This window comes from Streptomyces sp. NPDC028305 (assembly GCF_055569495.1).
The window spans coordinates 894,049-948,201 of record NZ_JBVHTN010000001.1 but is presented as its reverse complement, the minus strand read 5'-3'; the positions used below and the strand labels follow the sequence as shown (position 1 = coordinate 948,201).

Sequence of the window (54,153 nt, the reverse complement as noted above, 5' to 3'; positions counted from 1 at the left end):
CGGTCGCCGTCAGCTCCTCCGCCACCCGCTCCTCGGCGGCCCCGGCGGCGAACGCCACCGACCACTCCCGCTCGGTGATCCGCCCCGACTTCAGCAGCAGGGACTCGGGCCCGGGGGCGCCCGGGGTGACGATCCCCGCGATCAGCCCCTCGCGCAGATGCATGACCCCCGCCGGACTTCCCTCGATCCGCAGCACCCCGGTGAACCGGCGCTCGCTCAGCTCCGTCAAATGGCCCCGGAAGTCGTTCATGCGAACAATTGCCGTGCGTGGTCGTCGATCTGACGGGTCGCCAGCGCCAGGTTCGTGCTCTCCCTGGCCAGCGCGACCACCAGCAACAGGGCGTCGCCCCGCTCCCGGGGCACCACGCGGGTGAGGTAGTGACACTGCGTGGTGGTCACCGTGATGTTTTCCAACTCCCCATCTCCCGTTGCGGCTTCAAGCGTGTCCGAAACCGTACGGGCGTCGTCACAGGCCTGCGCGGCGCGCGGCAGCGCCGAGCGATCACCGCTGAAGCCGTACTCCAGCCCCGTGGTGCCGTCCACCAGCATGGCGGCGCTGACTCCCTGGTGATCAAGCAAATGGCGCATGGACATGGCCAGTTGGGACACCCGGCCCCCCTTCGCTCCCGGAGGGCCGCGACAATACCCTTCGATCACAATTTTGGCGAGAAAGAACTCGGCCGATCACAATCTGCGTAAAAATCGTCAACAGGTGTGCTTCCCTTGCACGTTACGTGTTGGTGTCCGTCGCCGCACGCGCTCTGCCGACCATCCTGCTCGCCATTCGCCGTACGGCGTGACGACCCGCCGAAGACCTCGAAGGAAGTGCTGATGAACCTTGAGACCGCTCTGAAGGAGGCCATGACGATCGACGGAGCCCTGGGGGTGGCCGTCGTCGACTACGAGAGCGGGATGACACTGGGCACCGCCGGCGGCGGCAACGGCCTCGACCTGGAGCTGGCCGCGGCCGGCAACACCGAGGTCGTCCGGGCCAAGATCCGCACGCTGGCCAGCCTCGACATCCGCGAGTCCATTGAGGACATCTTGATCACCCTGAGCCAGCAGTACCACCTGATCCGACCGCTCCAGCAGTCGAACGGCTCGCTCTTCCTCTACATCGCCCTGGACCGCCAGCGCGCGAACCTCGCCCTCGCGCGTCACAACCTGCGCAAGATCGAGCAGGGCCTGGAGGTCTGACCCACGCGCACCCCGGCCCACCGGCCCGCCGGCTGCCCGGACCTCACGGGCAGCCGGGGCCCGGCGCGCCGCTCATGTCTGTCAGGGGAGGTCCAGGGCCCGCCGCGCCTGGCTGATCACCCGCTGGGCGTCGGCCCCGAAGACGGCGGACTCGCGGAGGGTGTTCCAGGCGCGCAGGTAGGTGGCGATGCTGGGGGCGTCGTTGATCCAGAGTTCCGCGTGCCACTCTTCTGCCATCACCAGCCGTTCATCGTAGATCCAGAAGCCGTTGGCGGGCTGGATCTTCAACGGTGCGGTGAACGGCACGATCCCCAACTCGACCGTGTCCAGGCCGATGACGCTCATCAGCCGGTCGAGCTGCGCGGCGAGAACCGAGGGCGGGCAGACGAGGGCACGTAGGGCGCCTTCCCACATGATGATCCGGTACTGCTTGCGCGAGTCGTACAGCCCTTCCTGGCGCCGCAGCCGGGCGCGTACCGCGGCCTCGATGTCTCGTGGAATCTTGTGCAGGTCGGCGTTGCGAGTGAAGACGGCGCGTGCGTAGTCGGCCGTTTGGAGCATGCCGGCGACGAGGCAGCTTTCCCAGATGCGGAGTGTGGCTGTTCGGTCATGCTCGGCGGTGATCGCGTCTTGTACGGGCTTGAGTCCCGAGGCCAACTGGCGGCGCCAGGACCGAATATGCGACTCTAGTCCGTTGAGCCGCGAGAGCAGTTCCTCTGCGGCCTCCGGCTGATCGGTCGCTGTCGCCCAGGCGCGGAGGTCCTCGGCCGTCGCGGTCTGGCGCCCGTTCTCCAGCTTGTAGATCTTGGAATGTGGCCAGCCCAAGCGCTCCGCAAGCTGTGTGCCGGTGAGCTGCCCCTCAGGGCACGAGGCGCGCAGCGCCCGAAGTCTCGCCCCCAGAGCCACCCGCGCCTGTTGGAAGTCAGTGCTCACCGGTCACACGCTACTCGCAAGCTACGTGGTCAGCCGCGCTGCGAACGTCTCGTACGGGATCGCGTAGTGCCACGCCGCGTCCCGTACCTGGACATAGCGGTTGACCTGGGCCGGCTCCGTGATCAACTCGATGTCGACCAGGTTGTCGTCGTCGTCGAAGTTGAGCAGAGCGACGAGCCTGGAGTCGAAGATCCAGAAGTCTTCGGCGGGCAGGCGCAGCCGGTTTGCCTCATCGCGCGACAGGTTGCGGATGTCCTCGCCCATGTCCTTGTTCCGTGCCGCACTGTGAAGGAGGTAGCGCTGGCCGATCGTGGGCGGATTGTCGACGATGCGCACTCGCTCGACCCGCTTGCCTTGCTGCGTTTGCTCACGGATCGTGGCGAAGAACGGAGCGTAGAGGTCCAGCGGAGCCTCGCCGGTCTCGACGAACTCCTGGTAGTCGGGGGCTGATTCGTCACTTGCGAACCGGCGCCGGGTCTCCAGCCGCCAGGCGGTGTGCTCGAAGGTCTCGAAGAGCTTGCCGAAGGCGTCATGGCTGACCGTGCACGGCGTGCGGGTGACTTCCTTGGGGCCGAAGTCGACCAGCAGTTCGCGCGGTACCACGATGGGCGTCTCGCCTTCGCCCAGGTGCCTGAGCTGGGCAATGTCCTCGGGGTCGGTGAGTGGTGCTCCGTGCACGATGATCTCTCCGCTGTCCAGGTCCTCATGCACCGCGGGGCAGCCGCCGAGGTTGGAGCCTGTCCCGTTGAAGCGCAGTCGTCGCGCCATACCCACGTCCTTTCATCGGGTGGTGAGCCACCAGCATTCCGGAGCTTCGTCGCTCTGCGCTATATAGCTCTCTACACAACGTGAGAACAAACAAGAACACCCCGCCAATGTGCGAGAACATTCGAGAACATCGCGTAGCGTCGCTCAGTTCCACCTCCCTAGCGTCCTGTTCATGCAGGAAACAGCGGGAGTGTGACGATGAGAATCCGCGAACAAGACATCGAGGCATTGGGCGCCGACAGCCACCGGGCGGCGAGGACCGAGGCCCATGCCATGGCCGAACTGCTGCGCCAGGCCCTGCAACGCCTCGGCTTCACCCCGGACGTGCCGCACGGCGTTGAAGGCGGGGAGCTGTACTGGCCGACCGTGCGAGGCGAGCTCACGGTGTCCGGCTATCCGCTGGTGGCCCTCGGTCGCATCCCTCTGGACAGCGCGAACAGACTCGCGGATGTCCTGATGCGGGCCGCGCTGGAGGAGCAGACGAAGAAGGCGCCCTCGGCGTAGACGGAGGGCGGCGCCCATCCCGCCCCACCTCTTGAGACCCCGTGCCGGCTGGACCGGAGCCCTGGCAGGTCGAGCCCAGCCGGAACGGGTGCACGTGCACGACGGCGCGAGGAGAGCCCCCGTGCCGACAGCACAGAAGGGAATCATCCCGATGCGGCTGGCAGGACACAAGGCCGTCTTACGGCAGGACCCGGACGACGGCGACACCATGCCCGACACCGACGCGCCATCGCCCCCTACGGGCGGCGGTTGCGGTGGCGGCGACGGCTGCGGCCGTCAGTAACCCCAGCAGACGGGGGCGGCCCCGGCACCATCCGGGGCTGCCCTCTGCGGTCAGCGAAGGCGGCACAGTGCAGCACCACCATCACGGCTACACCTGGCTCGGCTCAGCCCGCGACCTCCTCAAGGACGGCCCCAGACGACCGATCCACCCCGAGTACAAGGCCACCAGGACCGTCCCTCTCGAACTCGCCCACTGGCTCCTCAAACCCGCCACCTTCATCCAGGGAACCTGGACCGACCCCGCCCAGGCCGCCGAATGGTTCGCCGCCCTCACCCGCGAGCACACCGCCTCATTCGCCTCCGATCACGACCGCGACAGCGAAACCTTGTCCGCGCAGTTCCAGCGCATTGCCAAGGCTCTCGCGGCCGGGGAGGACATCGTCGGAGGCTGGTACCTCACGGGGCAGCGGTTCCTCTCCGTATGCCTGATCGCCTGTAGCCCTCACCGCTTACGCCCCGAGATCGCCTGCCCGCAGCGGTGAACGTCAGTCGTCAGCCCGCGAGCGCGTCGTACCGCACACCCGTGAGCCGTTCCGACGCCGCCCACAGCCCCCGTCCCGCCTTGTCGTCCCGTGTCCACTTGGCGCGGGCCGAGCGGGTGGGGGAGCCGCGCCACATTCCGAAGGGCGGGCCGAAGAAGTCGTCCTGGTGTACGCCGGGGGCGGTGGCGGCGTAGAGGGTGGGGAGGGCGCCGCTGTCGGGGGACTGGGCGAAGAAGCGGTTGCCGATCTCCATGAAGCGCTGGGTGCCGCGGCGGCCCTCCATCTTGGGGGCCGCGGTCTGGAGGTTGGTCGAGGCGTAGCCGGGGTGGGCCGCGGCGGCGGTGAGCCGGGCGCCGGTCGTGCGAAGGCGGCGGGACAGCTCGTGGATGAAGAGGAGGTTGGCGCTCTTGGAGCGGGCATATGCGGTCCAACGCCCGTATTTGCGCTCCATGTTCAGGTCGCGCGGGTCGACCGTCCCCAGCATGTGCATAAAGCTGGAGACGCTGACCACCCGGGCCCCCGGGCCGGCCTCCAGCAGCTTGGGCAGCAGCAGTCCGGTCAGGGCGAAGTGCCCCAGGTGGTTGACTCCGAACTGCATCTCGAAGCCGTCGGCGGTTCTGCGGTAGGGGAGGGCCATCACGCCCGCGTTGTTGATCAGCAGATCGAGCCGGTCGCCCTTGTGCTCGGCCGCGAAGGCCCGTACTGACTTCAGGTCCGCCAGGTCCAGCGGCGCGACCCGCACATCCGCGCCCGGCGCCTGGGCCCGGATCCGCTCGACGGCCTCGGCGCCGCGCGCCTCGCTGCGGCAGGCCAGCACCACCTGGGCGCCGTGGCGGGCGAGCTCGCGAGCGGTGATGTAACCGATGCCGCTGTTGGCGCCGGTCACCACGGCGGTGCGGCCGGTCTGATCGGGGATGTCGCTCGCGGTCCAGCCCTTCATCACGCGCTCCTTCGCCGTCTGTCACGGTCCGCGCTACGCGCCGGTAGCCCTGGCCTCCGGCGACAGCCTAAGCGCGACTCCGCGAAGGTGCGAGGTGGCGGCCGGGTGGCTGCGGCAGGGGGGCGAGGACGGGCTCCCCGCCACCGTGCGTTCCCCTCGGGTCACCAATCACGGGCGGCGATCAACTCTTCCGGATCTGCGTCCGTGAACCCATACGCCGACGCCACGAACCAGAAGCCTTCGGATATCTCCTCACGCGCCACGGTCTCGATTTCACTCCCCGCTGCCTCGAACTCCGCCTCCAGCAGATTGAACTCCTCCGTCGCCGCCTTGGTGAGCGCATACAGCGCGGCCAGATCCGACGGCCGCTCAGCCTCAATCCGCTCGCACAACGTCAGCAGAATCGCTACGCCTTTGTCGATGACGTGGTCCGGGAAGTATTCGTCCTCGTACAAACCCGGTAGAAATGCATGCGCTGCCACCTGCTTGTTTGTGATCGGCATAGTGCTTCCTCATTCTCTTCGAAGAACCGACGCGTCGATCATGCCCGACACCACTGACACGCCCCCAGTTAGGATGGCGCGCATGACTGACAGTCGGTTGATCAAGAGCAGCATGATTCCGTCCGAAGGGAACGTCGACGGCTTTGCTGTGGCCGAGGTGAATGGACGGCTGTTGGTGGTTTGCGTCAGTCGCGACGACGTGTGGACATGGGACCCGCTCAGGGACGAGTGGGTGGAGCGGCCACTGGCCGATTTCGACAACGGATCGTACGGAATTCCCGTGTACCCGGACTTTCACCATATAGACGTGACCGTCGCCGATGGGCGGGTGCTGTTCGCCGCGGGCGGGCAGCACCAGGGGCCGGGCCTGTGGGACGTGATGAGCGGTGAGCTGCTCAACGCCCCGCCGGAGTTTCGCAGCTGCGTTCACGCTCTGGCCCTGACCTCGGTGGGCGGGCGCACGACGCTCGTGGCCGGTGCGGCCGCTCCCGAGGTGTGGGTATGGGATCCCTCGGATCCCGAGGTCGAGGCGTGGGGGCCGACGGATGACGAGTTCGCGGAGGAGCAGGAGCCGCGGGAGCTCCCCGGCCACTCCGACGATATGAGCGGTCTCGTGGTGGGGCGGCTGCGCGGGCGTCATGTGGTGGTGTCGGGCGGCGACACCGAAGTTCTGTTGTCGGATCTCGAGTCCGAAGAGCTGCTCCACAAGTGGTCGGCGGGCGGACTGGTCCACGCCGTTGCCCTGTCCGAGGTCGGTCGCCGTCCCGTGGTGCTGGCGGTGACCGATTCCGGTGAGATGCGGATCTGGGGTGCGGTCGGCGGCGAGCCGGTCGGCCATTTCCCCACGGGGCACACGGAGCGCGTGTCCGCCTTGGCCGCCACTGTGGTCGGAGCCCGGACACTCGCGGTGACCGGCAGCGACGACGGGACGGCCCGGGTCTGGGATCTCGCCGAGGGGCGGCAGATCGGGGCACCGCTCGCCGGCCACGAGGGCGAGGTCTGGGCCGTGGCGATCGCGCCGCTGGACGGCCGCCACGTGGTGCTGACGGCGGGCCGGGGCGGGATCGTACGCGTCTGGGACCCATCGGTCTGACGCCGCGCCCTCAGGTCAGCCCTGCAAGCTGTAGAAGTGGATCGGCGAGTTCGGCTGGAACCCGATTCGCGGGTACACGGGCGCCCCGGCGACGGTCGCGTGCAACGTGGCGCGGGTCAGCCCGGTGGCCCGGGCGCCCTCGTGCAGCGCCTTGCGCGTGACCGCCTCGCCGTAGCCCCTGCGCTGCCACTGTGGGTCCGTGGCGACGAGCACGACGAAGAGGCGGCCTTCCGCCTCGACCGTCGCGGCACACGCCACCGGAACGTCGCCCCGCATGGCGACGTAGGCGTGCACCTCGTTCTTCCAGAGCCTGGAGCCGTCGAGTCCGTCGCGGCCGTCCTCCAAGGGGAAGCCGTAGGCGCGTGAGTTGAGGTCCGCGTACGCCCGCAGGTGCTCATCGGACGTCACGCGCACGAACGTCAGATCGGGGTGGGCCGGCTCGGGGATGGGGAGCAGATCCCCGGCCATGCCCGTTCCCGGAAAGGCGCACTGAAGACCCGCCCGCTCGGCCGCCGCTCCCAGCGCGGAGCGAGCCTGGCCGTCGAGCAGGTCCTCGAAGAGCCACAGGAAGCCCGGCTGCTTCTTCGAGCGCATGATGGCCGCGGCCTGGCTCAGCCGCTGCCCGACGAGCTCCGATTCCGCGCCCACCTCGGTCAAGGTGACGCAGTTCCAGAAGGCGAATCGGCAGTCGGCCCAGCGAACGGCGATCCCCGGAAGGTCGCGTACGTCCGCCCCCGCATCGCGGTCGAGGACCATGGCGCGCCAGACCGCGGCGAGCTGCTCCATTGATTCGATGGACTCCGCGAGATCGGTCACTGTAGGTACTTTACTCGCGACATGTCGTGCCTTCGGCTGACTTCCGTGCGAGCCGTGCGGACCGGCACTCGAACCACACTTCCTTGCCGGTGGGCGTGGGCAGGGCGCCCCAGCGGTGGGCGGTGCTGCTGAGGATGAACATGCCCCGCCCGCTCTCGGCGCACCAGTCCGGTTCGCGGACGGTGGGGAGCGTGGGCTCCGTGTCGCTGACCGTGGTGTGGACGCCGTCCGGGGTGTTCTGGAGGCGGAGGTGGCACTCGCCGGAGTCGGTGTGCTTGTGCACGTTCGCGAGCACTTCGGTGGCGCAGAGCGCCACGGCGTCGACGAGGTCGTCGCGGCCCCAGAGCCGCAGGTGGGCGCCGATGATGCGGCGAACGCAGATCAGTATCTCGGGGGCGGCGTGCAGGTGTTGTTCGTAGTGCTGGGAGACCTCTTCAACTGCCATGGCAGGCACGGCCTTTCGGTGACGATCGGTGATGTGGCCGATCGTGGACCGAACATTGTCACTCAGGCAATTGGTGTCGGGTGGTATTCACTCCATCGGGTACATGTCGCGTTCAGCGCTTGTGACCCCTCTTCGCCGGGCGACAGCATGCGCCCATGACGCAGAGCGATATGCCCACCATGCGCAGCCGGCGGCTCGGAAGTGAACTGCGCCGACTGCGCGTTGAGGCAGGGCTGAGGGTTCAGGACGCCGCCGATGCGCTGGAGTGCGGGCACCCGAAGATCAGCCAGATCGAGAACGGCAAGCGAGGCATCCGCCCGCTGGATCTGACGGTGCTGTTCAAGCTCTACGGGGTCGAGGACGAGCGCCAGTGCGCGAGTCTCAGGCGGCTGGCGAAGGAGATCCACAAGGTCGATTGGTGGAGCAACCAAGGTCCGATGCTCCGCGACACCCTGAAGGACTGCCTCACGCTCGAAGCCGACTCCGAGTTGGTGCGCACGTACGAGTCCATGGTCATCCCCGGACTGCTGCAGACCGAGGCGTATATGCGGCAGACGTTTTCCGTGCACCCGTCTGAGCGCGCGGAAGTCCTGGTGGAGACGCGCATGAGGCGTAAGCAACTGCTGGACAACCAAGGCAACTTCTGCCTGCGAACTATCATCGATGTCCCAGCCCTGCACCGAATCGGCGGCTCACCGGACGTGGTGCGCGGGCAGCTCGAATATCTTCAGCAGGTGGCGGAACGGTCTAACGTCAAGGTGCAGATCCTGCCGCTCGACGCAGCCCTACCGCAGGATCAGTTGCCACCGCTCACCATCTTCCGTCAGCGGGGTGAACCCCCGGCCGACATCGTCTGGTTGGAGCACATCACTGGTGGTAGCTTGCTCGAACAGCGGCAGGACGTGCTGCGCTACTCCACTGCCTGGGACGAGCTGACAGCCGCTGCGCTGTCTCCCGCCGCTTCGCAGCAGTACATCCGAGATCTCCTCTAGGACGTAGACCTTGATATCCGAGCTCGACGGCGCAACGTGGCACAAGAGCAGCTACAGCGGTAGTGACAACAACTGCGTCGAACGCGGCATCCTCCCCACCGGCCGCCAAGCCGTCCGCGACACCAAGGACCGCGACCTCGGCGCCCTGCTCTTCGAGCCATCGGCCTGGCAGGCGTTCGTGGACGCCGTCCGTGAGGGCGAACTCGACGGTTAGCCCAAATCACCGGTGGCTCATCCGCACGGCGTTGAGGTTGTGGTGAGTATGAGACGGCGACACGCCGTAACGTCGGCGTGTCGCCGTCTCATACTCACCACAAAGTCAGTTGGCGGGCTCAAGGTCGTGGAATTCAGGCAGTGCACGGAGTCGCGGCGGGACGCCGACCTGCGGTGAACGCGGCCGGCGGGACACCCATGAAGTGGCGGAACTCGGCCGTCATGTGGGACTGGTCGTAGTAACCCGCCGTCGCGGCGATGTCCGACCACCGGCCGGCATCGGCCGCGAGCACGGTGCGAACGCGGTCAATGCGTGCGAAGTGCTTGGGGGACAAGCCGGTGCCGTCGGTGAACAAGGTGTACAGGCGGCGCTCACTGATGTGCAACCGGGCCGCGGTTGTGGCGACGGTGGCGCCGGCCAGTAGGCGTGCCGCCTCTTCGAGCCGCTCCGGGGGCTCCGGGCGGTCGGCCAATGCTTCTTCGAGGGCGGCGATCGGATCGGCGGCGAAATGGTCAACGTCCAGGCCCGGTAATTCGCGGAGCGGCAGGGCCCGGTCGGCGAGATCACGCAGCGGACGGCCGAGGAGGGCTTGCGCGCGACCCGGCCGCATGCGAACCCGCACGCACGAATGGCCGGGCGCGCTGACGTGATAGCCGGCCCGGGTGCGGGGGCCCATGACAATCAACTCGCGCTTGTCGCTGCGCAGGAGAAGCGTGATGGCGTGATCGGGCACGTCGACCGCCGGTGAACCGGCCGCCGCAGCGACATCGATCCCGGCCACCCAACGCAGAAGGGCAGGCGGCACGACAAGAGAGCTCACGCCGTCCACGATAGTGCCGAAACTTCCTATCACGCGGAGTGAGAGCGCTGTCATCGTCAGGGCATGATCCTTGTTACCGGTGCCACCGGCACCATAGGCAGTTTTGTCGTCCGTCTGCTCACCGAGCGGGGCGTGCCGTTTCGTGCGATGTCCCGCCGCGAGCGGCCCAACGGAGTGCGGGCTGACTTCGACGACCCGGCGTCCCTGGCGGACGCGTTGGCCGGCGTCGACACGGTCTTCCTGGTGACCGTGCCGCCCGTGCCGACCGCGCACCATGACATCGCCCTGGTGACGGCTGCGCGGGCGGCGGGCGTCCGTAAGATCGTCAAGCTGTCCGCGATCGGCAGCGGCGAGCGGTTCGAGGGCGCGACCGTCGGCGCATGGCACCTCGCCGCGGAGGAGGCGATCGAGGCCGGCGGGCTCGTGTGGACGATGCTCCGCCCGCCGAGCTTCGCGTCGAACTTCCTGCGCTACCGGCCACTGATCCAGGCCGGAGAACCGATCCCGAACATGACCGGCGATTCCCGGCAGGCCATCGTCGACCCGAGGGACGTGGCCGCGTTCGCCGTTGCCGCCATGACCAGCGATGCGCACGACGGGCAGCGGTACGACCTGACAGGGCCAGAGCTGCTGACGTTCACAGACCAGGTGGCGATCCTGGAGCGCGTGCTGGAACGGCCGATCAAGACCACCGACGCGGGCGCGCTCGACCAGTTGCCAGCCGGGATGATCACTGGCATCGGCTGGGCACGCGCTGGCGGTGCGGCCTACGTCACCGACCACGTGCCGCGGGTGCTCGGCCGACCGGCGGGCACGTTCGAGCAGTGGGCACGCGATCACCGGGAGGCATTCGCGGCAATGCCGTAACCCGCCGCCGACGGCCGCTGGGCTCCCGGGTCAGAGGCCCTCGCGCGGCGGATGAGGCTACGTACGGTGATGGCGGCGCGCTGCTCTGCGAGCCGTCCGCCTGGCAGGCGTTCGTGGATGCCGTCCGGGGTGGCGAGCTGGACGGATAGGCCGTCTACCCTGGCGCGGTGGCTACTCAGGTGATCGTGCTCAATGGTGGTTCCAGCTCGGGGAAGTCCAGCCTCGCCAGAGCTCTGCAAGCGGTCCTGCCGGATCCATGGCTGACCTTCAGCGTCGACACCCTGATCGAGGCGATGCCCGCGTCCATGACGGGGGCGGCATCCGGGATCGAGGTCGCTCCGGATGGCGGGGTGAGCGTCGGGTCGGAGTTCAGGGCGCTGGAGGCCGCGTGGATCGAGGGGATCGCCGCGATGGCCCGGGCCGGGGCTCGGGTCATCGTCGACGAGGTGTTCCTGGGGCAGGCGGAGTCCCAGCAGCGGTGGGTGAAGGCGCTGCGGGGTCTCGGTGTGCTGTGGGTCGGGGTCAGGTGTGAGCCCAAGGTTGCCGCGGCGCGTGAGGCCGCCCGGGGGGATCGGGCGGTGGGGATGGCCGAGTCTCAGGCGGATGTGGTCCACCAGGGCGTGACCTACGACCTGGAGGTGGACACCACGCACACCGAGCCCCTGGAGTGCGCGCGGGCCATCGCCGCTCATGTCAGCTGAGCGGCCGACTGCTGGGAACTGGTTCAGGCAGCGATGCGGACGATGCTCTTGCCGCGTGTGCGGCCGTCGGCCAGGTCCTGAATGGCCTTGCCGAGATCGGTCAGCTCGTACTCTGCCGTGATGTCCGGGCGGATCTGTCCGGCGGCCACCAAGCGCAGTGCCCTGTGGGCGCTCTCGGCCAGGCGGTCGGGGTGGGTCTGGCTGAGCAGGTTGCTGTTGTAGGTCAGTGCGGACTTGCCGTTCATCAGCAGGTCGTTGGCATCGAGTTCGACGGGCTCGAACGTGGCGATGTTGCCGTAGATCGCCAGGCGGCCGTGCGGCGCAAGGCGCTTCAGGTTGGCCAGGCGCACCGGTCCGCCAATCGGATCCAGGATCACATCGAACAGCTCCTCGGTCGGGGCCTCCATGAACTCGGCGCGCGGAATCAGCAGGTCGTAGCCGAACTGGGCGGCGTAGGCGGCCCGATCGGCGTCGCTGACGCCGACGATCCGACCGGCGCCGGCGGCGCGGGCGAACTGGGCGGCCAGGCTGCCTACGCCGCCGGCCGCCGCGTGGATGAGGACGCTCTCGCCCGGGCGCACCCGGGTGACGGTGTTGATCAGGTCGTAGGCGGTGGGGGTCGCCCAGCCGAAGCCCGCCGCGATCTTCGGGTCCACGCCGGTGGCGTCGAAGGTGAGCGCGGCGGAGGCCACTGCCACCTCGGCGTAGGCGCCGGCACTGGTCAGTGCGGTCACCTGCCGGCCGATGCGGTTCTCGTCGACGCCCTCGCCGACCGCGATGATGTGCCCGGCCGCCTCGAAGCCGGGCACGAAGGGCCGGGGTACGGGGAAGTGACCTTTGTGGACCAGCACGTCGCCCCACTGGATCCCGGCGTACTGGACGCTGATCGCCACCTCGCCGGCGCCGGGAGTGGGCTCGTCGATGTCGGTGAGGCGGAACTGGTCGTCGGTGTCGAGGACGACAGCCTTCATAGTCACTGCTCCCTGAGTCGTATCAGTATCCTGATACGGAGGGACGCTAACGAGTATCAGCTACCTGAGTCAACTAAGGAGGCTGACAGGTGAAGGAAAACGTGACCGGGATCCCGGCCGAGGAGTATCTGTGCACCCGCATCCGCCGCACCGAGCAGGCCCTGATGGCCCACCATGAGGCGGTCCTGCGCGGCTACGGCCTCACCATGACGCAGTACACCGTGCTGCTCGCGCTGTCGCGGGATGAGGGCATGTCCGGCGCACAGCTCGCCCGCGCCTGCGGAGTCACCCAGCAGACCATGGCTGCCGTCCTGACCGGCCTGCAGAACAAGCAGCTCATCACCCGTCAGCCCTCACCCGCGCACGCCAAAGTCCTCCTCGCCTCACTGACCGACCAAGGTCACCAGGTACTCGAACGTGCCTACGGGGAAGTGATCGTGCTCGAACGCGCACTCTCCGACGCCTTCACCCCGGACGAGCACGCCATGCTGTGCGAACTCCTGGAGCGCGCCTCCACGGTCCTCGTCCAGCAGACTCCTCAAGCTCAAGCACGGTCCGCGCGCCCGCGCGGCTGAGGCAGCTCCCTCTCCATCACCTGCTTGAGCGTGGCGAGGTCGCGCGTCACCGCATCCGTGTCGCGCTGGAAGTCCTCGTCGCTCATGTCCGGCTGTCGGCGGAGGGTGAACACCACCTCGCAGCCGCCGCCGTCAGCGATCACGCGGACCGGGTTGTAGACGGTCTCGCCCGACGGCAGCGTGACATCGTGATCGAGGACGCCGAACTCGTTCTCGGGCGCGAAGGTGACCACGACCCGCCCCATGGGCGAGGACTCGGCGATCCACTGACCGTCGATCTCGGCGATGGAGTCCCCCAGCCCGTGAGCCCACTGGGGCAGGTTGGAGGGGTTCGACGCGTAGTCGTAGACGTCCTTGGCGGGGCGGTCGATATGGGTGCTGATATGGCGCGATTCCGAGGCGATGTTCTCCATGGGCCCGATGGTAGGGAGCTGCCGACGGCGTCGTCTTGAACGAATCGGTCGTGGCTGAGCCGGGTGACCGCATTACCCTGCCGTTCATGGCCGACCCGCATCCGATGACCGCCGAGCGCGCCGACATCGCCGCCTTCCGCGCCGAGGTGGGGCTCGACCACCTCATCGACGTCCACACCCACTTCATGCCGCAGCGCGTCCTGGACAAGGTCTGGGCGTACTTCGACTCGGCGGGCCCCCTCGTGGGGAAGGTCTGGCCGATCGCGTACCGGCAGGAGGAGCAGGAACGCCTCGATGTGCTGCGCGGGTTCGGGGTGCGCGCCTTCACCGCGATGCTCTACCCGCACAAGCCCGCCATGGCCCGCTGGCTCAACGACTGGGCCGCCGACTTCGCCGCCCGCACGCCGGACTGTCTGCACACCGCGACCTTCTACGCCGAGCCCTGCGCCCTCGACGATGTGCGCCGCGCGCTCGACCAGGGCGCGCGCGTGTTCAAGTGTCATCTCCAAGTGGGCGGCTTCGACCCCAACGACCCGCTGCTGGACGGGGTGTGGGCGCTGCTCGCCGAGCGCGGCGTCCCCGTGGTCAGCCACTGCGGCTCCGGCCCCATCCCCGGCCGGCACACCGGACCCGGCCCGATCGGCGCCGTCCTCGCCCGCCACCCCGCGCTGCGGCTGGTGGTCGCGCATCTCGGCGGGCCGGAGTACGCGGAGTTCCTCGACCTGGCCGAGCGGTACGAGCACGTCATGCTCGACACGACCATGTCCTTCACGCCCTTTGTCGAGGCCGATATGCCCTTCCCGCGCGCCGAGTTGCCCCGGCTCGCCGCCCTGGGGGAGAAGGTCCTGCTGGGCACCGACTTTCCGAACATCCCGTATCCGTACGTGGACGCCCTGCGCGTCCTGCGGGACCTCGACCTCGGCGCCGACTGGCTGCGCGCGGTCTGCCACGACAACGCCGCCCGACTTTTCGGTCTGTGACAGACCGCCCGGGCCGCTGTCGGACCCATGAGTCAAGATTTCTTCATGGAGACGACAGCAGGCGGGCTGGTGACGGCGAGGGCCGAGGTGGCGGCCCTGGACGATCACGGCGTGGTGGGCGCGCTGAGCGGGCTCATCAACGGGCCGGGGTATTGGACGTGGGGCGGCACTCTGGCCGGCATCGAGCGGACCGGGCGCTATCTGGCGGGGACCTGGGATCCGGACGCGCCGGACGGCGACCCGGGGAAGGCCGGAGAAGGGTCCTGGGCCCGGTTCATCGGGCGGATCGGGGCCGTGGCCCTGCGCGCGGCCGCGCCGTCCACCCCCGAGGAGAGCCGTCAGCGGCTGCTGGCGTTGCTGGAGTTCTGGGCGGAGGGGCCGTTCGCCGACCCGGAGGCCCGGCTGCGCACCGGTGTGGTGCGGCCGGCTGAGGACGCCCCGCAGGCGGTGCGGGACGAGCGGGGGGCCGCCGTCGCGGTGGGGTGGACCGGTAGGGACGGCCGTAAGTTCATCGATCTGCGCATGGGGGACGCGGATCCGCCGAGCCTGGGGACCATCGAAGAGGTGCACGAGGTCCCGCGCGGCTGGGGCAGCGCCGAGCAGCTTCGCCGGCTGGTAGGGCTGGTGCGGGAGCGCGGGCCGGTGCCGTGGGATCCCGAGGCCGTGGCCCTGCTGCGGGACGGCACGGGCATGGGGCGCGCGGCGGCGTCCTTCGCGCTGGCGGGGCTCTTCGACCGGATGCACGTCTTGCGGCGGGAGGAGCTGCGGCTCAAGGTGGCCGAGGCCGAGGACGGCGGGTCCGAACACGCCCGGCTGACCTCGCTGGACCGCCTTGAGCTGCTGGCGGACGTGCTGCCCGAGGACCCTGCCGAGCTGTGGGAGCCGCAGGGGATGCGCGAGGTGGCGGAGCGGATCGCGGAGGCGTGGCGGGAGCGGTACGGTCGGCGGACCGTGGTGCCGGAGCGTACGCATAACGCGGTCGTCGAGTTGCAGATGCTGCGCCTGTCAGCGGCCGCCTTCTGCGCGGCGTTCACCAACCCCACTGCGGAGCCCGGGCTCAGTGCCCCCGTCGACAGCTGGATCAAGTGCGCCGACCACGGCCCGATGGTCACCGATGCCAAGGCCCGGTGGGATGTCGCGATGTTCGAGGACCGTCTGCTCTCCATCGTCCCCAACCTGTTCTGGGTCTACGCCGAGCTGCCCGCCGGTGACCTCGTCCGCGAGGGGGCGCCCGGCCTGGTGCGCGTGTTTCAGGAGCGGTTGAACCACCCGGGGCTGCTGCTGGACGCCGGCACGCTCAACCGCAAGGTGGGGTCCTCGGTCGCCGAGTTGCACGAGCGATTCGGGTACCAGCCGTATGCCGGGCCGGTGCGGCTGGACGTCGCGTCCATCGACGACGGGCTCACGGTCGTCGCGGACGGCGTAGTCGACCGCAGAGGGGACCTGACCCGGACCCGCCTGTTCTTCCGCCCGGCGTTCTACGGCGCCGACGAGCGCTCCCGGGCGCTGACGGGGGCCAGGGCCGACTCCCGCTACGACCGTGAGCTGGGGTTCGTCGAGTGGCTGCGCGGCCCCGACTGCGCGCGCATCGTCGAGCGGATCGAGAGCGCCGCGCTGCCGGTCGGCGCGTACGAGTCGAACCCGGCGGCCTCCGCGCCCGACGTGCTGGCTCAGGTCGCGGGCGGGCTCGGTATCGCCGAGGACGCGGCGGCGCTCTACCTCCAGCTGCTGGTCCTGCCCGCGCCGACCGACCGCAACGTCCGCACGTGGAACGGGTGGAAGACCGCGCGACACCAGAAGGCCGCCGCCGTGCTGGTCGAGCGCGGCCTGGTCGTGGAGGACAAGCGCCCCCGGGCGGGCCGTCAGGTCTTTCTGCCGGGCGAGTGGATCCACGCCAAGAAGCCCTACCAGCCGATGGAGGCCTGGAAGGCGGACCTGATCGGGGTGGAGCGCTCCTACAACGGTCGGCTGGAGAATCCCCTTCCGCTGCCCACCCGCACCCTGCCCGAGCTGTTCGCCCACGCCTGGGCGCTGGTCGAGGATGGAGCCGGTCCCTCCGCGTAGCCCGTGCTTATCCGTTTAACCCGTCGCGCCGACGAGCCGGGCTGCCAGCGTTCTGACGTGCTCGACGAGCTCCGGGGGTTCGTGCACCGTGAAGTCGAACCCCATGGTCGTCACGTAGATGGCCAACTCGTTCAGCGAGTTGGACCCGGTTCGCAGTGTGCAGCTGTGCTCGTCGATCGGCTCCAGCGCTCCGGTGGTGGGGGCGATGCGCTCCGCCGCGGTCTCGGCGCTGACGTGCAGGGTGAACCGGGCCTGGTAGCGGTAGGCCGATGTGGAGATCGCCCGTGAGGTGTAGCCGCTGAGATCGGGGTCCGGCGGGGTGCGCGGGGTGAACCGGGGGCCGGTGGGCGTGCGGGGGGCGAGGCGGTCCACACGGTAGGTACGCCAGTCCTCACGGTCGACGTCCCAGCCGATGAGGTACCAGCGCCGGCCCGTGTGCACCAGCCGGTGCGGCTCGGTCGTGCGGATGCCGCTGGTTCCGTCGTGGGCGCGGTAGTCGAAGCGCAGCCGCAGCGAGTCGCGGCAGGCTCCGGCGATGGCGGTGAGGGTGTCCGGGTCGGCGGTGGGGCCGGTGTTGGCCATCGGCACCGTCACCGACTGGAGGGCGTTGATCCGGTGGCGCAGCCGGGACGGCAGGATCTGTTCGAGCTTGGCCAGGGCCCGCACGGACGTCTCCTCGATGCCGGTGATCGAACCGCCGGCGGCCGTACGCAGGCCCATCGCGACCGCGACGGCCTCGTCGTCGTCGAGCAGCAGCGGCGGCAGGTCCGCGCCGGCGCCCAGCCGGTAGCCGGCGGTGCCCGCGGTGGCCAGCACGGGGTAGCCGAGGCCACGCAGCCGGTCGATATCGCGGCGCACGGTGCGCGGAGTGATCTCCAGTCGCTCGGCCAGTTCGGCTCCGGACCAGTCGCGCCGGGTCTGGAGGAGCGAGAGCAGTCGCAACAGTCGTGCTGAGGTTTCCCACATGGTTCGAAGTCTGCCAAACGCCTAGGACCGAATCTGACCTAACCGGCTCCTAGGGTTGTCGGCATGGAGAACAACAGCGAGATCAGGCCCTTCACCATCGATATTCCCCAGGCCGACCTGGACGATCTGCGGGACCGGCTGGCCAGGACCCGGTGGACCAAGGACCTGCCCGACGTCGGCTGGAGCCGCGGGGTGCCGGCGAGCTACCTCAAGGGTCTGGCCGAGTACTGGCGCGATGGCTACGACTGGCGCCTCTACGAGCGGGAGCTGAACAAGTACCCCCAGTTCACCACCGAGATCGACGGGCAGAACATCCACTTCATGCATGTCCGCTCGCCCGAGCCGGACGCCCTGCCGCTGATCCTGATCCACGGCTGGCCCGGCTCCATCGTGGAGTTCCTGAGCGTCATCGGCCCGCTGACCGACCCCAGGGCACACGGCGGCGACCCGGCGGACGCGTTCCACCTGGTGATCCCGTCGATCCCCGGCAGCGGCTTCTCCGGGCCGACCGGCGAGGCCGGCTGGGACACCAGCCGGGTGACCAGGGCGTTCGCCGAACTCATGAGCCGGCTCGGCTACGACCGCTACGGCGCGCAGGGCGGCGACACCGGCGCGGTCATCTCCCCGGGGCTCGGCCGGCTGAACCCCGACAACGTCGTCGGCGTACACGCGAACGGGCTCTCCGGGTTCACCGAGGTCGACCCGGACAAGGCGGGGGAGCTGACCGAGGCCGAGCAGGCGCGGCTGAAGAACCTGGCGTACATGAAGACCGAGCAGTCCGGCTACGCGATGATCCAGATCACCCGGCCGCAGACCCTGGCGCACGGGCTGCACGACTCCCCGGTCGGACAGCTGGCCTGGATCGTGGAGAAGTTCAAGGAGTGGACCGATCCGGCCGCCGAACTGCCCGAGGACGCGGTGGACCGGGACCTGTTGCTCACCAACGTGATGCTGTACTGGCTGACCGGCACCGCCGGGTCCTCGGCCAACTGCTACTACGAGACCGCGCATGCCGGAGCCTGGGGCGCGAGTGAGCGTTCCACGGTGCCGACCGGGGTCGCGGTGTTCCCCATGGACGTGTCGATCCGGAGCACCCTCGAGCTCGAGCACACCATCGTGCACTGGTCCGAGTTCGACCGCGGCGGCCACTTCGCCGCGATGGAGGCCCCCGACCTGCTCATCGACGACGTCCGGGTGTTCTTCAGCAAGCTGCGCTGATGTACATCTGAGCCTCCGTCACTTCACCTCCGCCGCGCACACCAGCCGCCGCCGGTGGTCCACCGCCCGCTCCGGCCCGGTCAGCGTCAGCGGCACCGTGTGCCGTATGTCGGCGTCGGCGCTGGAGGCGGCCAGGCGCAGCTCCAGGGGGCCGGGTTCGACGATCCGGCCCCCGTCGGGGGCGCCGGGGTAGGAGGCCAGGTCGGCGTGGAAGGTGAAGTGGACCTCGGCGCTCTCGCCGGCCGCGAGCGGGACGCGGGCATAGCCGATGAGCCGGGCGACCGGGCGGACGGTGCGGGCCACGGGCTGGTGCAGATAGAGCTGGACCACCTCGGTGCCGGGGCGCTCGCCCGTGTTGCGGACGGTGAGGCGCAGCGTGGTCTCGCCGTCGGTGGCCAGGGTGGTCGCGTCCGCCTCCGGGCGCTCCCAGGAGAAGGTGGTGTACGAGAGGCCGTGGCCGAAGGGGTGCAGCGGGGTCGGGTCGACGCTGCTGGCCTCGCCGCGCAGGCCCAGCGGGGGCTGGAGATACGTCCAGGGCTGGCCGCCGGGCGCGTACGGGACGCTGACGGGCAGCCGGCCCGAGGGGTTGACCCGGCCGGAGAGGACCGCGGCGACGGCCGGGCCGCCCTCCTCGCCCGGGAAGAACGCCTGGACGGCGCCCGCGAGCAGGCCCGACCAGCGGCCCAGCGCGTACGGGCGGCCGGTGAGCAGGACCAGCACGACCGGGGTGCCGGTGGCCAGCAGGGTGTCGAGCAGGGCGCTCTGCTCGCCGGGCAGTTCCAGGTCGGCGGCGTCGCAGCCCTCGCCCGAGGTGCCCCGGCCGAAGAGGCCCGAGCGGTCGCCGAGCACCGCGACGCACACATCCGCGTCGCGGGCGGCGCGGGCGGCCCGCGCCAGTCGGCTCTCGGCGGCGACGGCGGCCGAGGCGCCGGTCGAGGCGGGCGCGGTGGCGCCCGGGCCGGGCGGGGCGCACCCCTCGGCGTGAGTGAGGCGGGCGTCGGGGAGTTCGGCGCGCAGCGCGGCCAGCAGCGTCGGCACGTCGATGCCCATCGGCAGCTCGGGGTATTCGACGCCGACGTGGCGGGGGAAGGTGTAGCAGCCGAGCATCGCGGCGGGGTCGTCGGCGAGCGGGCCGACGACCGCGATCCGGGCGTCGGGCGCGAGCGGCAGCGCGGCCCGGTCGTTGGCGAGCAGCACCACCGACTCCTCGGCCAGCTGCCGGGCCACTTCCCGCATCACGGGCGGGTCCAGGTCCACGACCTGGGGGAGTGCGGGCGGGGTGGCCGACCACCACGGGTCCAGCAGCCCCAGTTCGCACTTCTGCCGCAGCACCCGCAGCACGGCCCCGTCCACCAGCGCCTCGGCGATGTCCCCGGCCCGCACGGCGTCGCGCAGCGGCTCCGCGAAGCAGCGTACGGCGGGCAGCTCCACGTCCAGGCCCGCCTCCAGCGCGAGCGCGGCGGCCCGCGCCGGGGTGTCGGCGACGCGGTGGTGCAGCTCCAGGAAGGAGAGGCTGAAGTAGTCGGAGACGATGGTGCCGGTGAAGCCCCAGCGCTCGCGCAGCAGTTCCGTCAGCAGCCAGCGGTTGGCGGCCGACGGGACGCCGTCGAGGTCGTTGTAGGAGGGCATGACCGAGCGCGCCCCGCCCTCGAGTACGGCCATCTCGAACGGCGGCAGGATGACATCCGCGAGCTCGCGCGGGCCGATGGAGACCGGGGCGTGGTTGCGGGCGCCGCGGGAGGCGGAGTAGCCCGCGAAATGCTTGAGGGTGGCGACGATCCCGGCCGACTGGAGGCCGCGCACATACGCGGTGCCGACGGTCCCGACCAGGTACGGGTCCTCGCCGATGGACTCCTCCGTGCGGCCCCAGCGCGGGTCGCGCACCACATCGAGGACGGGCGACAGGCCCTGGTGGATGCCCACCGCGCGCATGGAGGCGCCGATCAGCTCGGCGGCCCGGCCCACCAGCGCGGGGTCGAAGGTGGCGCCCCAGGCCAGCGGGGTGGGGAAGACGGTCGCGCCCCAGGCGGCGAACCCGGTCAGGCACTCCTCGTGGGCGACGGCCGGGATCCCGAAGCGGTTGCCCGCGGCGATCCGCGTCTGGGTGCGGGCGAGGGCGGCGGCGCCCTCGGCCGGATCGACGGGGGCGGTGCCGAAGGGGCGGGTCAGCTGGCCGAGTCCGTGCGGGAGCAGGGCGTCGAGGTCGATCTCCTCGTTGACCTCGTGCTGGAGCGGGGCGACGTCCTCGCCTTCCGAGGACCCGGAGCCCGGCCAGACGCCGGCGAGCTGGGCGAGCTTCTCCTCCAGGGTCATCCGGGAGAGCAGGTCAGCGGCGCGTTCCTCGGCGGGGAGGGAGGGGTTCTGCCAGGGGTGAGGCATGAAGCTCCTTGGCTCAGGGCTGCGTGGTGTTTCCGGGCTGCGCGGGGGCCCCGGGCTGCGCACCGTCTCGGAGCCGCGTCGGGTCTCGGGGCCGGTCACTTGCCGCCCACGCCCATCAGGCCGTTGATCAGCTGACGGCGCGCGAAGAGATAGACGACGAAGATCGGGACGATGGACAGCACGACCGCGGTGAGCAGCGCCGGGGTGTCCACCCGGAACTCGCCGACGTAGTCGTACAGACCCAGGGTCAGCACCCGGTTGCTCCTGGACTGGGTGAGGATCAGCGGGAACATGAAGCCGTTCCAGGCGTGCAGGGCCGAGTACACGCCGACCGTGGAGATCCCGGCCCGCGACATCGGCACCACCAGCCGCAGCAGCACCCGGGTCGGCCCCGCGCCGTCCAGCGCCATCGACTCGTACAGCTCCTCGTCGATGTCGCGCATGGTGCCCGCCAGGATCAGCACGCTGACCGGGAGCGAGAAGGCGGCCGTCGGCAGGATCACCGCCAGCAGGGTGTCGTACAGCTGGAGCTTGGTGATCACCAGATAGATGGGGATGATCACGGCCTGGGACGGGATCGCGAGCCCGAGCAGAAACATCTGGAAGACGCGCTGGGACAGCCGGCTGCGGGCGCGCACGATCGCGTAGCCGACGGTCACCGACAGCACGATGACGATGGCGGCGCAGACGGCGGTGACGACCAGGGTGTTGCCCAGGTAGGTGAAGAAGTGGCTGCTGAGGACCCGGTCGTAGTTGGTGAACGTGAGGTGGGTGGGCAGCGAGAGCGGGCCGTCGTCGATATAGCCGTCGCGGGTCCGGAAGGTGGTGGCCACCAGCACATACAGCGGGGCGCCGACGATGACCAGCCAGATGAGGGAGGCGAGCCCGGCCGGGTAGTTGGGCCTCCGCGGGCCGCTTCCCTTCAGGAGACGGGGCAGCCCCGCGCGCCGGGGCCTGGGCGGCGGGGCCGCCCCGCCCGCCGCAGGGTCCGCCCCGGGGCGCCGGCGCAGCACGTCGGTCACATCCCCTCCCGGGTGCTGCGCATCGCGCTGAAGCCGGTCAGCCGCACCAGCAGCAGCGAGACGGTGGTGGCGACGACGACGAGGAGGGCCGCGACCGCGCTGGCGTAGCCGAGGTCGAAGGCCTGGAAGCCGTTCTTGTACATCAGGAACGGCACGATGCTGGTGTCCGTGCCCGGGCCGCCCTTGGTGAGGATCAGGACGGTGTCGAAGAAGGTCAGCGCGCCCACCACCATGATCACCGAGGAGGTGACCACGGTGTTGCGCAGCTGGGGCAGGGTGATGGAGAAGAACTGGCGGACGGTGCCCGCCCCGTCGATGGCCGCCGCGTCGTAGAGCGAGCGCGGGATGGCCCGGGCGCCGCCCTGGTAGATCAGGGTGTGGAGGGGGATGAACTGCCAGGCGGTGACGAAGAGGATGGCGCCGAGGGCGCCCTGGGGGTCGCCGAGCAGATCGCCGTCCGCGAAGCCGAGGGCCGGCCCGATCTCCGCGATGAGGCCGAAGTTGGGGTCCAGCAGCTGCTTCCACACCAGGGCGAGGGCGACGGAGGACGCCAGCAGCGGCAGGAAGAAGATCGCCGACAGCACGGCGCGGTTGCGCTGCCGCCCGGCCGCCCACACGCCCAGCAGCAGCGCGATCGGGGTCTGGACGAGCCAGGTCAGCACGGTCAGCAGCAGGCTGAGCCAGACCGCCTGGCGCATGTCCGGGTCGTGCCACAGCCGGGACCAGTTGTCGGTGCCGGTCCACTGGGGGGAGCCGATGCCGTCCCAGTCGGTGAAGGCCAGATAGCCGACCAGCAGCATGGGGACGATGGCGAAGCACGCGAAGAACAGCGCCCCGGGGAGCGCCCAGGCGGCGCTGGGGCGGCCCACGCCGCTGCCCACGCCGCCGCCCTTGCCGCTGGGGCCCTTGCCGCTGTGGCCTTTGCCCCCGGCGCCTTTGTCGTCGGCGCCTTTGCTGACGGCGCCTGTCATTACTTGATGTCCTTCTTCATCGCCGCGACGAACCCGGTCGGGCTCAGCTGCCCGTTGAACAGCTTCTGGATGTTGGTGTGCAGCGCCGGGGTGTTCTTGGCCGACAGCGCCTGGTCCCAGGAGAGGGTGAAGCTGGGCGCCGCACGCACCAGGTCGTACTGGAACCGCGCGTAGGTCGGGTTCTCGTGCTCGCTCAGCAGGGACTCGGCGTCGGAGGTGGCGGGCACATCGCCGTTGGAGATCAGGTCCTTGGAGTAGTCCTGCTTGGCGGCGAACTTCACGAACTCGATCGCCGCGTCCCGCTTCTTCCCCTTCGTCTTGGCGTTGACGGACCAGTAGTTGGTCGGGTTGCCCACCACGTTCTTGGGGTCGCCCTTGCCGTCAGGGATGGCCGGGAAGTCGGTCCAGCCGAGCCCGGACTTGGCGAAGTCCGGCTGGTTCGCCTTCTGGTTGGCGTACTCCCAGGAGCCCATCAGATGCATCGCGGCCTTGCCCTTGGCGAACAGCGTGGAGGCCCCGTCGGCGGTGTAGTTGACCGACTTGTAGTTCTTGCCGAAGGTGCCCCGGTCGACCAGCTGCTTGATCGTCTCGGCGGTCTTCAGCACGGCCGGGTCGTCCCACCCGGAGGCGTCCCCGCTCTGGATCCTCTTGAAGACATCGGCCCCGCCGTAGCGGTCCACCAGGTACTCCACCCACATCAGCTCGGTCCACGGGTCCGTGCCCGCGAGCGCGAAGGGGGTGACGTCCTTCTTCTTGAAGGTGTCGATCAGGCCCAGCAGATCGTCCCAGGACTTGGGCGGCCGCGCGCCCGCGTCCTGGAACACCTTCTTGTTGTAGAAGAGGATCACCGGCTGCATACCGCGCATGGGGATGCCGTAATAGGTGTTGTTCACCGCTCCGGCCTTGAGGATGGAGGGGATGAACGCCTTCTGGAGCTCAGGGTCCTTCTTGAAGGCCGGGCCGAGGTCGACCAGCATGTCCTCCTTCACGAAGTCGCTGATGCTGCCGCCGCCCCAGTTGAAGAAGACGTCCGGGGCGTTGGGGGTGCCCATCGAGGTGCGCATCTTGTCCGAGTAGCCCTCGCCGGGCACCTCGGTGAGCTTCGCCTTCACCTTGGACGTCTTGTTGAACCGCTCGACGACCGCGCGCTGCACCTTGGTCGAGGCGTCCTGGTAGACCCAGACGTCGATGGAGTCGTCGTCCGAGCCACCGGGGCCGGAGCTGCCGCAGGCGGAGAGGGAGGTGGTGGCCAGAAGCAGTGCGGCTGCGAGGGTGGAGGCGCGGAGGATGGAACGTGACCTGGGTGTACGCATCGTCATCGTCGCATGTGCCTTCCGGAAGTAGCCCGATAATTCTCGGAAGTGATTGCGTGGACGGTATGAGCGCGCTGACGACCTGTCAATAGATCGCACAAACAGGCCTGTTGGAACGCACGAACCGGCGCGGCCGGTCGTCGGGCTCAGGCCGTGCTCGGCGCGGCCGTGCTGGCGCGGACGACCAGCGCCGTCGCGAGCTCCACCCGGGGCGACTCGATCTCCTCGCCACGCGCCTGGCGCAGCACCGTACGGGCCGCCAGCTTGCCCATCTCCGCGAGCGGCTGGCGCACCGTGGTCAGCGGCGGGGCCGACCAGCGGACTTCCGGAAGGTCGTCGAAGCCCACCACGCTCACGTCCTCCGGCACCCGCAGCCCCCGGCGGCGCAGGGCCTCGATCGCGCCCAGGGCCATCTGGTCGCTGGAGGCGAACACGGCGGTGGGCGGGGTGGCGGCGTCCATCAGCTGATCGCAGCCCACGAAACCCGACTCGTGGTAGAAGTCGCCCTGCGCGACCAGCGCCTGGTCGTACGGCACCCCCGCCGACTCCAGGGCGGCCCGGTGGCCGTCCAGCCGGGCCCGGCTGCACAGCAGCCGCGGCGGGCCCGCGATGAAGCCGATCCGGCGGTGGCCCAGGCTCAGCAGATGCTCGGTCGCGGCCATTCCGCCCGCCCAGTTGGTGGCCCCGATGGTGGGCGCGTCCAGGGCGGGGGCGCCGGCCGGGTCGACCACCACGATCGGCACGTTCAGCCGCCGCAGCTCCTCGTGCAGCACCGGTTCGAGCACGGAGGTCACCAGGATCACCCCGTCGGAGGCGCGCGCCCGCAGGTTCTTCATCCACTGCCGCGCCGCGCCCGCCCGGCCGTGGATGGCGGAGACCACCGTGCCCACGCCGTCCTGGTGCGCGACCTCCTCCACCCCGCGGATGATCTCCACCGCCCAGGGGCTGTCCAGGTCGTTGAAGACCAGGTCCAGCAGGGCGGCGCGGTCTCCCGGGGCGGTCTGGCGGCGTCGGTAGCCGTGGAGCCGCAGCAGATTCTCCACCCGGGCCCGGGTCTCGGGCGAGACGTCCGAGCGCCCGTTGACGACCCGCGAGACCGTCGGCACCGACACCCCGGCCTCCTGTGCGATGGCCGTGATCGTGACCTTGGGCCGGGCCCCGCCCTCGGGCCCCGCGCTCTCCGTAGCCATTTCCGCCTCCTCCGTTGACGAGAGTCACTCCCGCCTCTAGCTTTCCGGGCGCACCCTCGGAACCTTGCAGAAGTCTTCCGGAAAACCGGATCAGACGTGAAGAGAAGAGAGGGACGTCCATGAAGCTCTTGAGCTTACGCAGCGCAGCGCTGGTGGCCTCGGCCACCATGGCGACGCTGGCCTTCGGCCTCGCCGCCCCCGGCCAGGCAGCCGAACACCCGGCAGGAGGGGCGGCGGATACGGCGGCGGGCGACACCCGCGTCCAGGCCAACCCCACCCTCCGCGAGGTCGCCGACCGCACCGGCCGCTTCATCGGAACGGCCATCAACGACGGCCGGCTCGGCGACGCCACCTACGCCAACATCGCGAAGACCGAGTTCTCCAGCGTCACCGCCGAAAACGCCATGAAGTGGGGCTCGGTCGAGCCCAACCGCGGCCAGTTCAACTGGGCCGCCGCCGACCGGCTCGTCTCCTTCGCGCAGAGCAACAACCAGAAGGTCTACGGCCACACCCTGGTCTGGCACAGCCAGCTGCCGAACTGGCTGGCCAACGGCTCGTTCTCCAACGCCGAGCTGCGCACCATCATGACCGACCACGTCACCACCCAGATCAGCCGCTACAAGGGCAAGGTCCAGCGCTGGGACGTGGTCAACGAGGCCTTCAACGAGGACGGATCGCTGCGCCAGTCCAAGTTCCAGCAGCAGCTGGGCGAGTCGTACATCGCCGACGCCTTCCGCGCCGCCCGCGCCGCCGACCCCGGCGCCAAGCTCTTCATCAACGACTACAACACCGAGGGCACGGGCGCGAAGAGCAACGGCCTGTACAACCTGGTCCAGCGGCTCAAGAGCCAGGGCGTGCCCATCGACGGCGTCGGCTTCCAGAGCCACCTCATCGTGAACCAGGTGCCGTCCACCGTGAAGGCCAACCTCCAGCGCTTCGCCGACCTCGGCCTCGAGATCGTGGTCTCCGAGCTCGACATCCGGATGGCCACCCCGGCCGACTCCACCAAGCTCCAGCAGCAGGCGGCCAACTACAAGACCGTGGCCCAGACCTGCCTCGCCATCTCCCGCTGCGCCGGCATCACCGTATGGGGCTTCGGCGACCGGGACTCCTGGGTGCCCGGCACCTTCCCCGGCCAGGGCGCGGCCAACCTGTACGACGACAACTACCAGCCCAAGCCCGCCTACACCGCGTTCCGCGACGGCCTGGCCGGATCATAGGAGGCCGTACGCGATGAGACCTCACATCCGCAGAGCCGCCCTTGGCCTCGCCGCAGCGGGAGCGCTCCTGCTGGGCCTGGCCACTCCCAGCAGCGCCGCCGACCCGGTGCTGCGCGACCTGGCCCAGGCCAAGGGCACGTACTACGGCACCGCCGTCACCGCGTCCAAGCTCAACGGGACCTACGCCACCATCGCCGGGAGCCAGTTCGACTCGATCACCCCCGGCAACGAGATGAAGTGGGAGTCCGTCGAGCCGAGCCGCGGCTCGTACAACTGGTCCGGCGCGGACGCCGTGGTCAACTTCGCCCAGGCACACGACATGCGGGTGCGCGGCCACACCCTGGTCTGGCACAGCCAGCTGCCGGGCTGGCTGACCTCCGGCAGCTGGACCGCCGACCAGCTGCGCACCCTCATGACCGACCACATCACCACCGAAGTCGGCCGCTACAAGGGCAAGATCTCGCACTGGGACGTGGTCAACGAGCCGTTCAACGAGGACGGCACCTTCCGGCAGTCCATGTGGTACACGAAGCTCGGCCAGAGCTATATCGCCGATGCGCTGCGCGCCGCCCGCGCCGCCGACCCCGACGCCAAGCTGTACCTCAACGACTACAACACCGACGGCACGGGTGCGAAGAGCGACGCCATGTACAACCTGGTCAAGTCGCTCAAGGCGGACGGCGTCCCGATCGACGGCGTCGGCTTCCAGGGCCACCTCATCCTCGGCCAGGTGCCGTCCACGATGCAGGCCAACCTTCAGCGCTTCGCCGACCTCGGCGTGGACGTGGCCGTCACCGAGCTGGACATCCGGATGCAGCTGCCCGTCACCGACGCCAAGCTCGCGCAGCAGAAGGCCGACTACAAGGCCGTCACCAGCGCGTGTGCCGCCGTCAGCCGCTGCAAGGGGGTGACGGTCTGGGGGTTCACCGACTCCGACTCCTGGATCCCCGACGTCTTCGACGGCCAGGGCGCCGCCACCCCGTACGACGAGAACTACCAGCCCAAACCGGCGTACTACGGCATCGCCGAGGCCCTCGGCTGGAGCGGCGACGGCGGAGGAGACCCGACACCCACGACGGGCTGCGCGGTCACCTACTCCGTCACCAACCAGTGGAACACCGGCTTCACGGCGAACGTGACGGTCAAGAACACCGGGTCCGGCGCCATCAACGGCTGGAAGGTGGCCTGGACCTACCCCTCGGGCCAGCAGGTGACCTCCGCCTGGAACGCCACCGTCACCCAGAGCGGAGCCCAGGTCACGGCGGCCGACGCGGGCTACAACGCCACGATCGGCGTCGGCGGCTCGGTGTCGTTCGGCTTCAACGGCAACTGGTCCGGCGCCAACACCGCGCCCGGCGCCTTCACCCTCAACGGCGCCACCTGCACCACGTCCTGAGCGCCTTCATCCGCCTGGACGGTGACCCGCCTCGCCGTCCAGGCACTGCACTGCACCGCACGCTTTCGAGTTCCCTCTCCTCAGAGTGTAAGAAATCGCGGCTCTCGACCACTGCCAGGTGAGAGAGCCAAGATGAGGAGACGGCGCGTGACCGACGCCCAACGCTTCCGTGAGCTGTACGAGGATTCCTATCCCCGTGTGCTCGCCTACGCCTCGAGCCTGGTGGGCCGGCAGGTCGGTGAGGACATCACCAGCGAGACCTTCACGGTCGCCTGGCGGCGGATGCGGGACATCCCCACGCCACCGCTGCCGTGGCTGCTCGGCGTGGCCCGCAATCTGACCCGCGAGCTGCGCCGCCGCGACGCCAGGCAGTACGCCCTGGCCGCCGAGGAGGCACAGCGCATCATCACCTCCGGCCCGCACGTCGGCGACGTGGCCGCGGATGTGACCGAGCGCGAGGCGGCGCTCCAGGCGCTGGCCACGCTGTCCGACGCGGACCGCGAGGTGCTGACGCTGGTCGCCTGGCACGGGCTCGGCCCGAGACAGGCCGCGCGCGTCCTCGGCTGCTCCACCGCTACGTTCTCGGTGCGGCTGCACCGGGCCAGGCGGCGACTGGAGCGGGCCGTCAGCGCGGTCGAGGACTCGGCCGGACTCTCTCGTGACTCTCGCCCGAAAGTGACAGTGAAGGAGCACTGACATGGCACGCAAGCGGCCTGATGTCATGAAGACGCTGGCGGACGCGCGGCCCGCGGAGTTCGATCCGGAGCACCTGGCCGGTTCCGCGCGCGCCAGGCACGACCTGAGCGCCATCCTGGCCGGCGCGCGGGAGGCGCCGGAGGCGTCGCGGTTCGCCCGGCCGTTCACCTGGCGGTGGGCGCTGCCCGTGGCCGCGACGGCGGCCGTGGCCGGGGTGCTCGTGGCCACCCTGCCCCAGGGCGGCCCGGATTCCGACGGCTCCCGGGCGACGGCCGGGCCCACGGTGGACGGTTCCCGGCACACCCCGGAGAACGGCCGCCTGGCGCTGTTGAACGTGGCCAACCGGGTGGAGAGCAAGGCGGCCGAGGGCGCCTACTGGCAGTCGACCACGCGGTCGGGCTGGATCGGCGTCGTCGCCGCGCCCGAGTCGGAGTCCGTCTTCGCGGTCGTCTCCTCCGAGACACAGCAGTGGTCCCACGGGGTACGGCCCGGCACGCAGAGCCTGTGGGTCTCGGGGATCGACGACTCCACCGAACCCCGCACCGAGCGCGACACGGCGCGGTGGCGGGCCGCCGGATCGCCGAAGGACGTCACGCTCGCCGAGTCCGGCTCCCGGTCGGGCGGCAAACTCGGTCTGCGGATCGAGTCAGGGTCTGAGAAGCGGCCGACGGTGACCCGGATCAACCAGGGCGACAAGATCGCCGCCGTGGGCGCGGACAATGTGACCTACGCGGATCTGCGGAAGCTCCCCGCCGACACGGCGAAGCTGAAGGAGTACCTGGAGGGCCTCTACGAGGAGGACCGCGGAAGCGAGATCTCCGGCCGCACCGAGTGGATGTGGCGGCAGGCGGCCGGGCTGATCACCCTCCCGGTCAGGCCCGAGGTCCGGGCCGCCGCGTACCGCGTCATCGCGGGTCTGCCGGGCATCCGGTCGCTCGGCGAGGTCACGGACCCGCTGGGGCGCAAGGGGGTCGGCTTCGCGCTGCCCGCGACCGAACGGCCCGACTACGGGACCGCGCGGTCGGAACTGATCGTGGACCCGGCGACCGGAGCCCTGCTGTCCGACCAGGAGGTGCTGACCAAGCCGAACGCCAAGGCCGCCGAGGCGGGGCTCACGGCGGGCACGGTGGTGAACTACACCGCCACGGTGAAGTCGGAGTGGACGGACCGGCAGCTCAAGACCCCCAAGTAACCGGGCAAGGCCACCTGTAAGAACCGTCGGCCGGCGGCCATTTCCTTCTGAGAACCCACCCCCGGGCAGAAGGAGCACCATGGCCAGGAACGCAGGGCTGCGCATAGCGGTGGCGGTGTGCGCGATCGCACTCGGCTCGCTCGGGGCGCAGGCGAACGCCGCGACCGGCACTGCGACCACGACCGCGACCGACCGGGCGGCCCGCGCCGACACCCCGTGGCAGCTGGGGACGCCGCTGAGCGAGACCGTCTCGACGGAGCTGTGGGACGTCGCCTCGACCGGCGCCAAGGACGCGTGGACGGTGGGCCGCAGGACGGACGGCCCCGATGGCTCCACCCCCCTGATCAGGCACTGGAACGGCACCGCGTGGGCGGATGTGCCCGCCGCCTCCACCGGCGGCAAGCCCGCGCGGCTGGAGGCCGTCGCCGCCTCGGCGCCCGACGACGCCTGGGCGGCCGGCACGCTGGACGACAACATGTCCGCGCCGATCGTGCTTCAGCACTGGGACGGCAAGAAGTGGACGAAGGTCGACCACGCCGCCGCCCCCGAGGGGTCGCTGAGCTTCGTCGGCGACATCGCCGCGTTCGGCAGGAACTCGGCCTGGCTGACCGGCTTCGACTGGAACCCGGAGAGCGGCGCCGAGGCCTCCTACCTGGAGCGCTGGACCGGCTCCGGGTGGCAGAAGGTGTCCCTCCCCGCCGCACCCGGCGGCGGGACGGTGCGCCCCTCGGACATCGCCGGCACCGGCCCGGACGACATCTGGGTCACCGCCGACGCCCTGACCGGCGAGGTGGCCGTACCGCTGCTGTACCACTGGAACGGCAGCGCCTGGACGGTCCGCGAGGTGCCCACCCCCAGTGAGCACCCGACCGGCTGGGTGGCCGGCCAGGCCGTCGCCACCGGCCGTAACTCGGTCTACTGGGTCGGCAAGACCAACGACGCGGACGCGCCGACGGCCACCATGGCCGCCCGCTGGACCGGCAGCCGCTGGGAGTCGCTGCCCGCGCTCCCCGTCGACGAGGCGAACGCCGCGGGCGCGGACGGCGCCGGGCGGCTGTGGGTCGGCGGCTGGACCCCGGGCGACCCCCACTCCGTGCTGGCCCGCTGGACCGGTACGGAGTGGGCGACCCAGAAGCTGCCCGCCGACGTCACCGAGCACAGCGAGATGTCCACGGTGCTCGGCATCGCCGCCGTCCCCGGGACGAAGGGCGCCCTCGCCGTGGGGACGGCCGGCTGCGCGGCCGACCCCGTCCAGTGCGGGCTGCTGGTCTCACACGACCTGCGCTGACACCCCGTCATTCGTACGGGCCGCATACGCCTGGACGGCGACCCCCTCGTCGTCCAGGCACCGCCCCGTCTCCAGGTCGAAGCGCTGCTTCAGCAGCGGCGAGGCCACGAACGGCCGCTCCCGCACGGAGCCCAGCAGGCCCCGCGAGAGCACATAGGCGCCGGTGAACGGATCGCGGTTGTCGATCGCGTACGCCTGCCCCGCGCGGTCCAGGAAGACCGCGACCTGGGTCCCGTCCGGCAGCAGCGCGGCCACCCCGCGCCCCGGGATCAGGTCGGAGAGATCGCAGACCGCGAACCACCGCTGGTCGACGAGGAGTTCCACGCGGACGGCGGTCCGCTCGGGTGCCATGGTCATCGGCTTGCAGTCCCTTCGAGAGTGCGGTCGAGAGTGCGGACGGGGATGCTGGGGCCGGACAGGATCGTCAGGTCCGGCTTGACCTGGTCGCGCTCGGGCACGAACTTCACCGTCGGGTCCGGCGCGTCCGGCGCGTTGACGAAGGACACGAAGCGTCGCAGCCGCTCCGGGTCGTCGAGGGTCTCGGCCCACTCGTCGCGGTAGCCCGCCACATGGTCGGCCATCAGCGACTCCAGCTCGGCGCACAGCCCCAGCGAGTCGTCGACCACCACGTCCCGTACGTGGTCGAGGCCGCCCTCGATCCGCTCCAGCCAGGCGGAGGTGCGCTCCAGCCGGTCCGCGGTGCGGATGTAGAACATCAGGAACCGGTCGATGAGCCGGATCAGCTGCTCGTCGTCGAGGTCCTGGGCGAGCAGATCCGCATGGCGCGGGTCCGCGCCGCCGTTGCCCCCGACGTACAGGTTCCAGCCGTTCGAGGTGGCGATCACCCCGAAGTCCTTGCCGCGCGCCTCCGCGCACTCGCGCGCACAGCCCGAGACGGCCGACTTCAGCTTGTGCGGGGAGCGCAGCCCCCGGTAGCGCAGCTCCAGGTCGATGGCCATCCGCACCGAGTCCTGCACGCCGTAGCGGCACCAGGTCTGCCCCACGCACGACTTCACGGTGCGCAGCGCCTTGCCGTACGCGTGCCCCGACTCGAACCCGGCGTCCACCAGCCGCGCCCAGATCAGCGGCAGCTGGTCCACGCGGGCGCCGAACAGGTCGATCCGCTGCCCGCCGGTGATCTTCGTGTAGAGCCCGAAGTCGCGCGCCACCTCGCCGATCACGATCAGCTTCTCGGGCGTGATCTCCCCGCCGGGGATGCGCGGCACGATCGAATACGAGCCGTTGCGCTGAAGATTCGCCAGGAAGTGATCGTTGGTGTCCTGGAGCGCGGCCTGCTCGCCGTCCAGCACATAGCCGCTGGCGCCCACCGTCGGCGCGAGCGAGGCGATGATCGACCCCACGGTCGGCTTGCAGACCTCGCAGCCGTTGCCGCTGCGCGCCTCCTCGCGGCCGTGGCTGTCCAGCAGCGCGGCGTAGGTGGTGATGCGCAGCGTCCGGACGATCTCGTACAGCTCGGCCCGGGTGTAGGAGAAGCAGCCGCACAGCCCCTTGTCGACGCTGACGCCGCTCGCTTCGAGTTCGTCGTTGACCAGCGAGGTCAGTGCCTTGACGCAACTGCCGCAGCCGGTGCCCGCCTTGGTGCACTTCTTCACCTCGGGGACCGTGGCGCACTGGTGGTCGGTGACCGCCGCGCGGATCGTGCCCTTGGTGACGTTGTGGCAGTTGCAGATGACCGCCTCGTCCGGCAGCGCGGACGGGCCGAGCGCGACGGGCGCCCCCAGCCCGGCCGGCAGCACCAGCTGCTCCGGGGCGATCGGGGGCACGCTGCCGGTCAGCGGCCGCAGCATGCCGTACGACTCGGCGTCGCCGACCAGCACCCCGCCGAGCAGCGCCCCGTCCGGGCCGATCACCAGCTTCTTGTAGACGCCCGCGCGGGAGTCGGAGTACACCACGTCCAGGCAGCCCTCGGCGGTGCCGTGCGCATCGCCGAACGAGGCCACGTCCACGCCCAGCAGCTTGAGCTTGGTGGAGGTGTCGGCGCCCGTGAAGCCGCTCTCGCGGCTCGCCTCGGCGATCTCGTCCGCGGCCACGAGTGCCATCTCGTACCCTGGCGCCACCAGCCCGTACACCCGGCCGTCGGCGGCCAGCGCGCACTCGCCGATCGCGTACACCGCCGGGTCGCTCGTACGGCACCGCTCGTCCACCGCGATCCCGCCGCGCTCCCCGACCGTCAGCCCGCAGTCGCGCGCCAGCTGGTCGCGGGGGCGCACGCCCGCCGAGAAGACGACCAGATCGGTGTCGATGGACGAGCCGTCGGAGAGGGCCATCGCGGTGACCGCGCCGTCCGTGTTCGCGGTGATCTCCTTGCCGCCGACGCCCGTGTGCACGACCAGGCCCATGTCCTCCACGGTGCGGCGCAGCGCGGCGCCGCCGCCCTCGTCCACCTGGATCGCCATCAGCCGCGGGTTGAACTCCACGATGTGCGTGGTCAGCCCGAGTCCCTTGAGCGCGCCCGCCGCCTCGAGACCCAGCAGCCCGCCGCCGACCACGGTGCCGGACGAGCAGTTCTTGGCGTACTCCTCGATCTCCAGCAGGTCCTCGATGGTCCGGTAGACGAAGCAGCCCCGGCTGTCCTTGCCCGGCACCGGCGGCACGAACGGATACGAGCCGGTGGCCAGCACCAGCGCGTCGTACGCCACGGTCAGCCCCGAGCGCGCGGTGACCGTGCGCCCGGCGCGGTCGATGTACTCGGCCGGGTCGCCCAGGTGCAGCTCGATGCCGTGGCGGGCCATGAACCCGTCCTCGACGAGGGACAGGTCCTCGGCGGTCCGGCCCGCGAAGTACGAGGTCAGCTGGACCCGGTCATAGGCCGGGCGCGGCTCCTCGCACAACACGACGACCCGGGCGCGCTCGGTCACGCCGCGCTCGGCGAGGGCCTCCAGGAAGCGCTGGCCGACCATGCCGTGCCCGACGAGCACGATGGTGGGGGCGGTGGCGGGGTTCTGTGCGCTCATCGTCAGGAGCCTCCATCGTTGGTCAGCAGGTGCAGCAAGGGGGTGGAGGGGAGCGGCTCGTCACCCTCCCAGGTACGGGCGAGCGCGCCGACGCTGCCGAGATCGCCGAGCAGAATGCCCCCGACGAGGCGGTCCCCGCGGACCACGACCTTGCGGTACGCGTTCCGCGTGGCGTCGGCCAGCTGCACGACGTCGTCGCCGGGGGCGGGGGTGGTCTCGCCGAACGCGGCGAGGTCGAGGGGGTTGGAAGTCGCGGCGAGTGTCAGCCGGGTCAGAGCACGGCTCCCCGTGTACCGGGGCCCGGTTTCGCTGCCGGGTGCGCCCCGGTGGCCGGGTTGTGCCCACCCGTTCCTCCCCCAGCTACCGCTGGGAGGTGCCCCCTCCGCGGCACGATTGCCCACAACCAGGTGTGAAGCGTCGGGGCCTGGGGCGGAGCGGAGCCCCTGAGTTTCGGGAAGGGGCGGGGTGGGGGAGAGAATCCGCGCCAGCACATCCGCCTGGTCCTGGGCCGGGCCGGCCAAGCCGTACAGGACGCCGCCGTGTTCCGCGCAGTCACCGATCGCGAAGACCCGCGGGTCGCTCGTACGCAGCTCGTCGTCCACGACGACACCGCGCACCACGTCGAGCCCGGCCGCGCGGGCCAACCCCACGCGCGGCCGGACCCCGCAAGCGAGGACGACCAGATCGGCCTCCAGCGCGTATCCGTCGGCCAGCTCGGCGGCGCTCACGGCGCGCCCGCCGCCGTCCAGGGACCGCGTCCGCAGCCCCCGCACCCGGCACTCCGTGTGGACCTCCACACCCAGTGCCTCGACGTGTTGTCGCAACACCCGCGACGCCCCCGCGTCCAGCTGCCGCTCCATGAGGTGTTCGCCCTGGTGGGCGAGGACGACCTGGGCGCCGCGTTGGGCCAGGGCCCGCGCCGCGGAGACGCCGAGCAGGCCGCCGCCGATGACGACGGCGCGGGCGCCGGGGCGGACGGCCGCGGCGAGCGCGAGGCAGTCGTCCATGGTGCGGAAGGCGTGGACGCCGTCCGGCAGCTCGTGGCCGTGCGGCTCGAAGAGACCGCGCAGCGGCGGCAGCACCGGGTTGGAGCCGGTGGCCAGCACCAGCGAGTCGTAGGGGACGCGGCGCCCGTCGTCGCACACCACCTCGCCCGGGTCCCGGTCGAGCCGGACCACGCGTACGCCGCTGAGCCGACGGCCGGCAGCGAGGGCCGGGAGGGCGATGACTCCGGGGGCGTACCGCCCGGCGAGGACTTCGGCGAGCAGCACCCGGTTGTACGCCGGGTGCGGCTCCTCGCCGATGACCGTGACGTCAACGGAGCCGACAGAGCCGCCGGCGGCCGTGGCGAGCTGCTGCGCCAGCCGCGTCCCGGCCATGCCGCCGCCGACGATCACCACCCGCCGGCCGCTGCCCGGCTCCCGCTCCGGCTCCCTGTTCGACCTCATGCCAGGAAGCGTGCGGGCCGCCTGTTACCCGGCCGCATCACCGCCGTTTCCCTGAAGCAACGCTGCCCTCAGCGCGCCCCGTCAGCCGCTGTGAGCCGCCGTGAGCAGCACCGGAAGCTCCTGCGGGCTGTTGCCGACGAAACTGGGGTGCGGGACGAGCTGCTCGTCGGGGACGGCCAGGTCCAGCCGGGGGAAGCGGGTGAACAGCGCCTGGAGGGCGATCGTGGCCTCCATCCGGGCCAGCGGGGCGCCGAGGCAGTAGTGCGCGCCGTGGCCGAAGGACAGATGGCGGGCGGCGTCCGGGCGGGCGTGGCGGGTGATGTCGAAGCGGTCGGCGTCCGCGCCGTGGGCCCGGGGGTCGCGCCCGGCGGAGGTGTACGAGACGAGGACGGGGGCGCCCCGGGGGATCACCGTGTCGCCGACGGGCAGGTCGCGGGTCGGGTAGCGGAAGGGGAAGAAGCTGACGGGGCTGTCGTGGCGCAGGGTCTCCTCCACCACATCGCCCCAGGACGCCTTGGAGGAGCGCACCAGCTCCAGCTGGTCGCGATGGGCGCACAGCGCCCGCACGGCGTTGGTGATCAGGTTGAGCGTGGTCTCGTGCCCGGCGATGATCACCAGCAGCAGGGTGCCGATCAGCTCCTCCTCGCTGAGCCGGTCACCGTCCTCCTCACGGGCGGCGATCAGCGCGCTCGTCAGGTCGTCGCCCGGGGAGCGCAGCCGCGCGGCGGCCACCTGGCCCAGGATGGCGATCATCTCGCGGTTGGCGGCCAGGGCCCGCTCGGGCGCGGTGCGGGTGCCGACGATGTCGTTGGAGAGGGCGTGCAGCCGGTCCTGGTGCTCGGCGTCGACGCCGAGCAGCCGGCAGATCACGCCCATGGGCAGCGGCAGCGCGAAGTGGCGTCGCAGATCGGCCACGCCGTCGGGGGCCGCGGCGGCGGCCTCGGCCAGCCGGTCCAGGAGCGCGGCGGTCAGCTCCTCGACGGCGGGGCGCAGCCGCTCCACCCGGCGCGGGGTGAACGCCCGGGTGACCAGGGACCGCAGCCGCTTGTGGTCGGCGCCGTCGGCGGTGGTCATGCCCCGTACGGTGGCGAAGGTGGCGAGCGGCCAGCCGGGCGGGATCTCACCGTCCCGCAGCGCGGCGAAGTGGCGGGCGTCCTTGGCGACTTCGGGGTGGGCGACGAACTCCTTGAGCTCCTCGTGCCGGGTGATGGCGTAGGCCGTGACGTCGCCGGGCAGCAGGACCGGGACCGCGGCCCCGCGCTCCCGCAGCCGCTCGTTGACCGCGTGCTGGCCGGCTCCGGTGGGGTCCAGCCGGTGCGGTGCCGAGCCGGTGTGCGATACGGGGCATCGGCCGTCGTCGGTCATCGTCAGTCTCCTGAATCCGGATCCGCGGTGGGGGTTGTCGCCGCGCCCGCGGCGAGCTGTGGTGCGGTGAACCGCACGGGCAGCCCGGCCAGGTTCTTGGACCAGGGCGAGGTGATCCAGGTCAGCTGGTCCTTCGTCACCGCGAGTTCGAGGTCCGGCAGCCGGTGCCGGAGCGTGTCCACGGCGGTTCGGGTGATCAGCCGCGCCGGGTCCTGTGCCGGGCAGGTGTGCGGGCCCGCGCCGAAGGCGAGGTGCGAGCGGTTGCCGACGACCGGCCGCCCGTCCTCGGGCAGCACCTCGGGGTCGGCGTTGGCCCCCGCCAGGCCCAGGATGAGCATGTCCCCGGCGCGGATGTGCTGCCCGCCGAAGCGCAGATCGCGGGTGGCGTAGCGGCCGGGGAAGTTGGCGGTCGGCGGGTAGCGCCACAGCACCAGGTCCAGTGCGTCGTCGACGGTGAGATGGCCGCCGCTCAGCGAGGAGCGGAAGCCCGGGTCGGTGAGCAGGACCCGTACGGCGTCGGCGATCCAGTTCACGGTGGTCTGATTCCCCGCCACGATGATCACGACGAGGTTGTGCAGCACCTCCTGGTCGCTGAGGCCGACCTCGTGCTCCAGCAGCCAGGAGGTCACATCCGGGCCCGGCTGCCGCTTCTTCCGCTCGATGAGCTCCAGCAGCATGCCGCCCATGCGCCGGTTGGCGCCGGTGGCGGCGGCGGTGGGGGCGACGACGGCGGCGATCGCCTCGACGAGCCGCGGCCCCTGCTCCTCGTCGAGACCCAGGAGCTGGGTGACGACCTGGAGCGGGAGCATCCGCGCGTACTGCGGCACCAGATCCGCCTCGTGGCGGTCGGCGAACCCGGCGATCAGGCGCTCGGCGGTGGCCCGCACCCGGCGGATCAGCTCGTGCCCGTCGAGCCGGGCCAGCGCCTCGGCGACCGCCTGGCGCATCCGGCGGTGCTGCCGGCCGTCGGCGAACAGCAGCGCGGGGCGCCAGCCGACCAGCGGGATCAGCGGCGAGTCGGGCGGCACCCGGCCGTCGCGCAGCGCGGACCAGCGCCTGGGGTCGTGCGAGAAGTACTGCTCGTCGCGGGTCAGATGGAGCAGCTCGCGATGGCCGAGCACCAGCCACGCCTCGACGCCGGGGGCGATGGCCACGGGCACCACCGGGCCGTGCTCGCGGCGCATCCGCTCGTACCGCGCGGGCATGTCGCCGTCCAGCCCCGGCCCGTACAGCGGCACCGGGTCGGGCGGCCCGGGCGGCGCGCCGACCGTCATGACGCCTCCGTGATGGTCTCTATGAGGTGGGTGACCAGCGAGATCAGCGCCTTGACCGAGGACTTGTGCTCCCGCGCGTCGCAGATGACCAGCGGGGTGTGGGGGAGCAGATCGAGCGCGGAGCGCAGATCGTCCTCGCTGTGCAGCACGCTGTCGGGGAAGGCGTTGACCGCGACGGAGAAGGGGACGTCCAGGTCTTCGAGGTGGCCGATGGCGTCGAAGGACGCCTCCAGGTCGCGGGTGTCGACCAGCGCGAGGGCGCCCAGGGCGCCGCGCGCCAGGTCCTTCCACGCGGGTAGAAAGCGCTGCTGCCCCGGCGTGCCGAACAGATAGAGCACCAGCTCGCCGCCGAGCGTGATCCGGCCGAAGTCCAGCGCCACGGTGGTCGTGATCTTGGACGGCCGTACGGCGGTGTCGAGCCGGGCGCCCGCCTTGGTCATGGTCGCCTCGGTGGACAGCGGCTTGATCTCCGAGACGGTGCCGATCAGCGTGGTCTTGCCGACGCCCATGGGGCCGACGACCAGGATCTTGGCCGCGCCGGACACGCTGGACTGCACGTACATGACGGGTGTGTCGGCCAGATCGTCGGCGTCGGCCGAGTCGTCGGCTTTGTCCGCGTCCGCGTCGTCCTTCATGTCGTCCACGCCGCTCTTGCTGTCCACGCCGCCCCCGCTGTCCACATCTTTCGCACTGTTCATGTCATTCACGCCGTCCGCTCCAGGCGCTCCGGCCACGCCGTCCGCTCTGGTCCCTCCGGCCGCCCCGGCCCAGACCTCAGAGCTTGCTCTCAAGCCCATCGAGCACCTTCCTCAGCAAGTCCCTATCGGCACGCTCGACGACCCGGACCGGCGGGCGCGCCACGAGGTGCCCCCAGTCGATGAGGTCGGCCAGCAGCACCTGCACCACGGCCGGCGGCTGGCCGAGGTGCGCGGCCACCTCCGCCACCGACAGCAGGCCCTGGCAGAAGTCGACGATCCGCCGGTACTCCGGCTGGAGTTCCGGCGGCGGCGCGCTCCCCGAGGCCATGACGAGCGTCTCCCAGGGCAGGTCGTCCCGTGAGGAACCGGCACGGCCACGTGTGATCACGTAGGGCCGCACGGCCGCGGTGGTCCGTTCCTCTCGGGGCTCGGTCATGACGCCGGGTTCATCGACTCCCGAGGGCGGCTCGAGAGATGGGAGCCGATCTTCGCCACCAGCAGCTGCATCTGCTGGGCCACCAGGCCGACATCCGCCTCCGGGTCGGTGGCCACTCCCAGGGACGCCCCCCGGCCGGCCGAGGTGAACAGCACGAACCCCTTGTCGGATTCGACCATCAGCTGCCGCACCCCCGCCTCGTGCCCGAACAACAGCGCCGCCGTGGACTGCCCGGTCACCGTGAGCGCCGCACAGGCGGCGGCCAGGGACTCGGCCTCCGCCACGTCCAGTAAGGGCACTTCCCCCGTCAACCCCTCGGCGGAGTCGTGCCCCATGCGCAGACCGTCCTCCGAGACGACGACGGCATGCCGCACGCCCGGGATCTGCGTCAGCGGACGCAGCATCCATCCAACGTCCGGGAGCCTGGATATGGTTCCGGCCACTACCGGCCTCCTTCTCGGTCCTGTCGGTCCTGTGGGTCCTGTCGGTCCGTGTCCGGGTCCTGCTCCGCCTCGGCGTCCTCGGCCCCGGCCTCCTCGGCCAGCTCCGCGCGCCCGCGGCGGGTGCCGGAGACGATGCTGGCGATCGAGGCGCGGGCGGCCTCGGGGGTCCAGGGGTCGTCGTCGGGCGCGGGCGCCTTGAGTTCGGGCGCCTTCGGGGCCGTACGGCGCCGGTTGCGCCGCTGCGGCAGCCCGGCCCCGCCCTCGGATCCGGGCCCGGCGGGGGCGGGCGCGGTCACGGGCTCGACGACGACCGGCTCCGCGTCCAGGACCGGCTCGGCGCCCCCGCCCAGCAGCCGGTGCGGCACGAAGACCACCGCCCGCGTCCCGCCGTACGCCGAGGCCGTCGACAGCTCCACGCCGAAGCCCAGCTCCCGCGACCAGCGCCCGACACACGCGAGGCCCAGCCGTGGCACCGCCCCGAGCTGAGCCAGGTCGAGCCCCTCCCGGAGCTGGGCGACGGCCTGTTCCAGCACATCGGGCGGCATCCCGAGCCCCGCGTCGTCGATCTCGAGCACCGCGCCCGCCGCGACCTCCCGGACGGAGACGGCGACCTGAGTGCGCGAGGGGGAGAAGACGGTGGCGTTCTCCAGCAGTTCGGCGACGGAGTGCATCAGGCCCTCGACCGCGGGCGCCACCACGTACAGCGTCTGCCCGCCGTGCACCTCCACCCGCCCGAACTCCACGATCCGCGACTGCGCGCCGCGCACACAGTCGAAGAGCGTCACCGGCCGGGTCTCGCGCCGCGCGGGCCAGATCCCGCACATCACCATCAGGGTCTGTGCCTTGCGGGTCATCTGGGCCGCGGCGTGGTCGGCCTTCATCACCTCGGCCATCACGGCCGCCTCGCTGATGCGCTGTTCGAGGCCGTCGAGGACCTGCTGCTGCACCACCGCCATGGCGTGCACATTCCTGGCCACGGACTCGAACGACGCCTGGACGGAGTCGCGCAGGTTCCGCTCCCGGCGGGCCGCCTCGTCCAACTCGACCCGCAGGGCGGCCAGCCGGGCCACCTCCTCGCCCCGCTCGGCCGCGACGGCCCGCTCCTGCTCGGCGGCGGCCCGCGCCCCGGCGGCCGCGGCCCGCTCCCGCTCCGCCGCCCCACGCTCCTCGGCGAGCGCTCTCCGCAGCTTGACGACCCACACCGCGCCCGACAGCGAGACCAGCGCCAGCACAGCGGACGCGACCACGATGACGGTCACGGTCTCCGACGGCACCTTCGTACACCTCCACCCGCGACGCGGCCAAGAACGGGCAGATACTACTGACCAACTGATCAGTTGTGTCTGGTAGTTGTCAAAGTCGCATCTCAGACGGAAGCCTCAGCCGTATCTGGGCCCCGCCCCGGGGGCTGGTCCCGATGGTCAGAGTCCCGCCGTGGGCATGGGCGATGTCCTGCGCGATCGCGAGGCCGAGACCGGTGCCGCCGTCCTGCCGGGCCCGCGCGTCGTCCAGCCGGGTGAAGCGCTCGAAGACCCGCTCGCGGTCGGCCTCGGCGATGCCGGGGCCGTCGTCGTCCACCGACAGCTCCACCATGCCGTCGCCGTGGACCCCGACACCGACCGAGACACCGACAGAGACACCGACCGTGACCGTCGTACGCGTGTGTCTGCGGGCGTTGTCGACGAGATTGGTGAGCAGCCGGGAGAGCTGTACGCGGCTGCCGTGGACGACGACGGGCGGCCCGGCGTGGCCGTCCTCGCCCGCCGCCACGACCACGCCCGGATGGCGCCGTACCTCCTCGGCCGCCAGCGCCGCGAGGTCCACCGGGGCCCGGGAAGGCGCCTCCTGCGCGTCCAGCCTGGCGAGCAGCAGCAGGTCGGAGGCGACGGCCTGGAGACGGTCGGTGTCCTGGAGGGCCTTGTGCACGACGGTCGGCCAGTCCGTGCGCGAGGGGCGGGCCAGGGCGAGTTCGAGCTGGGCGCGTACGGCCGCGATGGGGCTGCGCAGCTCGTGCGAGGCGTCCGCGACGAACTGGCGCTGCCGGGTCATGGCCCGGTGCAGCCGGTCCAGGGTGGCGTTCATGGTCCGCGCCAGCCGGAAGATCTCGTCGCGCGCCTTGGGCACCGGGACGCGGCGGTGCAGATCGCGCTCGGTGATCTCGGTGAACTCCTCCCGTATGGCGGCCACCGGGCGCAGGGCCCGGCCGACCAGCAGCCAGGTCAGGGCGGCCACGAACAGCACGAGACCGGCGGCCGCTGGGGCGACCTGGCGCAGCAGCAGCTGGGTGGCGTTGTCGAGGGCCGTGGTCGAGGGGGCGACGTCCACGCTGTACGGCGTGTGGGCCCTCGCAGGGAAGGCGGGTACGCGGAACTCCACCTTGTGGCCCAGCACAGCTTTCGCCGGACGTCCGGTGGTGATCACCCGTCCCCCCGCGTCCTTGATGGTCACCGGTTGCGGTGCGACGACCACCGCCTCGCGCCGCAGATGCCCGGACCTCACCAGTTGGTCCGCGACGCTGACTGCGGCCTGCTCGGCGTCCGCCTCCGCGCTGTCGCTCAGGTTCTGCCGTAGGACCAGCACCAGGGCCAGCATGCACAGCGCCATCGCGAGGGCGACGGTGCCGACGGCGGCCGACGTGGCCTTGGCGCGGACACTCATTCCGGTCAGCAGGCTCATGCCGTCGGTCACCCTCCGTCGCGGGCCAGCAGATATCCCGCGCCCCGTATCGTGCGGATCGCCTGTCGGCCGTACGGCACGTCGATCTTGCGGCGCAGGGTTCTGATGTAGACCTCGACGAGATTGGCCCCGCCGTCGTAGGCGGTGTCCCACACCGTGTGCACGATCTCGGTCTTGGAGACCACCTGTCCCGCGCGGCGGGCCAGGCACTCCAGCACGGCGAACTCCTTGGCCGTCAGCGTGACGCTCTCCCTCCCCCGGCTACAGGCCAGGGCCGCCGGCTCCAGCCGCAGATCACCCAGTTCCAGCACCTCGGGCCGGTCCAGGCCGCCGCGCCGCACCAGGGCCCGCACCCGCGCGATCAGGACGACGTAGGAGAACGGCTTGGTCAGGTAGTCGTCCGCGCCGACGTCGAGGCCGTCGGCCTCGTCGTATTCGCCGTCCTTGGCGGTCAGCATCAGGATCGGGGTCCAGATGCCGGCCTCCCGCAGCCGGGAGCAGACCTGATAGCCGGACAGCCCGGGCAGCATCACATCCAGCACGATCGCCGCGTACTCGGCGCCCTGGGCGAGCGCCAGGCCACTGCGCCCGTCACCGGCCGTCTCGACGGTGAAACCCTCCTGCTCCAGGCCTTCCTTGAGGAGTTCGCGGAGCCGGGCGTCGTCTTCCACCACGAGAATGCGCACGGCAGCAGCATGGCACGCGCAAGCTGAGCCTCCGCTGAAGAGCCTTCAGCGAGGACTCAGCGTCGGTACGCCACGGTGGGTGCACCGACGGATCGAGCGTCCGCCGGGCCCAACCCGCCTACGCCAGGAGACACTTGTGACTCGCTCCAGTTCCACCGCCACCAAGCGCCGGGGTGTCGCGCTCGCCGCCGCGGTCGGCGTTCTGACGCTGGGGGCCATGACCTCCGCCTCGGCCGCCGGCCCGTCGCACACCGGTTCGAAGGGGAGTTCCGTTGTGTTGAGCGCGGCCAAGGGGCCCAAGCCCTGTGTGGTCACACCCGGCAAGCCTGTCCCGGCCGGCAAGGCCGTCGAGCTCGGCAAAGCCGTCCAGAGCGCCGAGGCCACCGAGGCCACCGAGGTCGCCAAGGCCAACAAGGCGGTCAAGGCGGTCAAGGGCATCAAGATCGCCGACCTGTCCGTGGTGAAGGACGTCACCGGCAAGCCGATCCGCGCCCCGAAGTGCCCCGCTCCGGCCTTCCCGGGCAAGCCCGGCAAGCCGGGCACATGGTGCAAGGCCGTGGAGCACCAGCGCGCCGACTTGGCCCTCAAGGGGATCCCGGCCAAGAAGTGCCATGTCACTCCCGTTCCGGCGACCCCGAAGAAGCGGTAGCGCACGGCCGCGCCCCACGACGGACCGCCGGCCCCGGGAGTGGCCGACGGTCCCGGGCCTGAGTCCGTCCGGGATTCCGGGCGGCTCGTGGCCGTCCCGGGGATGGTTGAGGGTCCTGGCGCGGCCGTGTGCGGGCGTTCACGTGGTCCTGGGCCTGGTCCAGCGGTCAGCCGGTGGCGCCCGCGAACGCTTTTCCTCTCATCAGGCAAGTAACGGTGACCGGTCTGTGCGACGAAAGGTGTCCGCGGTGTTCGTCTTCCGCTACCCGATGGCCGCGCTGAGCCGTCTGACCAGCCGGGTCCGGTTCCGGACGGGGTTCCCCGCGTCGGCCGACGACGTATGCGGCGAAGCGGAGGGCCGGCCCGTCCGCCATTGCGACGACTGTGGCCGGACACGGTCGTCGGAGGCCTCGGGGGACGGCTTCCACACCTGTGTCTTCTGCGGTTCCGTCGACGTAGACGTCTGATCCGGTCCCACATGCAGATCATTTCGAGAGGTCGGGACACGTGAAGAAGCAATCTGCGCCGGATGTGGCGCCCACCGAGGATTCGCCGTGGAGCGCCCACGCGGCGGCACTCGTCCAGCGGAACCCGGAGACGTCCTGGTGGGTCGGCGTCTACCGGCGGGGCCTGCCGGTGAGGACCCGCCGGGCGCTCGCCCAGCGGTTCTCCCCCGAGGTGCGCAGACAGGTCAAGCGGCGCCTCGCCGCCGTCCCGACGCCCGCGTCCGGTATGGGCCGGGTGCGGTCTGCCCGCGAACTGCGGCGCCTGAGGGGCCTGTCGGACGCCCCGGACCGGGCCCTGCACAGCGTGCGGGGCGTCCCCAAGGTGACCCTCGTCGGTCAGGCCGTCTCGCCGTTGCAGGCGCGCGGCGACAACCTGGCCGCGGTGTGCCGGGCGCTGGACGAGGCACACGTCGACTACTTCTGTGTGCGCGGTGGCCGGGACGGCTCGGCCGTCGTCGCCACGCCCGCCGAGGACCGCCCCCGGGTCCACCAGGCCCTGGCCGAACTCTGTGAAACCCTGCCCGGCTATGTCTCCGCCATGGACCGGCGGACCCGTACGCCCCGCTCCTCCGCGCCCGGCTTCGCCCCCGCCTCCTGGCAGAAGCTCGCCACAGCGGAGGTGATCCGCATGACCTGGTACCACAGCGACCCCACCGGCCGACTGGTGCTGGGCCCCGAACACGGCTGCGACGTGGAGTTCTGGCCCGCCGACGGCGACCGGCTACTCGCGCCCCGCCCGAACCGGGTGGCCGATCAGGTGCCCCGCTCCGACGCGCCCGTGCGGATCTCCGACGCGGGATTCACCCGGCTCGCCCCCGCCACGGGCCGTCCACTGCCCGAAGTCCGCACCCGCCGGGAGTTCGCCGCGCCCCGGCCCGACGACATCCGGTTCCCCGTCGACGTGGTCTACACCTGGGTCGACGGCCAGGACCCGGCCTGGCTGCGCCGCCGGGCCGAGGCCGCCGGGACGGCATACCACGAGGAGGCCGCGAACGCGGCGCGGTTCATCAGCCGCGACGAACTGCGCTACTCGCTGCGCTCCCTGCACCAGAACGCACCATGGATCCGCAAAGTGTTCCTGGTGACCGACGACCAGATACCGTCCTGGCTGAACCTGGACGCCCCAGGGCTGCGGGTGGTCAGCCACAAGGAGATCTTCGCCGACCCGAGCGTGCTGCCGACCTTCAACTCACACGCCATCGAAAGCCAGTTGCACCGCATCGGCGGCCTGGCCGAGCACTTCCTCTACTTCAACGACGACGTCTTCCTCGGCCGGCCCGTCACACCACAGGACTTCTTCCACGCCAACGGGCTGACCAAGTTCTTCCCCTCCCCCGCGCTGATCCCGCCGGGCGAGCCGTCCAACGACGACGTGCCGGTCTCGATCGCCGGGAAGAACAACCGAACGCTGATCCAGGCCCACTTCGGCACCGTGATCACCCAGAAGATGAAACACACCCCCCACCCGCTGCGACGCAGCGTCCTGGAAGAGATCGAAACCGGCTTCGCCACCCGCCACCAGGCCACCGCCGGCAACACCTTCCGCAGCATGGACGACCTGTCCATCGCCTCATCGCTCCACCACTACTACGCCTTCCACACGGCCCGCGCGGTCCCCGGCAGCCTCCGCTACACCTACCTGGACCTGTCGCACCCGGACACCGCGACACGGCTCGCCAGGTTGCTGGCACGCCGGGATCGCCAGGTGTTCTGCCTCAACGACACCGTCTCCGGCGAGCAGGACATCGACGCACAACAGGCCCTGCTCGGCCCGTTCCTCGACGCGTACTTCCCTGTGCCCTCCCCGTACGAGAAGGGGGAGCATCGCCGGTGAGCTCCGGCAGGGCGGCACGTACCATCCCTCGCGAGCGAAGCCGGCCTCGACGCGGCGGGCACCCGCGCGGATGTGCACCTGATGTGCGACAAGTACGCCACCCACAACACTCCCGACGCTGATCCGCCGAGGCGTCCACACCTCCATCAAGGCGCTGGAGGCAGACCGCAAGATTTCTGGCGCATCACACTGGCTAGGCTCCTGACCATGCCCGACATATCGCTGGTGACGTTGCTCCTGCTCTGCCTCGCCGCGGCCGGTGCCGGCTGGATCGACGCCGTAGTGGGCGGCGGGGGCCTTCTCCTGCTGCCCGCCATGCTGGTCGGACTGCCGAACTTCCAGCCCACCTACATCCTCGGCACCAACAAGGCGATCGCCATTGTCGGGACGACCGGCGCCGCCATCACGTACACCCGCAAGACCCCGCTCGACATACGGCTCGCCGTGCGCATAGGCGCCGCCGCGGTCGCCGGCTCCCTCGCGGGCGCCTTCTTCGCCTCCGGCATCGACAGCGGTGTGCTGCGGCCGCTGATCATGGTGGTCCTGCTGGCCGTCCTCGCGTTCGTCCTCCTCCGCCCGGCCTTCGGCACCGCCCCGGCCCCCGCGGAGCCCCTGACCAGGCAGCGCGTCCTGGCCGCGATCCTCGCCATCGGCCTCGGCATCGGCTTCTACGACGGCCTGATCGGCCCCGGCACCGGCACCTTCCTCGTCATCGCCCTGGTCGCCGCGCTCCATATGAACCTGGTCACCGCCTCCGCCACGGCCAAGGTCGTCAACGTCTGCACCAACTTCGGCGCGCTGGTCACCTTCGCCGCCCAGGGCACGGTCCTGTGGCGCATGGCGGGGCTGCTCGCGCTCTTCAACCTGGGCGGCGGGATGCTGGGCGCGCGGATGGCGCTGAAGCGGGGGAGCGGGTTCGTCCGGGGGGTGCTGGTGGTCGTGGTGGTCTCGCTGGTCTGCAAGCTGGCGTACGACCAGTGGCTGGCGTGATCGGGCCGGTGCCCTACGTCAGCTCGGCTGAGGTGTAGTAGCCCTCGTCCACCAGAATCCGGGTGTTGGACTTGTCGATGCTCACCGGCGGCAGCAGGGAGGACGGGACCTCCTTCTCGTTGTTGTCATACGTCGTTGTGGTGTCGGCCTCCGGCTTGCCACCCGTCAGCATCGCGTCGCCAATCCGCACGGCGGTCTTGGCGAGCTTGCGGGTGTCCTTGTAGACGGTCTGCGTCTGCTCGCCCTCGTTGATCGACTTGACCGAGGCGAGCTCCGCGTCCTGCCCGGTGACGATCGGGTACGGCCGGTTCTTGGTGCCGTAGCCGGCGCTCTTGAACGCGGAGATGATGCCGAGGGACATGCCGTCGTACGGCGAGAGCACAGCGTCGACCCTGGCCTTGGTGTACGACTCGCTGAGCAGGTCGTCCATCCGCTTCTGGGCGGCAGCGCCGTCCCAGCGGTCGGTCGTGACCTGGTTCAGCCCGGTCTGGCCGCTGCGGACCACGATCTGGTGCTTGTCGATGTACGGCTTGAGCGCGTCCATCGCGCCGTTGAAGAAGTACCGGGTGTTCGGGTCCGTGGCCGCACCGGCGAACAGTTCGACGTTGAACGGGCCCTTCTCGCCCCTGTCGAGCCCCAGCTTGTGGACGATGTAGTCGCCCTGGAGCCGGCCGGCCTTGCGGTTGTCGAAGCTGACGTAGTAGTCGACCGCGTCGGTGTTCAGCAGCGGCAGATCGTACGCGATGACCTTGGTGCCCGCGTCCTTGGCCCGCTTCAGCACGTCGACCAGCGCGGCGCTGTCGACCGGGGCGACCACCAGCAGTTTGTGCCCCGTGACGATCATGCTGTCGATCTGTGAGACCTGCTGGTTGGCGTCCCCGTCGCCGTACTGGAGGTCGACCTTGTAGCCCTTGGCCTCGAACTGCCTCTTCATGGCGTTGCCGTCGGCCGTCCACCGCTCGGAGTCCTCGGTCGGCAGCGCCAGGCCGATCGTGCCGGCACGGGTGCCACCGCCCACCTTCTTACCGGCGGTCTTGTCATCGGATTCCCCGAACGGCCACTTCAGTACCAGGCCGGTCACGGCGAGGGCCAGAACCAAGGCGCCCGCGGCGACGAGCGCCCCTGCCCTGCGCCGGGAGCGCGACGTGGCGGTGCTGGACGGTGAGGTGACGGTGACGGTCTCGGGCAGGCGGTGAGCGGGCTGCGTGGTCATGGCCGCTGTTGGTGAACGGAGCGAAGCCAGGGCCGCCGGGACGGTCGGACGCCGGTCCGGGTCCTTCTCCAGGAGGTTCGTGATGAGCGGCGCGAGCGGTCCGGCTCGCCGGAGCGGTGGCGCCTGGTCGAACAGGACGGCGGTCAGCGATCCGGTGGGGGTGTCGCGGCGGAACGGCGAGACGCCCTCGACGGCCTGGTACAGCGTCACCCCGAGGGAGAACAGGTCGCTGGCGGCCAGCCCGTCGGTACCACGCACCCGTTCGGGGGCCATGTACTCCACCGAGCCGATGACCGCCCCCGTGGCGGTCAGGGCGGTGTCGGAATGGTGGACCGCGATCCCGAAATCGGCGAGCAGGACCTTGCCGTCCTCGGCCATCATCACATTGGCCGGCTTGACGTCGCGATGCACGATCCCCGCGTCGTGCGCCGCGCCGAGCGCGTGCAGCAGCCGCTCGGCGACCTCGGTGGCCTCCTCCGCCGACAGCGGTCCGTGCTCGGCGAGACGCTTCTCCAGCGAGCAGCCGTCGACCAGTTGCATCACGATCCAGGGGCGGTCGTCCTCGATGACGACATCGTGGACCGCGACGATGTTCGGGTGGTCACGCAGCCGGGCCGCGTTACGGGCCTCACGCTCGGCGCGCGCCAGCCGTGCGGCCTGCTCTGCCTCGGGCACCGCCTGGAGCAGCCACAGCTCCTTGACCGCCACGTCGATGCGCAGGGTCTCGTCATGAGCCTTCCAGACCCGCCCGAATCCTCCTGAGCCAAGGTCGGAGACCAGCCGGTAGCGGCCCCCGATCAGCTGGCCCGGTTGCGCGCTCCGTGTCACGGCCACCCCCCGTTTGGTCCAAACCACGGTCCAGGACGAGGAGACCTCCAGTTGGCTGTCGTACAGGCCCTGGGCTCAGGCACTTTACTCGCCGTTGGGCATCACGCGCGGTGCTACGCCGTCGGGACGCGCCCGGCGTCGGCTCGGCGTTGTCCCGCGACCGCGATGAGTTTCCGGCGCCCGGCCGGTCTACCCAGGCATGGACAAAGACTACGGAGTCACGGGCGCCCACACCGAGGTCGAACTCCTCGTCGACCTGACCGTCGACGAGCTCTGGCCCGCGATCACGGACCTCTCGCGCTACGGCGACTGGAGCCCTGAGTGCACCCACGCGGCCTGGCTGGACGGCTGGACAGAACCGGCGGTCGGCGCGCGGTACGAGGCCCGTAACCGGTTCCCGAACGGCCTGGTCACGCAGGTGCTGTGCGTGGTCACCGCCGCCCAACCGCCGTACTCGTTCGGCTGGGACGTGTACGGCGGCGCCCCGGAAACCCATGAGCCGTTCGCCACCTGGCGCTACGACCTGCGCCCCGCTGTGCGGCCCGAGCAGACCGTGGTCCGCCAGTCGTTCACGCACGGCCCGGGCGACAGCGGGGCCCGCGCGGCCGTACGGGCCGACCCGGCCAACGCCGCGGCGATCCTTCAGGGACGGCTGGACCAGCTGCGCCGCAACATGAAGCTGACGATCGGGGCGATGATCTGCGATGCGGCCAGGGGGCGCCCGGAGCTGGAATAGCCCCGCAGGCTCTCGGGCGCCGTAGGTGGGCGCCCGAGAGTGGCTTCGTGGATGTATGTGTTGCGCGAAGATGCGGCTCTCGCAGCGAGGCCGGCTCCGCGATCAGGAAACATCATCAGGCTGCGGAGCCAGACTTCTGCTTCCGCCGCTTGAGGAAAAGTTCGTAGGGGGAGGGCGGAATGTATTCGCCGAGCGCGTCCATTGCTTCGACGCGCCGCTGGACCGCGTCTTCGTAGGTCTCATTCTCGATCAGGTTGAACTTCGGTTCGTCGTCACGCATATCAGGTGTCACGACGCGCCTCCTGAGCCGGGCCTGATGAACACTGTCAAAGACCACATCCGTAGGCGTTCATCGTAGCGCGATGACAGGATCGAGTAACTCAGACCGCGCCCCAGCAGCAACTCGTTCTCCGTGGTGACCTGGGTGAGCGAGCGAACCGGCAGGGCGGGCGTGCCCGGCGGCACAGTGACCTGGAGGACGACGGGCTCTTGCGGCTTGATCGTGAACGGTGGGGTGCGTCCGACCTCCGTGGAGAGATAACCGTGCTCCACGACCTCGCGTCCTATTAGCTCCGGAACCGCGGATGCCTTCTCCAAACCAAAGGCGTCCGCGCCGACAATCCGGCAGACGCGCGCGTTCTCAGACAGCCGATATTTGTGCAGTGCGGAGTCCATGAGTGCTACCAGCTCTGTGATCTCGGGGTCTGGCGGCAGGCCCGATCGCAGGGGTCCATTGATCATCCCGTGGTGGCCTCCTGTATAGAAGCCGATAGCGCCGCGCTCCTCTCTGGTGAGTCTGTCGAGTGATTGATGCACGTACAGGTGTGTTGGATCATGCACACCCGTAGCTTGGACGCGACTTGGCAGAGGAGTGGTGCCGATGATCGAAGACAACTGGATCGAGTGATGGCCCGTTGCGGTGCGGAAGCGGCCGACGTGATGGGCCGCGTGCGGGCGGCAACCTCAAGTCTTCCTCTGGAATGGCGCCGTCCCCGGTTCACGGGCCACCGGCCGGACATACTGGCGGTAAAGGAATGGACGGGGTGGACGGGGGCATTCCTGTGCGGACGATATTCCGGCGCCGCGAATCGGCGGCGCCGCTGACACTGGACATCTACGACATCGCTTACCTGGCGGGCGGGCCACGGCGGGTGGCCCGGACCGCTCTCATTCAGCTGCGCGAGCGCGGTGCGATCAAGTTCATCTTCTCCAGGATGCGGGCCCTCAGGGCCGTGGATCCGGCCGACCACGCGGTCGAGCGCGCGATCATCAAGAAGTGCCACCCGGCGGGGGCGTACGCGTTCTCCGCGGTCGAGAAGGTTCGTGGTGGCCCCGAGATGAAGAAGATCGGGCGACGGCTCGCCTCGTACGGCCTGCTCAGCCGCTCCAGGCAGCACCTCACGCCCGCGGGTGAACGGGAGTTGGAGGCGGCCAGGCAGGAGGGGCTGCTTCCCGCGTATGTCTTCGACGGACTCGCCGCCGTTGAGGACGAGCGCCTGCGCAAGGCCGTCTGGAAGGCGACGCCGTATCGGGACGACTTGGGCGCAAGCCTGGTTCGTATGGGCGAGGCGATCGAGGACGCCGACGAATACGACCGCGAGCTGGCCTCCGCCTCGGATGCCGCCTCCGCCTCGGATGCCGCCTCTGCCTCGGACTCGGGCTCGGGCTCGGACTGGGGGTCGCACTCCTATGGCGGCCACGCCTCCTGCGGCGGCGGTGGCGGTGGGGGCGGCGGCGACTGACGGGGGTCGCCGCAGTGTGCCTGCGGGGACCCGGTGTCAGGGCCGCGTCCCCGCAGGCCGTTTGAGGACCGCGTCTAGGCGGTGGTGGTGATGCGCCTGACGGCTTCGCTCGTGAGCTTTCGGTCGTGCGGTGTGGTGTCGAGGGCGCGGTGGAGGGCGAGTCCCTCGATGAGTGCGTCGAGCTGGCGGGCCGTTTCCGCGTCGAAGTGGCGTTCCAGCAGTTGCCGGCTGCGGAGCATCCACTTCCGTGTCAGCTCCCGGTACTCCGGGTGCCGGGCCGCGAGGGTGTAGAGCTCGTGGGTGAGGATCAGGTCCTGCTGCGGTCCGTCGGAGAGTTCGTGGATGAGGTCGGTGACCGCTTCGCGCGCCTGGTCGGGGCTCTTGGCCGCGTTCAGGCGCTCCTCGAAGATGGCGGCGACGTGGTCGGCGAAGCGGGTGAACGCTTCGCGGAGTAGTTCGTCGATGCCTTTGAAGTGGTAGGTCATCGAGCCCAGCGGCACACCGGCGCGGGCGGCGATCTTCCGGTGGGAGACGCCGGCGACGCCTTCGTCGGCGATGTGGTTCAGGGTGGCGGTGAGGATGCGCTCGCGGCGCTGCGGGTCGGTGTGTCCGGTGGCCATCGGAGCAGGCGCTCTCAGAGATCTCGGACGGGCCGGGCGGGGCTGCCGACGGCGACGACGTTCGCGGGGATGTCCTTGGTGACGACCGATCCGGCGCCGATGACGCTGTTGTCGCCGATGCTCACCCCGGGGCAGACGATGACGCCGCCGCCGAGCCAGACGTTGTTTCCGACAGTGATGGGGAGCGCGGCCTCCAGTTTGTCGCGCCGGGGCTGCGGCTCCAGGGGGTGGGTGGGGGTGAGGAGCTGGACGTTGGGGCCGATCTGGCAGTCCTCGCCGATGGTGATCGCCGCCACGTCGAGTGCGGTCAGGTTGTGGTTGACGAAGGTCCGTGCCCCGATGGAGATGTTGCTGCCGTAGTCCACGTACAGCGGCGGCCGCACCTCGATCTCCTCGCCCGCGCAGCCGAGCAGCTCGTCGAGGAGCGACCGGGCGGCGGCGCGGTCGTCCAGGAACGTGGCCTGGTAGCGCGCGGCGAGCCGCATGGCGCGCTGCTGCCTGTCCGCGATCTCGGGATCGTCGGCGATGTAGAGATCACCCACGAGCATGCGCTCCAGATTCGTGCGCGGGTCGTCAGCAAAGTAGTCCACCGTCATGCGTACGATCGTACGCTCCGGAAGGTACGTTCGTACACTCTGGGGTATGAGACGGCGACACGCCCGACGTCCATGGCGTGTCGCCGTCTCATATCCACCACAAACACAGCGGCATTGCCCCTAGCCGGCCGGCGTCAGCCGCAGTAGCAGCGCCATCGGCGTCCGCGGCAGCGTCACGGCCAGCTCGCCGCGGGCCGCGTCCCACCGCGCCTCGCCGCCCGCCGCGGCCGCCGGGTGCAGCACCTCGACCTCCGCCCGGCGGCCCGACAGGTGCGCGAGCGGCAGGGCGCACTCCGCCGGGCCGCCCTCGCGCCGCCACGCCGTCACATACGTGGCCTCGCCGCTCCGCACCCCCAACGCCACCCAGGCGTCGTCCCACCCCGGGAGCCCCAGCGGCCAGAACGGCGCCCCCGTGGCCAGGTCGCCCCGCAGCCGCCGGTACGTCGCGACGGCCGCCCGCACCCGGGCCAGCTGCCCCGGGGACATCCGGTCCAGGTGGCCGGAGAGGTGGACGCGGCCCAGCAGCGGGCCGGCCAGGGTGAAGTCGATCTCGTCGTCGGTGAACTCGGGCTGCGGGTAGGCCCACACCGCGCACTGCTCGGGCGGCACCACCGTGGGCGCGGCGGCGGCGATGGGCGGATAGCGGAGGGGGTCCTGCTGGTCGCTGGTGGACTGTAGCTGCGTCACGGCCAGCGAGGACCAGTCCATGCGCATCCCGCCCGACGCGCAGTTCTCGATGACGAGCCCGGGGTGGCGGTCGAGCGTGGCGGCCAGCCAGTCCTGGTAGGCGCGGGCGTGGGCGAGGAGGCCCGCGCCGGGGGCGGTGCGGCCGGTCTCGGGGTGCCAGTCGGTGCCCGGCGCCACGCTGATGTTGTAGTCGAGCTTGAGATAGCCCACCCCCCACTCGCCGACGACGCGGTCGATGGTCTTGTCGAGGTGGGCGCGGGCGGCCGGGTGGCGCAGATCGAGGTGGTGGCGGCGGTGTTCGACGAGGCGGACCCCGTCGCGCTGGAAGAAGGCGTCGTCGG

General features: G+C 70.7%; 58 protein-coding genes and 1 pseudogene (2 of these 59 cut by a window edge). 24 read left to right on the top strand and 35 right to left on the bottom strand.

All coding sequences use genetic code 11. The features are described 5' to 3' along the window. Positions 1-250, bottom strand: partial view of a hypothetical protein gene (locus ACZ4WQ_RS04425; protein WP_358845191.1) — the 5' portion only. Its footprint begins 578 nt before the window's first position; only the first 250 of its 828 coding nucleotides appear in the window; its start codon is at positions 248-250; the stop codon falls past the left edge of the window. Beyond that, positions 247-609, bottom strand: a complete 363-nt coding sequence (locus ACZ4WQ_RS04420) for a hypothetical protein (protein WP_358845192.1) — start codon at positions 607-609, stop codon at positions 247-249. The genes ACZ4WQ_RS04425 and ACZ4WQ_RS04420 overlap by 4 nt, the downstream gene beginning before the upstream one ends. Positions 610-831: 222 nt before the next feature. On the opposite strand from ACZ4WQ_RS04420, the gene ACZ4WQ_RS04415 reads away from it, so the two are divergent. Beyond that, positions 832-1,197 carry a hypothetical protein gene (locus tag ACZ4WQ_RS04415; protein ID WP_361182540.1) on the top strand — a complete coding sequence of 122 codons (366 nt, stop codon included), beginning with the start codon at positions 832-834 and terminating at the stop codon, positions 1,195-1,197. Positions 1,198-1,278: 81 nt separating this feature from the next. Here the strand turns inward: ACZ4WQ_RS04415 and ACZ4WQ_RS04410 are convergent, their stop codons facing one another. Both ACZ4WQ_RS04410 and ACZ4WQ_RS04405 read right to left on the bottom strand, forming a co-directional pair. Then, positions 1,279-2,130, bottom strand: coding sequence for a helix-turn-helix domain-containing protein (locus ACZ4WQ_RS04410; protein WP_468022041.1), 852 nt, complete (start codon positions 2,128-2,130; stop codon positions 1,279-1,281). Between the two features lie 21 nt (positions 2,131-2,151). Beyond that, positions 2,152-2,898, bottom strand: a complete 747-nt coding sequence (locus ACZ4WQ_RS04405; protein ID WP_468022040.1) for a DUF6879 family protein — start codon at positions 2,896-2,898, stop codon at positions 2,152-2,154. Between the two features lie 198 nt (positions 2,899-3,096). On the opposite strand from ACZ4WQ_RS04405, the gene ACZ4WQ_RS04400 reads away from it, so the two are divergent. From ACZ4WQ_RS04400 to ACZ4WQ_RS04390, 3 genes are all read left to right on the top strand, one after another. Then, positions 3,097-3,402 (top strand): hypothetical protein, encoded by a 306-nt coding sequence (locus ACZ4WQ_RS04400; RefSeq protein WP_398369560.1) that lies wholly within the window; start codon positions 3,097-3,099, stop codon positions 3,400-3,402. A 121-nt stretch (positions 3,403-3,523) separates the two neighbouring features. Beyond that, positions 3,524-3,685 carry a hypothetical protein gene (locus ACZ4WQ_RS04395; protein ID WP_361182537.1) on the top strand — a complete coding sequence of 54 codons (162 nt, stop codon included), beginning with the start codon at positions 3,524-3,526 and terminating at the stop codon, positions 3,683-3,685. Positions 3,686-3,752: 67 nt separating this feature from the next. After that, entirely contained in the window at positions 3,753-4,166 is a 414-nt protein-coding gene (locus tag ACZ4WQ_RS04390; RefSeq protein ID WP_468022039.1) for a hypothetical protein, read from the top strand. Between the two features lie 10 nt (positions 4,167-4,176). Here the strand turns inward: ACZ4WQ_RS04390 and ACZ4WQ_RS04385 are convergent, their stop codons facing one another. Together ACZ4WQ_RS04385 and ACZ4WQ_RS04380 are read right to left on the bottom strand one after the other, a co-directional pair. Next, positions 4,177-5,106 carry an oxidoreductase gene (locus ACZ4WQ_RS04385; protein ID WP_468022038.1) on the bottom strand — a complete coding sequence of 310 codons (930 nt, stop codon included), beginning with the start codon at positions 5,104-5,106 and terminating at the stop codon, positions 4,177-4,179. A 161-nt stretch (positions 5,107-5,267) separates the two neighbouring features. Beyond that, on the bottom strand, positions 5,268-5,609 hold the full coding sequence (locus tag ACZ4WQ_RS04380; protein ID WP_468022037.1) for a DUF5713 family protein: 342 nt from the start codon (positions 5,607-5,609) through the stop codon (positions 5,268-5,270). A gap of 40 nt (positions 5,610-5,649) precedes the next feature. Here ACZ4WQ_RS04380 and ACZ4WQ_RS04375 point away from each other — a divergent pair, with 40 nt between their 5' ends. Continuing rightward, positions 5,650-6,702 carry a WD40 repeat domain-containing protein gene (locus tag ACZ4WQ_RS04375; RefSeq protein ID WP_468022036.1) on the top strand — a complete coding sequence of 351 codons (1,053 nt, stop codon included), beginning with the start codon at positions 5,650-5,652 and terminating at the stop codon, positions 6,700-6,702. Between the two features lie 15 nt (positions 6,703-6,717). Here the strand turns inward: ACZ4WQ_RS04375 and ACZ4WQ_RS04370 are convergent, their stop codons facing one another. Then, the gene (locus tag ACZ4WQ_RS04370; RefSeq protein WP_468022035.1) at positions 6,718-7,518 is read right to left on the bottom strand and encodes a GNAT family N-acetyltransferase; all 801 of its coding nucleotides are present in this window, start codon (positions 7,516-7,518) and stop codon (positions 6,718-6,720) included. Between the two features lie 10 nt (positions 7,519-7,528). Further along, positions 7,529-7,963: an ATP-binding protein gene (locus tag ACZ4WQ_RS04365; protein WP_468022034.1), complete on the bottom strand. Its 435-nt coding sequence runs from the start codon at positions 7,961-7,963 to the stop codon at positions 7,529-7,531. 155 nt (positions 7,964-8,118) lie between these two features. Between ACZ4WQ_RS04365 and ACZ4WQ_RS04360 the strand changes: the two genes are divergently transcribed. Next, complete coding sequence (locus ACZ4WQ_RS04360; protein WP_468022033.1) at positions 8,119-8,955, top strand: helix-turn-helix domain-containing protein; 837 nt, start codon at positions 8,119-8,121, stop codon at positions 8,953-8,955. Between the two features lie 10 nt (positions 8,956-8,965). After that, positions 8,966-9,169, top strand: a complete 204-nt coding sequence (locus tag ACZ4WQ_RS04355) for a DUF397 domain-containing protein (protein WP_398369576.1) — start codon at positions 8,966-8,968, stop codon at positions 9,167-9,169. A 133-nt stretch (positions 9,170-9,302) separates the two neighbouring features. On the opposite strand, the gene ACZ4WQ_RS04350 is transcribed toward ACZ4WQ_RS04355, so the two are convergent. Continuing rightward, complete coding sequence (locus tag ACZ4WQ_RS04350; protein ID WP_385341484.1) at positions 9,303-9,989, bottom strand: helix-turn-helix domain-containing protein; 687 nt, start codon at positions 9,987-9,989, stop codon at positions 9,303-9,305. Positions 9,990-10,052: 63 nt separating this feature from the next. Between ACZ4WQ_RS04350 and ACZ4WQ_RS04345 the strand changes: the two genes are divergently transcribed. Further along, entirely contained in the window at positions 10,053-10,856 is an 804-nt protein-coding gene (locus ACZ4WQ_RS04345; RefSeq protein WP_385341486.1) for an NAD(P)H-binding protein, read from the top strand. 167 nt (positions 10,857-11,023) lie between these two features. Beyond that, positions 11,024-11,557, top strand: coding sequence for a chloramphenicol phosphotransferase CPT (gene cpt, locus ACZ4WQ_RS04340; RefSeq protein ID WP_311722624.1), 534 nt, complete (start codon positions 11,024-11,026; stop codon positions 11,555-11,557). Between the two features lie 23 nt (positions 11,558-11,580). On the opposite strand, the gene ACZ4WQ_RS04335 is transcribed toward cpt, so the two are convergent. Continuing rightward, complete coding sequence (locus ACZ4WQ_RS04335) at positions 11,581-12,528, bottom strand: quinone oxidoreductase family protein (RefSeq protein WP_468022032.1); 948 nt, start codon at positions 12,526-12,528, stop codon at positions 11,581-11,583. An 89-nt stretch (positions 12,529-12,617) separates the two neighbouring features. Here ACZ4WQ_RS04335 and ACZ4WQ_RS04330 point away from each other — a divergent pair, with 89 nt between their 5' ends. Next, the gene (locus ACZ4WQ_RS04330; RefSeq protein WP_468022031.1) at positions 12,618-13,103 is read left to right on the top strand and encodes a MarR family winged helix-turn-helix transcriptional regulator; all 486 of its coding nucleotides are present in this window, start codon (positions 12,618-12,620) and stop codon (positions 13,101-13,103) included. Here the strand turns inward: ACZ4WQ_RS04330 and ACZ4WQ_RS04325 are convergent. Further along, positions 13,073-13,516, bottom strand: coding sequence for an SRPBCC family protein (locus ACZ4WQ_RS04325; RefSeq protein WP_468022030.1), 444 nt, complete (start codon positions 13,514-13,516; stop codon positions 13,073-13,075). The genes ACZ4WQ_RS04330 and ACZ4WQ_RS04325 overlap by 31 nt on opposite strands. A gap of 86 nt (positions 13,517-13,602) precedes the next feature. On the opposite strand from ACZ4WQ_RS04325, the gene ACZ4WQ_RS04320 reads away from it, so the two are divergent. Both ACZ4WQ_RS04320 and ACZ4WQ_RS04315 read left to right on the top strand, forming a co-directional pair. Then, positions 13,603-14,496, top strand: coding sequence for an amidohydrolase family protein (locus tag ACZ4WQ_RS04320; protein ID WP_468022029.1), 894 nt, complete (start codon positions 13,603-13,605; stop codon positions 14,494-14,496). A gap of 45 nt (positions 14,497-14,541) precedes the next feature. Continuing rightward, positions 14,542-16,560, top strand: coding sequence for a hypothetical protein (locus ACZ4WQ_RS04315; protein WP_468022028.1), 2,019 nt, complete (start codon positions 14,542-14,544; stop codon positions 16,558-16,560). Positions 16,561-16,575: 15 nt separating this feature from the next. On the opposite strand, the gene ACZ4WQ_RS04310 is transcribed toward ACZ4WQ_RS04315, so the two are convergent. Next, positions 16,576-17,526, bottom strand: a complete 951-nt coding sequence (locus ACZ4WQ_RS04310) for a helix-turn-helix transcriptional regulator (protein WP_468022027.1) — start codon at positions 17,524-17,526, stop codon at positions 16,576-16,578. A 63-nt stretch (positions 17,527-17,589) separates the two neighbouring features. Between ACZ4WQ_RS04310 and ACZ4WQ_RS04305 the strand changes: the two genes are divergently transcribed. Continuing rightward, positions 17,590-18,744, top strand: coding sequence for an epoxide hydrolase family protein (locus ACZ4WQ_RS04305; RefSeq protein ID WP_398369592.1), 1,155 nt, complete (start codon positions 17,590-17,592; stop codon positions 18,742-18,744). Between the two features lie 18 nt (positions 18,745-18,762). On the opposite strand, the gene ACZ4WQ_RS04300 is transcribed toward ACZ4WQ_RS04305, so the two are convergent. The 5 genes from ACZ4WQ_RS04300 to ACZ4WQ_RS04280 form a co-directional block, all read right to left on the bottom strand. After that, positions 18,763-21,123 (bottom strand): beta-xylosidase/alpha-l-arabinosidase, encoded by a 2,361-nt coding sequence (locus ACZ4WQ_RS04300; protein ID WP_468022026.1) that lies wholly within the window; start codon positions 21,121-21,123, stop codon positions 18,763-18,765. Positions 21,124-21,218: 95 nt separating this feature from the next. Beyond that, a complete protein-coding gene (locus ACZ4WQ_RS04295; protein ID WP_394816704.1) occupies positions 21,219-22,145 on the bottom strand; it encodes a carbohydrate ABC transporter permease in 927 nt (308 codons plus the stop codon). Then, complete coding sequence (locus tag ACZ4WQ_RS04290; RefSeq protein WP_385341508.1) at positions 22,142-23,116, bottom strand: carbohydrate ABC transporter permease; 975 nt, start codon at positions 23,114-23,116, stop codon at positions 22,142-22,144. Before ACZ4WQ_RS04290 ends, ACZ4WQ_RS04295 begins: the two co-directional genes overlap by 4 nt. Further along, on the bottom strand, positions 23,116-24,435 hold the full coding sequence (locus tag ACZ4WQ_RS04285; protein WP_311722632.1) for an ABC transporter substrate-binding protein: 1,320 nt from the start codon (positions 24,433-24,435) through the stop codon (positions 23,116-23,118). Before ACZ4WQ_RS04285 ends, ACZ4WQ_RS04290 begins: the two co-directional genes overlap by 1 nt. Positions 24,436-24,575: 140 nt before the next feature. Then, positions 24,576-25,619: a LacI family DNA-binding transcriptional regulator gene (locus tag ACZ4WQ_RS04280; protein WP_385341512.1), complete on the bottom strand. Its 1,044-nt coding sequence runs from the start codon at positions 25,617-25,619 to the stop codon at positions 24,576-24,578. Between the two features lie 119 nt (positions 25,620-25,738). On the opposite strand from ACZ4WQ_RS04280, the gene ACZ4WQ_RS04275 reads away from it, so the two are divergent. The 5 genes from ACZ4WQ_RS04275 to ACZ4WQ_RS04255 all read left to right on the top strand — a co-directional run bounded on the left by ACZ4WQ_RS04275 (position 25,739) and on the right by ACZ4WQ_RS04255 (position 31,411). After that, a complete protein-coding gene (locus ACZ4WQ_RS04275) occupies positions 25,739-26,839 on the top strand; it encodes an endo-1,4-beta-xylanase (protein ID WP_398369600.1) in 1,101 nt (366 codons plus the stop codon). 13 nt (positions 26,840-26,852) lie between these two features. Then, entirely contained in the window at positions 26,853-28,235 is a 1,383-nt protein-coding gene (locus ACZ4WQ_RS04270; protein ID WP_468022025.1) for an endo-1,4-beta-xylanase, read from the top strand. 147 nt (positions 28,236-28,382) lie between these two features. Further along, on the top strand, positions 28,383-28,931 hold the full coding sequence (locus ACZ4WQ_RS04265) for an RNA polymerase sigma factor (RefSeq protein ID WP_468022024.1): 549 nt from the start codon (positions 28,383-28,385) through the stop codon (positions 28,929-28,931). 1 nt (position 28,932) lies between these two features. After that, positions 28,933-30,123 carry a CU044_5270 family protein gene (locus tag ACZ4WQ_RS04260; protein ID WP_468022023.1) on the top strand — a complete coding sequence of 397 codons (1,191 nt, stop codon included), beginning with the start codon at positions 28,933-28,935 and terminating at the stop codon, positions 30,121-30,123. A 79-nt stretch (positions 30,124-30,202) separates the two neighbouring features. Next, positions 30,203-31,411 carry a hypothetical protein gene (locus ACZ4WQ_RS04255; RefSeq protein WP_468022022.1) on the top strand — a complete coding sequence of 403 codons (1,209 nt, stop codon included), beginning with the start codon at positions 30,203-30,205 and terminating at the stop codon, positions 31,409-31,411. Here ACZ4WQ_RS04255 and nirD read toward each other — a convergent pair. The 11 genes from nirD to ACZ4WQ_RS04200 all read right to left on the bottom strand — a co-directional run bounded on the left by nirD (position 31,394) and on the right by ACZ4WQ_RS04200 (position 43,412). After that, complete coding sequence (gene nirD / locus ACZ4WQ_RS04250) at positions 31,394-31,768, bottom strand: nitrite reductase small subunit NirD (RefSeq protein WP_311722639.1); 375 nt, start codon at positions 31,766-31,768, stop codon at positions 31,394-31,396. The genes ACZ4WQ_RS04255 and nirD overlap by 18 nt on opposite strands. Continuing rightward, positions 31,765-34,386: a nitrite reductase large subunit NirB gene (gene nirB, locus ACZ4WQ_RS04245; RefSeq protein WP_468022021.1), complete on the bottom strand. Its 2,622-nt coding sequence runs from the start codon at positions 34,384-34,386 to the stop codon at positions 31,765-31,767. The genes nirD and nirB overlap by 4 nt, the downstream gene beginning before the upstream one ends. A 2-nt stretch (positions 34,387-34,388) precedes the next feature. After that, on the bottom strand, positions 34,389-35,834 hold the full coding sequence (locus ACZ4WQ_RS04240) for an NAD(P)/FAD-dependent oxidoreductase (RefSeq protein ID WP_468022020.1): 1,446 nt from the start codon (positions 35,832-35,834) through the stop codon (positions 34,389-34,391). Between the two features lie 81 nt (positions 35,835-35,915). Further along, complete coding sequence (locus ACZ4WQ_RS04235; RefSeq protein ID WP_468022019.1) at positions 35,916-37,199, bottom strand: cytochrome P450 family protein; 1,284 nt, start codon at positions 37,197-37,199, stop codon at positions 35,916-35,918. 2 nt (positions 37,200-37,201) lie between these two features. Beyond that, on the bottom strand, positions 37,202-38,473 hold the full coding sequence (locus ACZ4WQ_RS04230) for a cytochrome P450 (RefSeq protein WP_311722643.1): 1,272 nt from the start codon (positions 38,471-38,473) through the stop codon (positions 37,202-37,204). Beyond that, positions 38,470-39,171: a GTP-binding protein gene (locus ACZ4WQ_RS04225; RefSeq protein ID WP_358847513.1), complete on the bottom strand. Its 702-nt coding sequence runs from the start codon at positions 39,169-39,171 to the stop codon at positions 38,470-38,472. The genes ACZ4WQ_RS04230 and ACZ4WQ_RS04225 overlap by 4 nt, the downstream gene beginning before the upstream one ends. Before the next feature lie 76 nt (positions 39,172-39,247). Next, positions 39,248-39,607 carry a DUF742 domain-containing protein gene (locus tag ACZ4WQ_RS04220; protein ID WP_311722645.1) on the bottom strand — a complete coding sequence of 120 codons (360 nt, stop codon included), beginning with the start codon at positions 39,605-39,607 and terminating at the stop codon, positions 39,248-39,250. Beyond that, positions 39,604-40,050 (bottom strand): roadblock/LC7 domain-containing protein, encoded by a 447-nt coding sequence (locus ACZ4WQ_RS04215; RefSeq protein WP_311722646.1) that lies wholly within the window; start codon positions 40,048-40,050, stop codon positions 39,604-39,606. Before ACZ4WQ_RS04215 ends, ACZ4WQ_RS04220 begins: the two co-directional genes overlap by 4 nt. Continuing rightward, on the bottom strand, positions 40,050-41,324 hold the full coding sequence (locus ACZ4WQ_RS04210) for an ATP-binding protein (RefSeq protein WP_398369618.1): 1,275 nt from the start codon (positions 41,322-41,324) through the stop codon (positions 40,050-40,052). Before ACZ4WQ_RS04210 ends, ACZ4WQ_RS04215 begins: the two co-directional genes overlap by 1 nt. Before the next feature lie 79 nt (positions 41,325-41,403). Next, on the bottom strand, positions 41,404-42,726 hold the full coding sequence (locus ACZ4WQ_RS04205; protein WP_311722648.1) for a sensor histidine kinase: 1,323 nt from the start codon (positions 42,724-42,726) through the stop codon (positions 41,404-41,406). Positions 42,727-42,734: 8 nt separating this feature from the next. After that, positions 42,735-43,412: a response regulator transcription factor gene (locus ACZ4WQ_RS04200; protein ID WP_311722649.1), complete on the bottom strand. Its 678-nt coding sequence runs from the start codon at positions 43,410-43,412 to the stop codon at positions 42,735-42,737. Positions 43,413-43,548: 136 nt separating this feature from the next. Between ACZ4WQ_RS04200 and ACZ4WQ_RS04195 the strand changes: the two genes are divergently transcribed. From ACZ4WQ_RS04195 to ACZ4WQ_RS04180, 4 genes are all read left to right on the top strand, one after another. Further along, entirely contained in the window at positions 43,549-44,061 is a 513-nt protein-coding gene (locus ACZ4WQ_RS04195; protein ID WP_311722650.1) for a hypothetical protein, read from the top strand. Positions 44,062-44,287: 226 nt separating this feature from the next. Further along, positions 44,288-44,527, top strand: coding sequence for a hypothetical protein (locus ACZ4WQ_RS04190; protein ID WP_311722651.1), 240 nt, complete (start codon positions 44,288-44,290; stop codon positions 44,525-44,527). Positions 44,528-44,567: 40 nt separating this feature from the next. Next, a complete protein-coding gene (locus tag ACZ4WQ_RS04185) occupies positions 44,568-46,400 on the top strand; it encodes a stealth family protein (RefSeq protein ID WP_311722652.1) in 1,833 nt (610 codons plus the stop codon). A gap of 207 nt (positions 46,401-46,607) precedes the next feature. Continuing rightward, the gene (locus ACZ4WQ_RS04180; RefSeq protein WP_311722653.1) at positions 46,608-47,390 is read left to right on the top strand and encodes a sulfite exporter TauE/SafE family protein; all 783 of its coding nucleotides are present in this window, start codon (positions 46,608-46,610) and stop codon (positions 47,388-47,390) included. A 13-nt stretch (positions 47,391-47,403) separates the two neighbouring features. Here the strand turns inward: ACZ4WQ_RS04180 and chvE are convergent, their stop codons facing one another. Beyond that, positions 47,404-48,603 carry a multiple monosaccharide ABC transporter substrate-binding protein gene (chvE, locus tag ACZ4WQ_RS04175; protein ID WP_394816708.1) on the bottom strand — a complete coding sequence of 400 codons (1,200 nt, stop codon included), beginning with the start codon at positions 48,601-48,603 and terminating at the stop codon, positions 47,404-47,406. A gap of 36 nt (positions 48,604-48,639) precedes the next feature. Then, positions 48,640-49,431, bottom strand: a pseudogene (locus ACZ4WQ_RS04170) (serine/threonine-protein kinase); the annotation flags it as partial. A gap of 199 nt (positions 49,432-49,630) precedes the next feature. Between ACZ4WQ_RS04170 and ACZ4WQ_RS04165 the strand changes: the two are divergent. Next, positions 49,631-50,167, top strand: a complete 537-nt coding sequence (locus ACZ4WQ_RS04165; RefSeq protein WP_311722654.1) for an SRPBCC family protein — start codon at positions 49,631-49,633, stop codon at positions 50,165-50,167. A 115-nt stretch (positions 50,168-50,282) separates the two neighbouring features. On the opposite strand, the gene ACZ4WQ_RS04160 is transcribed toward ACZ4WQ_RS04165, so the two are convergent. Both ACZ4WQ_RS04160 and ACZ4WQ_RS04155 read right to left on the bottom strand, forming a co-directional pair. Then, a complete protein-coding gene (locus ACZ4WQ_RS04160; RefSeq protein WP_311722655.1) occupies positions 50,283-50,459 on the bottom strand; it encodes a hypothetical protein in 177 nt (58 codons plus the stop codon). Next, on the bottom strand, positions 50,456-50,983 hold the full coding sequence (locus ACZ4WQ_RS04155; RefSeq protein ID WP_468022018.1) for an ADP-ribosyltransferase: 528 nt from the start codon (positions 50,981-50,983) through the stop codon (positions 50,456-50,458). Before ACZ4WQ_RS04155 ends, ACZ4WQ_RS04160 begins: the two co-directional genes overlap by 4 nt. 245 nt (positions 50,984-51,228) lie before the next feature. Between ACZ4WQ_RS04155 and ACZ4WQ_RS04150 the strand changes: the two genes are divergently transcribed. Beyond that, positions 51,229-51,909, top strand: coding sequence for a TIGR04222 domain-containing membrane protein (locus ACZ4WQ_RS04150; RefSeq protein ID WP_468022017.1), 681 nt, complete (start codon positions 51,229-51,231; stop codon positions 51,907-51,909). A 74-nt stretch (positions 51,910-51,983) separates the two neighbouring features. On the opposite strand, the gene ACZ4WQ_RS04145 is transcribed toward ACZ4WQ_RS04150, so the two are convergent. The 3 genes from ACZ4WQ_RS04145 to ACZ4WQ_RS04135 form a co-directional block, all read right to left on the bottom strand. Further along, positions 51,984-52,529 carry a TetR/AcrR family transcriptional regulator gene (locus ACZ4WQ_RS04145; RefSeq protein ID WP_311722658.1) on the bottom strand — a complete coding sequence of 182 codons (546 nt, stop codon included), beginning with the start codon at positions 52,527-52,529 and terminating at the stop codon, positions 51,984-51,986. A gap of 14 nt (positions 52,530-52,543) precedes the next feature. Continuing rightward, entirely contained in the window at positions 52,544-53,125 is a 582-nt protein-coding gene (locus ACZ4WQ_RS04140; RefSeq protein WP_468022016.1) for a sugar O-acetyltransferase, read from the bottom strand. A 120-nt stretch (positions 53,126-53,245) separates the two neighbouring features. After that, positions 53,246-54,153, bottom strand: partial view of a glycoside hydrolase family 36 protein gene (locus tag ACZ4WQ_RS04135; RefSeq protein WP_468022015.1) — the end only. It continues 1,261 nt past the right edge of the window; only the last 908 of its 2,169 coding nucleotides appear in the window; the start codon falls outside the window, past its right edge; it ends in the stop codon at positions 53,246-53,248.

Coding starts and splice junctions, on each gene's coding strand:
- ACZ4WQ_RS04375 (WP_468022036.1), top strand. CDS start 5,650: ATGCCCGACACCACTGACACGCCCCCAGTTAGGATGGCGCGCATGACT.
- ACZ4WQ_RS04165 (WP_311722654.1), top strand. CDS start 49,631: ATGGACAAAGACTACGGAGTCACGGGCGCCCACACCGAGGTCGAACTC.
- ACZ4WQ_RS04290 (WP_385341508.1), bottom strand. CDS start 23,116: ATGACAGGCGCCGTCAGCAAAGGCGCCGACGACAAAGGCGCCGGGGGC.
- ACZ4WQ_RS04255 (WP_468022022.1), top strand. CDS start 30,203: ATGGCCAGGAACGCAGGGCTGCGCATAGCGGTGGCGGTGTGCGCGATC.
- ACZ4WQ_RS04315 (WP_468022028.1), top strand. CDS start 14,542: ATGGAGACGACAGCAGGCGGGCTGGTGACGGCGAGGGCCGAGGTGGCG.
- ACZ4WQ_RS04325 (WP_468022030.1), bottom strand. CDS start 13,516: ATGGAGAACATCGCCTCGGAATCGCGCCATATCAGCACCCATATCGAC.
- ACZ4WQ_RS04360 (WP_468022033.1), top strand. CDS start 8,119: ATGACGCAGAGCGATATGCCCACCATGCGCAGCCGGCGGCTCGGAAGT.
- ACZ4WQ_RS04230 (WP_311722643.1), bottom strand. CDS start 38,473: ATGACGGTCGGCGCGCCGCCCGGGCCGCCCGACCCGGTGCCGCTGTAC.
- ACZ4WQ_RS04380 (WP_468022037.1), bottom strand. CDS start 5,609: ATGCCGATCACAAACAAGCAGGTGGCAGCGCATGCATTTCTACCGGGT.
- ACZ4WQ_RS04285 (WP_311722632.1), bottom strand. CDS start 24,435: ATGACGATGCGTACACCCAGGTCACGTTCCATCCTCCGCGCCTCCACC.
- ACZ4WQ_RS04310 (WP_468022027.1), bottom strand. CDS start 17,526: ATGTGGGAAACCTCAGCACGACTGTTGCGACTGCTCTCGCTCCTCCAG.
- ACZ4WQ_RS04235 (WP_468022019.1), bottom strand. CDS start 37,199: ATGACCGACGACGGCCGATGCCCCGTATCGCACACCGGCTCGGCACCG.
- ACZ4WQ_RS04300 (WP_468022026.1), bottom strand. CDS start 21,123: ATGCCTCACCCCTGGCAGAACCCCTCCCTCCCCGCCGAGGAACGCGCC.
- ACZ4WQ_RS04275 (WP_398369600.1), top strand. CDS start 25,739: ATGAAGCTCTTGAGCTTACGCAGCGCAGCGCTGGTGGCCTCGGCCACC.
- ACZ4WQ_RS04240 (WP_468022020.1), bottom strand. CDS start 35,834: ATGAGGTCGAACAGGGAGCCGGAGCGGGAGCCGGGCAGCGGCCGGCGG.
- ACZ4WQ_RS04305 (WP_398369592.1), top strand. CDS start 17,590: ATGGAGAACAACAGCGAGATCAGGCCCTTCACCATCGATATTCCCCAG.
- ACZ4WQ_RS04385 (WP_468022038.1), bottom strand. CDS start 5,106: ATGAAGGGCTGGACCGCGAGCGACATCCCCGATCAGACCGGCCGCACC.
- ACZ4WQ_RS04180 (WP_311722653.1), top strand. CDS start 46,608: ATGCCCGACATATCGCTGGTGACGTTGCTCCTGCTCTGCCTCGCCGCG.
- nirD (WP_311722639.1), bottom strand. CDS start 31,768: ATGACCATGGCACCCGAGCGGACCGCCGTCCGCGTGGAACTCCTCGTC.
- ACZ4WQ_RS04365 (WP_468022034.1), bottom strand. CDS start 7,963: ATGGCAGTTGAAGAGGTCTCCCAGCACTACGAACAACACCTGCACGCC.
- ACZ4WQ_RS04140 (WP_468022016.1), bottom strand. CDS start 53,125: ATGACGGTGGACTACTTTGCTGACGACCCGCGCACGAATCTGGAGCGC.
- chvE (WP_394816708.1), bottom strand. CDS start 48,603: ATGACCACGCAGCCCGCTCACCGCCTGCCCGAGACCGTCACCGTCACC.
- ACZ4WQ_RS04220 (WP_311722645.1), bottom strand. CDS start 39,607: ATGACCGAGCCCCGAGAGGAACGGACCACCGCGGCCGTGCGGCCCTAC.
- ACZ4WQ_RS04320 (WP_468022029.1), top strand. CDS start 13,603: ATGGCCGACCCGCATCCGATGACCGCCGAGCGCGCCGACATCGCCGCC.
- ACZ4WQ_RS04400 (WP_398369560.1), top strand. CDS start 3,097: ATGAGAATCCGCGAACAAGACATCGAGGCATTGGGCGCCGACAGCCAC.
- ACZ4WQ_RS04345 (WP_385341486.1), top strand. CDS start 10,053: ATGATCCTTGTTACCGGTGCCACCGGCACCATAGGCAGTTTTGTCGTC.
- ACZ4WQ_RS04205 (WP_311722648.1), bottom strand. CDS start 42,726: ATGAGCCTGCTGACCGGAATGAGTGTCCGCGCCAAGGCCACGTCGGCC.
- ACZ4WQ_RS04225 (WP_358847513.1), bottom strand. CDS start 39,171: ATGAACAGTGCGAAAGATGTGGACAGCGGGGGCGGCGTGGACAGCAAG.
- ACZ4WQ_RS04415 (WP_361182540.1), top strand. CDS start 832: ATGAACCTTGAGACCGCTCTGAAGGAGGCCATGACGATCGACGGAGCC.
- ACZ4WQ_RS04145 (WP_311722658.1), bottom strand. CDS start 52,529: ATGGCCACCGGACACACCGACCCGCAGCGCCGCGAGCGCATCCTCACC.
- ACZ4WQ_RS04270 (WP_468022025.1), top strand. CDS start 26,853: ATGAGACCTCACATCCGCAGAGCCGCCCTTGGCCTCGCCGCAGCGGGA.
- ACZ4WQ_RS04280 (WP_385341512.1), bottom strand. CDS start 25,619: ATGGCTACGGAGAGCGCGGGGCCCGAGGGCGGGGCCCGGCCCAAGGTC.
- ACZ4WQ_RS04335 (WP_468022032.1), bottom strand. CDS start 12,528: ATGAAGGCTGTCGTCCTCGACACCGACGACCAGTTCCGCCTCACCGAC.
- ACZ4WQ_RS04405 (WP_468022040.1), bottom strand. CDS start 2,898: ATGGCGCGACGACTGCGCTTCAACGGGACAGGCTCCAACCTCGGCGGC.
- nirB (WP_468022021.1), bottom strand. CDS start 34,386: ATGAGCGCACAGAACCCCGCCACCGCCCCCACCATCGTGCTCGTCGGG.
- ACZ4WQ_RS04260 (WP_468022023.1), top strand. CDS start 28,933: ATGGCACGCAAGCGGCCTGATGTCATGAAGACGCTGGCGGACGCGCGG.